Annotated in this window: 50 protein-coding genes and 1 tRNA gene (2 of these 51 cut by a window edge); 21 read left to right on the top strand and 30 right to left on the bottom strand. The window is 63.8% G+C overall.

Annotated elements, in window-relative coordinates:
* The 3 genes in view from ispE to IPM89_10840 are tightly spaced (at most 56 nt apart) and all read right to left on the bottom strand, a layout consistent with a single transcriptional unit that may run on beyond the window.
* On the bottom strand, positions 1–24 hold the 5' end (the start) of the coding sequence (gene ispE, locus IPM89_10850; GenBank protein ID QQS53388.1) for a 4-(cytidine 5'-diphospho)-2-C-methyl-D-erythritol kinase. It extends 849 nt beyond the left edge of the window; 24 of the gene's 873 nt are visible here — the first part of the coding sequence; the start codon lies at positions 22–24; its stop codon lies beyond the left edge, outside the window.
* Complete coding sequence (gene lolB / locus IPM89_10845) at positions 12–596, bottom strand: outer membrane lipoprotein LolB (GenBank protein QQS53387.1); 585 nt, start codon at positions 594–596, stop codon at positions 12–14. The genes ispE and lolB overlap by 13 nt, the downstream gene beginning before the upstream one ends.
* Positions 597–652: 56 nt before the next feature.
* The gene (locus tag IPM89_10840; protein QQS53386.1) at positions 653–2,362 is read right to left on the bottom strand and encodes a tetratricopeptide repeat protein; all 1,710 of its coding nucleotides are present in this window, start codon (positions 2,360–2,362) and stop codon (positions 653–655) included.
* Positions 2,363–2,580: 218 nt separating this feature from the next.
* Here IPM89_10840 and IPM89_10835 point away from each other — a divergent pair, with 218 nt between their 5' ends.
* The 4 genes from IPM89_10835 (at position 2,581) to IPM89_10820 (ending at position 6,260) form a co-directional block, all read left to right on the top strand.
* Positions 2,581–3,849, top strand: a complete 1,269-nt coding sequence (locus IPM89_10835; protein QQS53385.1) for a glutamyl-tRNA reductase — start codon at positions 2,581–2,583, stop codon at positions 3,847–3,849.
* A complete protein-coding gene (gene prfA, locus IPM89_10830; protein QQS53384.1) occupies positions 3,846–4,928 on the top strand; it encodes a peptide chain release factor 1 in 1,083 nt (360 codons plus the stop codon). The genes IPM89_10835 and prfA overlap by 4 nt, the downstream gene beginning before the upstream one ends.
* Complete coding sequence (prmC, locus tag IPM89_10825; GenBank protein ID QQS53383.1) at positions 4,925–5,773, top strand: peptide chain release factor N(5)-glutamine methyltransferase; 849 nt, start codon at positions 4,925–4,927, stop codon at positions 5,771–5,773. Before prfA ends, prmC begins: the two co-directional genes overlap by 4 nt.
* A 76-nt stretch (positions 5,774–5,849) precedes the next feature.
* Positions 5,850–6,260, top strand: coding sequence for a hypothetical protein (locus tag IPM89_10820; GenBank protein QQS53382.1), 411 nt, complete (start codon positions 5,850–5,852; stop codon positions 6,258–6,260).
* A gap of 18 nt (positions 6,261–6,278) precedes the next feature.
* Here IPM89_10820 and ald read toward each other — a convergent pair whose 3' ends face one another.
* On the bottom strand, positions 6,279–7,397 hold the full coding sequence (gene ald, locus IPM89_10815; GenBank protein QQS53381.1) for an alanine dehydrogenase: 1,119 nt from the start codon (positions 7,395–7,397) through the stop codon (positions 6,279–6,281).
* Between the two features lie 244 nt (positions 7,398–7,641).
* Here ald and IPM89_10810 point away from each other — a divergent pair, with 244 nt between their 5' ends.
* Entirely contained in the window at positions 7,642–8,127 is a 486-nt protein-coding gene (locus IPM89_10810; protein ID QQS53380.1) for a CreA family protein, read from the top strand.
* Positions 8,128–8,181: 54 nt separating this feature from the next.
* Here the strand turns inward: IPM89_10810 and pbpC are convergent, their stop codons facing one another.
* From pbpC to IPM89_10765, 9 genes are all read right to left on the bottom strand, one after another.
* Positions 8,182–10,245, bottom strand: coding sequence for a penicillin-binding protein 1C (pbpC, locus tag IPM89_10805; GenBank protein QQS55883.1), 2,064 nt, complete (start codon positions 10,243–10,245; stop codon positions 8,182–8,184).
* A 41-nt stretch (positions 10,246–10,286) separates the two neighbouring features.
* Positions 10,287–11,810: a circadian clock protein KaiC gene (gene kaiC, locus IPM89_10800; GenBank protein QQS53379.1), complete on the bottom strand. Its 1,524-nt coding sequence runs from the start codon at positions 11,808–11,810 to the stop codon at positions 10,287–10,289.
* Between the two features lie 21 nt (positions 11,811–11,831).
* A complete protein-coding gene (gene kaiB, locus IPM89_10795) occupies positions 11,832–12,110 on the bottom strand; it encodes a circadian clock protein KaiB (GenBank protein ID QQS53378.1) in 279 nt (92 codons plus the stop codon).
* Positions 12,111–12,203: 93 nt separating this feature from the next.
* Entirely contained in the window at positions 12,204–13,088 is an 885-nt protein-coding gene (locus IPM89_10790; protein QQS53377.1) for a response regulator, read from the bottom strand.
* 4 nt (positions 13,089–13,092) lie between these two features.
* Positions 13,093–13,554, bottom strand: coding sequence for a response regulator (locus IPM89_10785; protein QQS53376.1), 462 nt, complete (start codon positions 13,552–13,554; stop codon positions 13,093–13,095).
* Positions 13,551–15,056, bottom strand: coding sequence for a hypothetical protein (locus IPM89_10780; GenBank protein ID QQS55882.1), 1,506 nt, complete (start codon positions 15,054–15,056; stop codon positions 13,551–13,553). The genes IPM89_10785 and IPM89_10780 overlap by 4 nt, the downstream gene beginning before the upstream one ends.
* A 335-nt stretch (positions 15,057–15,391) precedes the next feature.
* Positions 15,392–16,168: a transporter substrate-binding domain-containing protein gene (locus IPM89_10775; protein ID QQS53375.1), complete on the bottom strand. Its 777-nt coding sequence runs from the start codon at positions 16,166–16,168 to the stop codon at positions 15,392–15,394.
* Between the two features lie 225 nt (positions 16,169–16,393).
* Positions 16,394–18,535 carry an EAL domain-containing protein gene (locus tag IPM89_10770; protein QQS53374.1) on the bottom strand — a complete coding sequence of 714 codons (2,142 nt, stop codon included), beginning with the start codon at positions 18,533–18,535 and terminating at the stop codon, positions 16,394–16,396.
* Positions 18,536–18,978: 443 nt separating this feature from the next.
* Positions 18,979–19,842, bottom strand: coding sequence for an NAD-dependent protein deacetylase (locus tag IPM89_10765; protein QQS53373.1), 864 nt, complete (start codon positions 19,840–19,842; stop codon positions 18,979–18,981).
* A gap of 162 nt (positions 19,843–20,004) precedes the next feature.
* Here IPM89_10765 and IPM89_10760 point away from each other — a divergent pair, with 162 nt between their 5' ends.
* Positions 20,005–20,217, top strand: coding sequence for a hypothetical protein (locus IPM89_10760; GenBank protein ID QQS53372.1), 213 nt, complete (start codon positions 20,005–20,007; stop codon positions 20,215–20,217).
* 234 nt (positions 20,218–20,451) lie between these two features.
* Here IPM89_10760 and IPM89_10755 read toward each other — a convergent pair whose 3' ends face one another.
* The 3 genes from IPM89_10755 to ptsP all read right to left on the bottom strand — a co-directional run bounded on the left by IPM89_10755 (position 20,452) and on the right by ptsP (position 26,109).
* The gene (locus tag IPM89_10755; protein QQS53371.1) at positions 20,452–21,378 is read right to left on the bottom strand and encodes a hypothetical protein; all 927 of its coding nucleotides are present in this window, start codon (positions 21,376–21,378) and stop codon (positions 20,452–20,454) included.
* A gap of 328 nt (positions 21,379–21,706) precedes the next feature.
* The gene (gene ptsG / locus IPM89_10750) at positions 21,707–23,485 is read right to left on the bottom strand and encodes a PTS glucose transporter subunit IIBC (GenBank protein ID QQS53370.1); all 1,779 of its coding nucleotides are present in this window, start codon (positions 23,483–23,485) and stop codon (positions 21,707–21,709) included.
* A 56-nt stretch (positions 23,486–23,541) separates the two neighbouring features.
* Complete coding sequence (gene ptsP, locus IPM89_10745; protein QQS55881.1) at positions 23,542–26,109, bottom strand: phosphoenolpyruvate--protein phosphotransferase; 2,568 nt, start codon at positions 26,107–26,109, stop codon at positions 23,542–23,544.
* 277 nt (positions 26,110–26,386) lie between these two features.
* Between ptsP and IPM89_10740 the strand changes: the two genes are divergently transcribed.
* The gene (locus IPM89_10740; protein ID QQS53369.1) at positions 26,387–27,181 is read left to right on the top strand and encodes a UDP-2,3-diacylglucosamine diphosphatase; all 795 of its coding nucleotides are present in this window, start codon (positions 26,387–26,389) and stop codon (positions 27,179–27,181) included.
* A 99-nt stretch (positions 27,182–27,280) separates the two neighbouring features.
* Here IPM89_10740 and IPM89_10735 read toward each other — a convergent pair whose 3' ends face one another.
* Genes IPM89_10735 through uvrA form a run of 3 tightly spaced genes read right to left on the bottom strand, consistent with a single transcriptional unit; the run spans position 27,281 to position 30,993 of the window.
* The gene (locus IPM89_10735) at positions 27,281–27,844 is read right to left on the bottom strand and encodes a methyltransferase domain-containing protein (protein ID QQS55880.1); all 564 of its coding nucleotides are present in this window, start codon (positions 27,842–27,844) and stop codon (positions 27,281–27,283) included.
* The gene (locus IPM89_10730) at positions 27,796–28,047 is read right to left on the bottom strand and encodes a hypothetical protein (protein QQS55989.1); all 252 of its coding nucleotides are present in this window, start codon (positions 28,045–28,047) and stop codon (positions 27,796–27,798) included. The genes IPM89_10735 and IPM89_10730 overlap by 49 nt, the downstream gene beginning before the upstream one ends.
* 57 nt (positions 28,048–28,104) lie before the next feature.
* A complete protein-coding gene (uvrA, locus tag IPM89_10725) occupies positions 28,105–30,993 on the bottom strand; it encodes an excinuclease ABC subunit UvrA (GenBank protein QQS53368.1) in 2,889 nt (962 codons plus the stop codon).
* Between the two features lie 351 nt (positions 30,994–31,344).
* Here uvrA and IPM89_10720 point away from each other — a divergent pair, with 351 nt between their 5' ends.
* Positions 31,345–32,424 carry a calcium:proton antiporter gene (locus IPM89_10720; GenBank protein QQS53367.1) on the top strand — a complete coding sequence of 360 codons (1,080 nt, stop codon included), beginning with the start codon at positions 31,345–31,347 and terminating at the stop codon, positions 32,422–32,424.
* A 19-nt stretch (positions 32,425–32,443) separates the two neighbouring features.
* Here IPM89_10720 and corA read toward each other — a convergent pair whose 3' ends face one another.
* Positions 32,444–33,391: a magnesium/cobalt transporter CorA gene (corA, locus tag IPM89_10715; protein QQS53366.1), complete on the bottom strand. Its 948-nt coding sequence runs from the start codon at positions 33,389–33,391 to the stop codon at positions 32,444–32,446.
* A gap of 65 nt (positions 33,392–33,456) precedes the next feature.
* Positions 33,457–33,532, bottom strand: a tRNA-Ala gene (locus tag IPM89_10710).
* A 69-nt stretch (positions 33,533–33,601) separates the two neighbouring features.
* Here IPM89_10710 and IPM89_10705 point away from each other — a divergent pair.
* Positions 33,602–34,282: a TIGR04283 family arsenosugar biosynthesis glycosyltransferase gene (locus tag IPM89_10705; GenBank protein ID QQS53365.1), complete on the top strand. Its 681-nt coding sequence runs from the start codon at positions 33,602–33,604 to the stop codon at positions 34,280–34,282.
* Entirely contained in the window at positions 34,279–34,950 is a 672-nt protein-coding gene (locus IPM89_10700) for a TIGR04282 family arsenosugar biosynthesis glycosyltransferase (GenBank protein QQS53364.1), read from the top strand. Before IPM89_10705 ends, IPM89_10700 begins: the two co-directional genes overlap by 4 nt.
* Here IPM89_10700 and amrA read toward each other — a convergent pair.
* Positions 34,899–35,495: an AmmeMemoRadiSam system protein A gene (gene amrA / locus IPM89_10695; protein QQS53363.1), complete on the bottom strand. Its 597-nt coding sequence runs from the start codon at positions 35,493–35,495 to the stop codon at positions 34,899–34,901. The genes IPM89_10700 and amrA overlap by 52 nt on opposite strands.
* Positions 35,482–36,270 (bottom strand): AmmeMemoRadiSam system protein B, encoded by a 789-nt coding sequence (gene amrB / locus IPM89_10690; GenBank protein ID QQS53362.1) that lies wholly within the window; start codon positions 36,268–36,270, stop codon positions 35,482–35,484. The genes amrA and amrB overlap by 14 nt, the downstream gene beginning before the upstream one ends.
* 154 nt (positions 36,271–36,424) lie before the next feature.
* On the opposite strand from amrB, the gene amrS reads away from it, so the two are divergent.
* From amrS to IPM89_10670, 4 genes are read left to right on the top strand one after another with little or no spacing between them, the layout of a single operon-like run.
* The gene (amrS, locus tag IPM89_10685) at positions 36,425–37,522 is read left to right on the top strand and encodes an AmmeMemoRadiSam system radical SAM enzyme (protein QQS53361.1); all 1,098 of its coding nucleotides are present in this window, start codon (positions 36,425–36,427) and stop codon (positions 37,520–37,522) included.
* A gap of 34 nt (positions 37,523–37,556) precedes the next feature.
* Positions 37,557–38,402, top strand: a complete 846-nt coding sequence (locus IPM89_10680) for a 23S rRNA (adenine(2030)-N(6))-methyltransferase RlmJ (protein ID QQS53360.1) — start codon at positions 37,557–37,559, stop codon at positions 38,400–38,402.
* A 60-nt stretch (positions 38,403–38,462) separates the two neighbouring features.
* Complete coding sequence (locus IPM89_10675) at positions 38,463–39,311, top strand: sulfurtransferase (GenBank protein ID QQS53359.1); 849 nt, start codon at positions 38,463–38,465, stop codon at positions 39,309–39,311.
* Between the two features lie 47 nt (positions 39,312–39,358).
* Positions 39,359–40,924, top strand: a complete 1,566-nt coding sequence (locus IPM89_10670) for a transglycosylase SLT domain-containing protein (GenBank protein QQS53358.1) — start codon at positions 39,359–39,361, stop codon at positions 40,922–40,924.
* Positions 40,925–40,950: 26 nt separating this feature from the next.
* Here IPM89_10670 and IPM89_10665 read toward each other — a convergent pair whose 3' ends face one another.
* The 3 genes from IPM89_10665 to msbA form a co-directional block, all read right to left on the bottom strand.
* Positions 40,951–41,481: a sel1 repeat family protein gene (locus IPM89_10665; GenBank protein QQS53357.1), complete on the bottom strand. Its 531-nt coding sequence runs from the start codon at positions 41,479–41,481 to the stop codon at positions 40,951–40,953.
* 324 nt (positions 41,482–41,805) lie between these two features.
* Positions 41,806–42,003 (bottom strand): hypothetical protein, encoded by a 198-nt coding sequence (locus tag IPM89_10660; protein QQS53356.1) that lies wholly within the window; start codon positions 42,001–42,003, stop codon positions 41,806–41,808.
* Positions 42,004–42,106: 103 nt separating this feature from the next.
* The gene (gene msbA, locus IPM89_10655; GenBank protein QQS53355.1) at positions 42,107–43,837 is read right to left on the bottom strand and encodes a lipid A export permease/ATP-binding protein MsbA; all 1,731 of its coding nucleotides are present in this window, start codon (positions 43,835–43,837) and stop codon (positions 42,107–42,109) included.
* A 115-nt stretch (positions 43,838–43,952) separates the two neighbouring features.
* Here msbA and hldE point away from each other — a divergent pair, with 115 nt between their 5' ends.
* The 3 genes from hldE to IPM89_10640 are packed head-to-tail and all read left to right on the top strand — an operon-like array spanning position 43,953 to position 47,385.
* A complete protein-coding gene (gene hldE / locus IPM89_10650; protein QQS53354.1) occupies positions 43,953–45,380 on the top strand; it encodes a bifunctional D-glycero-beta-D-manno-heptose-7-phosphate kinase/D-glycero-beta-D-manno-heptose 1-phosphate adenylyltransferase HldE in 1,428 nt (475 codons plus the stop codon).
* A gap of 5 nt (positions 45,381–45,385) precedes the next feature.
* Positions 45,386–46,576 (top strand): FAD-dependent oxidoreductase, encoded by a 1,191-nt coding sequence (locus tag IPM89_10645; GenBank protein ID QQS55879.1) that lies wholly within the window; start codon positions 45,386–45,388, stop codon positions 46,574–46,576.
* Positions 46,567–47,385, top strand: a complete 819-nt coding sequence (locus IPM89_10640; protein ID QQS53353.1) for an aldo/keto reductase — start codon at positions 46,567–46,569, stop codon at positions 47,383–47,385. Before IPM89_10645 ends, IPM89_10640 begins: the two co-directional genes overlap by 10 nt.
* Before the next feature lie 40 nt (positions 47,386–47,425).
* Here IPM89_10640 and IPM89_10635 read toward each other — a convergent pair whose 3' ends face one another.
* The 4 genes from IPM89_10635 to sthA all read right to left on the bottom strand — a co-directional run bounded on the left by IPM89_10635 (position 47,426) and on the right by sthA (position 53,649).
* Entirely contained in the window at positions 47,426–49,756 is a 2,331-nt protein-coding gene (locus tag IPM89_10635) for a diguanylate cyclase (protein QQS53352.1), read from the bottom strand.
* Between the two features lie 164 nt (positions 49,757–49,920).
* On the bottom strand, positions 49,921–51,054 hold the full coding sequence (locus IPM89_10630; protein QQS55878.1) for a pyridoxal phosphate-dependent aminotransferase: 1,134 nt from the start codon (positions 51,052–51,054) through the stop codon (positions 49,921–49,923).
* Between the two features lie 32 nt (positions 51,055–51,086).
* Positions 51,087–52,232 carry a PilT/PilU family type 4a pilus ATPase gene (locus IPM89_10625; GenBank protein QQS53351.1) on the bottom strand — a complete coding sequence of 382 codons (1,146 nt, stop codon included), beginning with the start codon at positions 52,230–52,232 and terminating at the stop codon, positions 51,087–51,089.
* 13 nt (positions 52,233–52,245) lie between these two features.
* Positions 52,246–53,649 (bottom strand): Si-specific NAD(P)(+) transhydrogenase, encoded by a 1,404-nt coding sequence (sthA, locus tag IPM89_10620; protein QQS53350.1) that lies wholly within the window; start codon positions 53,647–53,649, stop codon positions 52,246–52,248.
* Positions 53,650–54,175: 526 nt separating this feature from the next.
* On the opposite strand from sthA, the gene IPM89_10615 reads away from it, so the two are divergent.
* The 4 genes from IPM89_10615 to IPM89_10600 form a co-directional block, all read left to right on the top strand.
* Positions 54,176–54,943, top strand: coding sequence for a helix-turn-helix transcriptional regulator (locus IPM89_10615; GenBank protein ID QQS53349.1), 768 nt, complete (start codon positions 54,176–54,178; stop codon positions 54,941–54,943).
* Between the two features lie 11 nt (positions 54,944–54,954).
* Positions 54,955–55,746 carry a TatD family hydrolase gene (locus IPM89_10610; GenBank protein QQS53348.1) on the top strand — a complete coding sequence of 264 codons (792 nt, stop codon included), beginning with the start codon at positions 54,955–54,957 and terminating at the stop codon, positions 55,744–55,746.
* Positions 55,721–56,452: a ThiF family adenylyltransferase gene (locus IPM89_10605; protein QQS53347.1), complete on the top strand. Its 732-nt coding sequence runs from the start codon at positions 55,721–55,723 to the stop codon at positions 56,450–56,452. The genes IPM89_10610 and IPM89_10605 overlap by 26 nt, the downstream gene beginning before the upstream one ends.
* A 90-nt stretch (positions 56,453–56,542) precedes the next feature.
* Positions 56,543–57,671, top strand: partial view of a nitronate monooxygenase gene (locus IPM89_10600; protein ID QQS53346.1) — the 5' portion only. 32 nt of this gene lie beyond the right edge of the window; 1,129 of the gene's 1,161 nt are visible here — the first part of the coding sequence; its start codon is at positions 56,543–56,545; its stop codon lies beyond the right edge, outside the window.

The raw sequence follows: 57,671 nt of genomic DNA, 5'->3' as shown, positions 1-57,671 counted from the left end.
GGAATCGAGCGTTATAGCGTCCATTGCTCGATCACCAGCTTGACGCCGAGATCCAGTCGCCGGGCGACGATGCGCTCGGGCAGGTCGAGGTTGAAAACGGAGCTTGGGGCATAGCTGGGATACTCAATCACCCAACCATTCTGTTCCAACCGAGTCAAGCGACCGGCGGCATCGGTTTGCAGGAGGGTGGTCGGACCTGGCGCCGGCAAGCCGCGTACCCAGTAACGCAGGCCGGTCACCGGCAGGCGCAGGCCGAGAGTTTGCTCCAGCAGGAGATCGGGATCGGGCGCGGTCGAGCGCTGGCCATCCTGAGTCTGGATGCTGACCTCGCGTTCGTCGCCCTGGATCGTGATTCGGCCCTGGCCAAGCGGACCGATGATGTCGATGCGGTAAGCGGGTTCCCGCTGCGTCCACTGGAAGCCGGCGTGCCAACCGTCCTGGCCGTTGACCACGCCGATGCGCCCGTCGGCTTGCCACTGCGTCAATCGGGTCAGGACGGACTGGCGGGCGGCCCAGGCATCCGGCGCGGTCGGCGGAGAGGAGGGGGCCACCGCGCAACCCGCCGACAGGACGAGCAGCAGCGCCATCAGGGCCATGCCCCAGTGCCGTGGCGCACGCCACCCGTGGGTCCCACACGGCATCCGCGGCACGTTCACCACCCCAACTGCTCTTGCAGCTTGCGCAGATGCGGGCTGTTCGGCGTTTTGGTCAATGCTTCCCGCCAGATTTTCTGGGCTTCCTCGCGTTGGCCGCTAGCCCACAGCACTTCGCTGAGGTGCGCGGCGATTTCCGCGTCCGGGTTCCGCTGGTAGGCTTGCCGCAGGTATTGCAAGGCCTTGGCGTTATCGCCCAATCGGTACTGTATCCAGCCCATGCTGTCGAGCACGGCGGGATCGTCGGGCAGCAAAGCCAGCGCCTGCTCGATATAGCCCAGCGCTTCCTGGTAGCGGTCGGTGCGATCCGCCAGAGTATAACCGAGCGCATTGAGCGCTTGGCCATTCTTGGGGTCGCTGGCGAGAATGGCGCGCAGGTCTCGTTCCAGCACGTCAACGCGATCGAGCCGCTCGGCCACCAGCGCCCGGGCGTACAACAGATCCTTGTCGTCGGCGTGCAGAGCCAGTCCCCGATCCAGCGTATCGAAGGCTTCTTGATAACGCTCCCCCTCGCGCAACGCTTCGGCTTCGGCCAGATACAAGTTGATGCTGTTTTTCGGGTCCTTGCGGCGCAGCGTGTCGAAATGCTGGCTGACGGCGGCGGTATCGCCGACCTTGGCCAGGACCACGCCCATCCGCATCTGGGCGGTGAGGTAGCGATCATCGCTGGTTACCCGCGCGTACCACTCGTTGGCCTTGCCGTAATCCTCGCGCTGCTCCTCGATCCGGCCCAGTTCGAAGTAGGCGTCGGCCAAGCGGGTGTTACGCTTGATCAGGTCGAGAAAATAGCTCTCGGCCAGGTCGAATTGGCGGGTTTCGGTCGCCAGCACGCCGAGGGCGTACAATGAGTCGGTGTCCTTGGGATTCTGGTTGAGCAGAATGGCGAACTCGCGGCGGGCCCTGTCCAACTGGCCGGCATCGACCAGCAGCCGGGCATAATCCATCCGCAGGTTGCGATCGCGCGGCATGGCGGCCACCGCTTTGGCGAGCCCGGCCAACGCCGCGTCTCTTTCACCCTGATCCAGCAGGATGCGGGTGCGCAGCAGGTGGGCGGAAACCAGCTTGGGGTCGCGGGCCAGCGCCTCCTTCAGGCTGAGCAGCGCCTGCTCCCGCTCGCCGGCCGCCACCGCCAGCATCGCGTGATAGTATTGGGCGAAGGCCTCGCGCGGGTAGCGGTCACGGATCTGCCGCATCACCCGCAGCGCCGCCTGCTTGTCGTCCATCTGGCTCAACAACGAGGCCACGGTGGCGAAACCCTGTTGTTTGTCCTTGGCGCGGGCGGCCTTGCGGATCGCGTCCAGAGGGGACATGGCCTCGTTCTCTTGTCCGTTGCGCAGCAGCGCCAGCGCCAGCGCCTGTTGGGCCTGTTCGCTGCTGGGGTCGAGCGCCAGCCAGCGCCGTGCCAGATCCAGGGCGGCGGCATGGTCTTTCATGATCAACGCCAGCATCGTCGCCCGTTCGGCTATCCGGGGGTCGTGACTGGCGACCGTGGCCTGACGGTAGTTGGTCAGCGCCACGTCGAGGCGGTCGCGTTTGCCCGCCAGTTCCGCCACCAGCACCTGGTACATCAGTTCAGCGCGGGGACTGGGTTGCAACGCCGGTCGGATCGAGTATTCCGGAACGGCGGGAGCCTGCGCGTCCACCACCGTCGCGCAGCCGCCCAACAGCAAGCTGCTTAAGCCCAACACCTTCAAAAGCAATCTATTCATCGCCGGGTATATCTATCATTCGGTTTCGGCGGTCGGAGAACCGCCCGAAAGGGGGTTGGCGCAAGACGGGAGCGCCGGCTTCCAGGCCGCGGCACGTCGGCGCGTGAAAAAGGAGGGGCAACCGTTCGCATGATAATCCATCAAAACACTATGACCTTGTCATTCGCCTATTGTATCCCGCAGAATTCCACCGTTTTTCAGCCCGATCAGATGCATCCATGCCACTGTTGGCCCTCGGTCTCAACCATCAAACCGCCCCCGTCGGCGTTCGCGAGCGGATCGCGTTTGCGCCCGAACGGCTACAATCCGCCTTGCGGGATCTGCTCGATTGCGGCGGCGCCCGCGAAGCGGCGATTCTATCGACCTGCAACCGTACCGAGGTTTACTGCGGCCTCCATGACGAAAACGGCCGCCAAGTGGTGGAATGGCTGGGCGATTATCATAAGTTGCGCACGGTCGATTTGCAGCCTTATCTGTACCGGTACACCAACCGGCGGGCGGTGCGCCACATCCTGCGGGTCGCCTCCGGACTGGATTCGCTGGTGCTGGGAGAGCCGCAGATCCTCGGCCAAATCAAGGCCGCCTATCAGGTTGCCAACAGCGCCGGCGCGCTCGGTGTCCGGCTGGAGCGGCTGTTCCAGCATACCTTCTCGGTCGCCAAACAGGTCCGCACCGATACCCGCATCGGTGCCAGCCCGGTGTCGGTGGCGTTCGCGGCGGTCGGCCTGGCCCGGCAGATTTTCGCCGACCTGCCCCGCTGCGCCGCCTTGCTGATCGGCGCCGGCGACACCATCGAGCTGGTCGCCCGCCACTTGCACGAGAGCGGGGTCGGGCGGCTGATCGTGGCCAACCGCACCTTGGAACGAGCCCATGCGCTGGCGGCCTCCTTCGCCGGTTACGCCGTTGCCCTGGACGAAATCCCGGCCCATCTGGGCGAGGCCGATATCGTCATTGCCTCCACCGCCAGCCCCGACCCGCTGTTGGGGGCGGCGCTGGTCCGCCAGTGTCTGAAACAGCGCCGCCATCGGCCGATGCTCATGGTGGATTTGGCCGTGCCGCGCGACATCGATCCGGCGGTCGCCGAACTGGACGATGTCTATCTATACACGGTGGACGACCTTAAAGATATCATTCAGGATAACCTGCGCTCGCGCCAGGCCGCCGCCCAGCAGGCCGAGGAAATCATCGACACTCAGGTCGAACACTTTATGGCCTGGTTGCGCGCCCAAGGCAGCGTCGCCAGTATCCGCGCCCTGCGCCGGCAGGCCGAAGCTACCCGCGACGAGGCGATGGACCGCGCCCGACGCCAGCTCGCCCAGGGCAAGGACCCGATCGCCGTGCTCGATATCCTGGCCCATACCCTGACCAACAAGTTCCTTCACGTACCTTGCGTCGGACTGCGCGAAGCCGCCGCCGAAGGCGATACCACCATGCTGAATCTGATCAAAAACCTGTATCGATTGGGTGACGGAGATCCGCGCCGATGAACGCCTCCATGCTCGCCAAGCTGGAGCAACTAACGGAACGCCATCAGGAAGTCGGCGCGCTGCTGGCCGATCCCGAAATCATCGGCGACAACGACCGTTTCCGCGCCCTGTCGATGGAATACGCCCAATTGGAGCCGGTGGCGAGCGGGTTCCTGGCCTACCGTCGCACTTTGGACGATCTGGACAGTGCCCGCGAGATGAGCCGGGACGGCGACCCCGAACTGCGCGCCCTGGCCCAGGAAGAACTATTGGAGGCGGAAGAACGCCGCGCCGGGCAGGAGCAGACGCTGCAACTGCTGTTGCTGCCGCGCGATCCGCATGACGTCGGCAATGTGTTCCTGGAAATCCGCGCCGGTACCGGCGGCGACGAAGCCGCGCTGTTCGCCGGCGATCTGCTGCGCATGTATGCGCGTTATGCCGAACTGCGCGGCTGGACCCTGGAAATTCTCAGCGAGAGCCTCGGCGAGCACGGTGGCTACAAGGAGGCGATCAGCCGCATTATCGGCCATGGTGCTTATTCGCGGCTGAAGTTCGAATCCGGCGCGCACCGGGTGCAGCGGGTGCCGGTCACCGAGGCGCAGGGCCGCATTCATACCTCCGCCGCCACCGTGGCGGTGCTGCCGGAACTGGCGGAGGTCGAGCAGATCGACATCAACCCCGGCGAGCTGCGCATCGACACCTACCGCGCTTCGGGAGCGGGCGGTCAGCACGTCAACAAGACCGATTCGGCCATCCGTATCACTCACCTGCCGAGCGGGATCGTGGTGGAATGTCAGGACGAGCGTTCCCAGCACAAGAACCGTTCGCGGGCGATGTCGCTGTTGCAGGCCAGGCTGCTGGCGGCCGAGCGGGAAAAACAGACCAGCGCCCAGGCCCAAACCCGCAAGCTGCTGGTCGGTAGCGGCGACCGCTCCGAACGCATCCGCACCTACAATTTTCCGCAAGGGCGGGTGACCGACCATCGCATCAATCTGACCCTCTATAAGCTCGGCGAGGTGCTGGCGGGCCATCTCGATGCGGTCATCGATCCACTGATCAACGAATACCAGGCCGATTTGCTGGCGGCGCTGGCCGAGTGAGCGCCGCCCCCCTCCGCGAATTGCTGGCCGCCGCCGTCCAGCGACTGGCCGAAACCAGCGAGACCCCGCGACTGGACGCCGAATTGCTGCTGGCGGCGGCGCTGGAGCGGCCCCGTAGCTACCTTCATGCCTGGCCGGAGCGGGTGCCGGAATCGGAGCGGGCGACTCGTTTCCTCGCCTGGCTGGACCGGCGTCAGGCGGGAGAACCGGTTGCGTACCTGCTCGGTCGGCGCGAGTTCTGGTCATTGGAGCTGGAAGTCACGCCGGATACCTTGATCCCTCGCCCGGAAACCGAATTGCTGGTCGAATTGGCATTGGAACGGCTGCCGACGGATCGAACATGCACGCTCGCCGATCTGGGTACCGGCAGCGGCGCCATCGCCCTCGCCCTGGCGGTGGAACGGCCACGGGCGCGCATCGTCGCCACCGAGAGCGGCCCGGCGACCCTGGCCGTCGCCCGGCGCAACGCCCGGCGGCTGAACATCGCCAACGTCGAATTCCGCGAAGGCGACTGGTGCGCGCCGCTGGCCGGCGAGCGCTTCGATCTGATGGCCTCCAATCCGCCCTATGTCGCCGCCGCCGACGCTCACTGGCGGCGGGGCGATTTGCGCTTCGAGCCGGCGGCGGCGCTGGTGGCGGGCGAGGACGGGTTGGAGGCCCTGCGGTCGATCATCGCGCAAGCGCCCGCTTGCCTGCTGGCGGGCGGCTGGCTGTTGCTGGAGCACGGTTACGATCAGGGTGAGGCGGTGCCGGCGCTGTTACGGCAACGCGGCTTTGTCGAAGTGAGCGATTACCGGGACGCCGCCGGGCTGAGCCGGACCAGTGTCGGGCGCTGGCTGGCTTGAAACGGCGCGCGCCAGCGGCTACGGTTGTTATATCGATAGGCCTCGCAGTGATCCGGCAGCCGTGGAGGAAAGCGTCATGCACGCCGACACCGAAGAGCTGTACAAGCACCGCACCATCCAGTTTTGTCGTCTTCATGCCGATCCCGATCAGGCGGGCTCGGCGGCGGGCTGGTTGCGAGAGGTGGCTGGCGTCCATGCCGTCCAGTACCTGTCGCCCCATGCCCTGATCGTGGTGTACGACCTGCGACGGGTGACCTTGCAAGGTATCGAACAGGCCCTGGGCGAGCTCGGTTACCACCTCGACAACAGTCTGTTGTGCAAGCTGAAGCGGGCGTTGTTCCACTACGCCGAGGAAACCCAGCGGGAAAACCTGGCCATCGCCCAGGAAGGCCAGACCCCCCGGCAGGAGGTTTTCATTAACCGCTATCAGCACCTCACCCACGGTTGCCGCGATCCGCAACCGGAGTACTGGCGGGAATATCAGTAAGCCCCAACCCGCCTTCTTTCAGCCGGCGAGCGCGACGCGCGGTTCGAGGTACTCGTAGCCGAGATCGTCGGCCACCGCCTTATAGGTGACCTTGCCCCCGCAGACGTTCAGTCCCTCCAGGAAATTGGCATTCTCCAGCAACGCCTTCCGGTAACCTTGGTCGGCCAGCATCAGGGCATAAGGCAAGGTGACGTTGTTGAGGGCATAGGTGGAGGTATTGGGCACCGCCCCCGGCATGTTGGCGACGCAGTAATGCACCACGCCATCCACCACATAGGTCGGCTCGGCGTGAGTGGTCGGATGCGAGGTCTCGAAGCAGCCACCCTGATCGATGGCGACATCCACCAGCACTGAACCCGTTTTCATCCGCCGGACCATGTCGCGGGTCACCAGTTTGGGCGCCCCGGCGCCGGCCACCAGCACCCCGCCCACCACCAGGTCCGCTTGCAGTACATAATCTTCGAGGGAAGCCTTGGTGGAGTAGACGGTCTTGAGCGCCGCGCCAAAGCGCTGCGCCAGGTGAGCCAGCACGTTCACGTTGCGATCCAGCACGGTCACGTCGGCGGCCATGCCCAGCGCCATGTAAATGGCGTTTTCGCCGACCACGCCGCCGCCGATCACCACCACCTTGGCCGGGGCCACGCCCGGCACGCCACCCAGCAAGATACCCCGCCCACCCTTGGCGCGTTCCAGCGCCGAAGCACCGGCCTGAATCGACAGCCGGCCGGCCACCTGCGACATCGGCGCCAGCAGCGGCAGCCCGCCATGGCCATCGGTCACGGTTTCGTAGGCGATGCAGATGGCGCCGCTCTTGACCAGATCCCGGGTTTGATCCGGGTCGGGAGCCAGGTGCAGATAGGTGAACAGAATCTGGTCCGGACGCAGCATCCGGCGCTCCACCGCCTGCGGTTCCTTGACCTTCACGATCATGTCGGCCTGGGCGAAGATGTCCGCGGGCATGGCCGCGATCTCGGCGCCGGCGGCGCGATAGTCGTCGTCCGAACTGCCAATGCCCGCGCCGGCCTGGGTTTCCATCAGCACCTGATGACCGTGGGCGGTGAATTCCCGCACGCTGTCAGGAGTCAGGCCGACCCGGTATTCATGAACCTTGATCTCTTTGGGGACACCGATACGCATTGCCAGATCCTCCTGAGGAGAGTGGGGTAACCGGCCGATCATCCAATAAATCTCACGGGATGTTAAGCCGCGTTAAATAGACTCGAAATCCGGCGGGATGTTTGTTCAGACGGACTGAACGGCGGGTTCTTGAGGGTTGGGCACGCCCGCAACCCTTCGGTTCGCCGAGGCTGAGTCCGGTGTCGAGTTGCGTTATTCTCCCGGGTACGATTAAGCAACGGAGAAACCCCGGATGAATCGCAAAATGAGAACCCCTTGGCTCGGTGGGCTGCTCGGTGGGGCGCTGGTCATGGCGCCGCTGGTCCACGCCGATGAAATCGGCAGCGTGGACACTGCCTTCCAGTGGTTGGGGCCGAACCACAAAATCGTGGTCGAAGCCTTCGACGATCCCAAGATCGACGGCGTGACCTGTTACGTCAGCCGCTCGCAGACGGGCGGCATCAAGGGCGGGCTGGGGTTGGCCGAGGACACCTCCGACGCCTCGCTGGCCTGCCGGCAGACCGGGCCGATCAACGTCAAGGAGAAGTTCAAGAACGGCGAGGAAGTATTCACCGAACGCCGTTCGCTGCTGTTCAAGAAGATGCGGGTGGTGCGCTTCCTCGACCAGACGCGCAATACCCTGGTGTATCTGGTCTACAGCGACAAGCTGGTGGAAGGTTCGCCCAAGAACTCGGTGTCGGCGGTGGCGATGATGCCCTGGGGCGACAAACTGCCCAAGACAGCGCCGTAGGCGCAAAACCCAGGCTCTCATCACCCGGAATAATCCCGAGGGAAAAGGCAGTCGTTATTCCCTGGTGGTCCGACTGATCCACACTTCGGCGCTGGCGGCCTGCCCGGCCTGATCCAGCACGGTGATCCGCGCCAGCCCCTCACCGTCCGGCGGCCAGAACGCATCCCGCCGCCATGGGTTCGCGGGCAACGGCCGACCGTTCACCAGCCAGCGCAGCGGCCGGACCCCACCGGTCGCGGCCAGTGGCAGCTCGGTCAAGCGATCGTCCCGCGCCGGCAATTCCACCGTGGTCCCCGCCACTGGGAAGCTGATGCCGAGCGGTGGCGCGCTGGCTGTTTCCCGCGCCGAGCGGGTGCGGAAATAGCGCAGGCGCTCCGGCAATTGTTCGCGGCCAACCACGCGCAGCACGTTGGCGGGCGGCGGCGTGGGCGGGGTCGTGGGTTCCGGTAGCAGATCGAACACCCGGAACAGCAGCGGCGCGGCGGTGTTGCGGCCGTAGTGACCGGGGCTGGGCGAGCCGTCCGGCCGGCCGACCCAGACCCCGACGGTGTAATCGGCGTCGAAACCCAGCGCCCAGGCATCGCGGAAGCCGTAGGAGGTGCCGGTCTTGTGGGCGATGAAGCGCGGCCGGGCGGCGCTGGCCGGCGGGGCCACGTTTTGCGGCACCGGCGAACCACGCAGGATATCGTTCAGATACCAGCAGGCGGTGGCCGTCAACAGATCGCGGCCCGGCTCGATGGGGTCGGCGGGGGAGAAGCGCAAGGGCGCGATCCGGCCGCCGCTGGCGATACCGGCGTACAGCGTCGCCAGTTCCTCCAGGGTCATGCCGACCCCGCCCAGCACCAGCGGCAAGCCGGGCCGGGGGTTGGCCGTGTTCCAGTGCAGCGGCAAGCCGACCTCGCGCAGCCGCGAAGCCACCCGCGCCGGCCCGACCTGTTCCAGCACCGCCACCGCCGGGATGTTTCGCGACTGTTGCAGCGCCTCGCGCACCGACAGTTGTCCGGCGTAGGTGTTGAGGAAATTGCCGGGGCTGTAGTCGCCAAAGTGGGTCGGTACATCCTCGATCAGGGTTTCGGGGTGGATCAGCAGATCGTCGAAACCCAGCCCGTACACCAGCGGTTTCAGCGTCGAGCCCGGCGAGCGCACCGCCCGCACCATGTCAACCTGGCCGGCGCGGCGCGGATCGAAGAAATCGCTGGCGCCGACATAGGCCAGCACCCGCCGGTCGCGGTTCGCCACCACCAGCAGCGCGATGCTGCTGGCCGGCTCCAGCACGCTCTGCCGCTGGCGAGCCAGCGTTTCCAGGGTCTGCTGCAAATTCCGGTCGATAAAGGTGTGCAGCAGCGGCGCATCCGGCCGGGCCGCGCGCAATCGCCCGGCCAGATGCGGGGCCAGAAACGGCAGGGAGCGCCGGCGCCGGGGAACGGGCTCCTCGCGGGCTTCCTCCACCTGGCGCGAGGTCAGCACGCCGACTTGGCCCATGCGCGCCAAGACCTTATCCCGCGCCGCCCGCGCCCGCTCGGGATAGCGGTCCGGCCGCAACCGGGACGGGGCTTGCGGCAGCACCACCAGCAGCGCTGCTTCCGCCGCCGTCAGCCGGATCGGTTCCTTGCCGAACCAGGCCAGCGCGGCGGCGCGTATTCCTTCCAGATTGCCGCCGTAGGGGGCCAGAGTCAGGTAGAAACCGAGAATTTCATCCTTGGAATAGCGGCGTTCCAGTTGCAGGGCGCGCAGCATTTCGCCCAGCTTGCCGGACAGGTCGCGCCGGTGCGGCTCCAGCAGGCGGGCGGTCTGCATGCTCAGGGTCGAAGCGCCCGACACCACTCGGCCATGCCGCAGCCATTGCCCCAGCGCCCGCGCCACCGCCAGCGGATCGACGCCGGAATGGGTGGCAAAACGCTGGTCTTCGTAGGCCGCGAGCATGGTGAGGTACAGCGGGTCCACGTCTTTCGGCCGCGCCGGTAGCCGCCACACGCCCGGCGGCGTGGTGAAGGCGCGCAGGATGCGCTGCTCGGAGTCCAGCGCCAGGGTTGAAGTGTTTCGGGCGCGCTCGACCGGCGGCGGCAGCCAGCGATCCAGCGCCAGGGACGCGCCGACGATGGCGACCAGCAGCGCCAGCCCGAAACCGACGCGCCGGCCGGTGAGGAGCCGGCTGTTTGTCACCCCTCGTCGTGGTCGGCGAACAGCGTGTCCAGCCGCTTGATTTCGTGCGGCTCCACATGGCGAGGATGGCCCGACAGGATGCCGGTGACGTTGCGGAAGGCCTGGCCGATGTGCATGCCGGTGGCGTCGATGGAAAACTCGCGGATTTCCTTGTCGTGGGCCGAGCCGCGCATCTTCAGCACGGTAATGCCGCGAGTGATCTCCCCGAACAGTTCCACATAGCGCAGCAGGATGATGGAGTCGGTGATGGTGGAAATATGGGCTTCGGTAATCGATTCGCCGCCGATCAGTCGCGGGGTGGTGGCGGTGAACAGGCCGGCGATTTCCCGGTGCTTGATGAACGAGGTTAGACCGATCACGAATTCGCGGTAACCCTTGACGGTGGAAACCCGCTCCAGGGCCGACAGGCTGTCCACCGCCACGCGATTGGGCTGAAACTCATCGATGGCTTCCTTGATGGCGATCAGGTGGTCTTCCAGCCCCATGGTTTCCGGGTAGGCCGCAATGACCTTGAGCAGACCCCGGGATTCCAGATCCTCGAAGTTCTTACCCCAGCCGGTGGCGTTGCGCGTCAACTGATCCCGGCTTTCCTCGAAGGCCAGAAACAGGCATCGTTCGTTACTGGTCGCGCCGCTGGCGGCAAATTCGGTGGAGATCAGCGTCTTGCCGCAGCCGGTGGCGCCGGACACCAGAATGATCGAGTCGCGGAAGAAGCCGCCACCGCACATGATGTCCAATTCGCGGCTGCCGGAGGCGATGCGGGTGTTTGACGAGCGCTGCTTGAGTTCGATGGCCGACAGCGGGATGACCACGACGCCCTGGCCGGGGAGCACCGTCAGTGGATATTCGCCCTTCTGGTGTTCGGTGCCGCGGAACTTGAGCAGTTCCAGGGTCCGCCGCCGCTTTTCTCCATCCAGCACGTTGCGCAGGATCATAACGTTATCGACCACGAACTCTTCCACACCGTAACGGCTGATGCTGCCATACTCCTGTGTACGCTCGGCGGTCATGATCGCGGTGATCTTCATCAGCTTCAATGCCGCCGAGATGCGGAACAGCTCATTGCGGATCAGCGCGTGATTTTCGAAATAACTGAACAGGGAACCCAGTGAATCCATCGCCAGCCGCCGCGCGCCGACCCGGTTGACCGCGGATTCGATACGGGCCAGCAATGCGCCGAGATCGTATGCGCCGGCAATGACCTCGGTTTCGCCGGGCAGCGGCGAGGCATCGACGAAAGCCCAGCGCCCCTCGGTTTCCCAAGTGGCGATGTCCCAGCCCAGCGAGACCATGCTGCGGCGGATATCGGCCGGCGCTTCCTCGAAAGTGACGAACACGCCATGCTGGTCGAACTGGCGGATGCCTTCGGCCAGAAACTGGGCGGCGAACACGGTCTTGGCGCTGCCGGCCGAACCGGCAAGCAGCGTGGTGCGGCCTTCGGGCAGCCCGCCTTTGGCGATCGCATCGAAGCCGGGGATGCCGGTGACCAGTTTGCTGATCGTACTGTTGTTTAAGGGCATGCTTGGGTACCTCGGCTGAAATCAGGAAAGCGGTGTGAGATCCAAGCCCAACAGGACGCGCTCGCTATCGGATAGATCGCCGATAATGCGCCGCAGAGGCGGCGGCAGGCTTTTGATCAGCGTCGGCGTGGCGATAATGCGGTCGTTCTCGGCGAGTTGCGGATGTTCCAGTACGTCGATCACCTGCATTTCGAACTGAGATTTCAGCTCGGCCTCGCAAATCCGGCGCAGGTTGCTGATGGCGCGCTCGCTTTGCGGGGTGTGTCCGGTGATATAGAGCTTGAGCACGAATTTATCCATGAAAAAATCCTCGTTTCGAGTCGATGCCCCGGCTATCGCAAACGTTACAACCAGCTTTTAGCCACTGGCAGGGTCGCTTTGGCGTCGAGCAAGTCATCCGGAGTTCCCGCTCTGCCCGGCGTGCCCGGTTTGCAGTGAATCCCGGTAGAAGCGCCGGTAATAATTCACCAGATATCCCATCAGTTCCAGCGCCATCAAGCGCCCTTCGTCGGTATAGAATTTGGCGGCGTACTTGGCGCTATCCCGCAACGCCATTTCCAGCGCGCGCGAATGCAGGTCGATGACATCCCGCGGCCCCGCCTTGAGGAAGCCCAGTCGTTCGGCCAGCGTGGCCAGGTCGCGACTGACGGTGTGCGCGACCTTGAACACCTGCCGCTCCACCGCCTGTTCCAGCAGTTTGCAATAACGGTCCACCAGTGTCTGAAACAGCACCGGATCGTAGTCCGCCAGCACGGTTTGGCTGTAAAGCAGCGCGGTGACCGGCGCGGAGTTGCGGCCCAGTTGTTCCAGCGCGAGCAGTTCCCGTTGCCGCTGTATCTGCTCGCGCTCCGCGTCGATGCGCTGTTGCAGTTGATGGCGCTCCACGGCGTACTTCAGGGTGCGGGACAGCAGGTATTCGGGTTCGAAGCGGCCCTTGACCAGATAATCCTGAGCGCCGGCCTCCACCGCCGCCACGCCCTGGGATTCGTCGGAATGGCCGGTCAGCACCACGATCGGCAGATCCGGCGCGGCCTGGTGCATTGCCTTCAAGGTAGCCAGTCCCTGACTGTCCGGCAGTCCGAGATCCAGCGCCGCCAGATCGAAGTCGCCTTCCTTCAGGCGCATCTGGGCTTCGGTCAGGGTGGCGGCGTGGGTGATGACGAAGCCGAACGGATCGGCGTCGTGCAGCCATTCCCGGGTGAGTCGGGCGTGGCCGGGATCGTCCTCCACCAGCAGCAGACGCAGCGGTTGGGCGGGTGTCGGCGAGATATTCATCATGTGCCTAACCTGTGTATTTGGGCAACCGCACGATGGAAAACCAGAACTCTTCGATGTTGGAGACCACCTTGATCAGTTGATCCAAATCCACTGGTTTGGTGACGTAGCAATTAGCTTGCAGTTGGTAGGCGCGCAGCACGTCCTCATCGGCCTGGGAGGTGGTGAGCACTACCACCGGCAGCAGTTTCAACCGCGGGTCGGCCTTGATCTCGGCCAGCACCTCTCGCCCGTCCATGCGCGGCATGTTCAGATCGAGCAGCATGATGTCGGGGAACGGCATGTCCTGATAGGGAGGCAAGCGGCGCAGGAAAGCCATGGCCTTGATGCCGTCGTCCACCACATGGATGCGGTTGGCCACCTTGCCGCCCGCCAGTGCCTCGCGGGTCAGGCGGGCGTCGGCGGGGTTGTCCTCGACCAGAAGAATGATGATCGGGCGGCTGGGGTCGTCGTTGAAATCAGCGTTCATGGCGGCTCAGGGTTTGGGACGCCGTGCGAGGCGTTGGAAGGGGGAGCAGCATCAAGCATAGGCGGATTGTCGGGTAGAAAAAAGTAAAAGCAGGTGCCCCGATCCGGCGTCGATTCCACCCAGATCCGCCCGCCGTGGCGTTCGACGATTTTCTTGCAGACCGCCAGACCGATGCCGGTGCCGGGATATTCCTCCCGGGTGTGCAGGCGCTGGAAAATCACGAAGATACGTTCGAAAAAGCGTGGGTCGATGCCGATACCATTATCCCGCACCGAGAATACCCAGCCGGAAAGCAGCCCGTCCAGCGGCGCGCGGTGCGCATTGTCCAGCCGCTCGGTGGCGATGTTGACTTGGGGTTGCTCGTCCGGCCGGTGAAAGCGGACGGCGTTGGAAACCAGGTTTTGCAGCAGCATGCGCATTTGGGCCGGATCGGCCCGCACCGTCGGCAAAGGCTGATGGCTGACGGTGGCGGCGTGTTCCTGGACGGTGGCTTCCAGGCTGCTCAGGACGTCGGCCAGCGCCTGTTCCATGTCGGCCGGCGCGTAGGGATGCCCGCGGGTGCTGACCCGGGAAAAGGTCAGCAGGTCGAGAATCAGTTGCTGCATGCGCTTGGCGCCGTCCACGGCGATGGCAATGAACTCGCGGGCTGAATCGTCCAGCTTGTCCCGGTAGCGGCGTTCCAGCAGTTGCAGGTAGCCGGTGACCATGCGCAGCGGTTCCTGCAAGTCGTGGGACGCGACGTAGGCAAATTGCTCCAGATCGGCGTTGCTGCGCCGCAGTTCCAGCTCGCGCCGCTTGAGCAGGGTGAGGTCGGCGTGCAGTTGCAGCTTGCGCCCGCCGGGCAGGGTGCGTTCCCGCATCAGCACCCAGCGACCGTCGCGCAGGCGGCGTTCCAGCAGGCGGGTGTCGGGGTCGCTCGCCAGCGCCATTTCCTCGCTGATGATGCCCTGTTGCACCAGATCGGTGTCGATGGTCGCCAGCGTTAGCCCCTCGGCCCACGGCGTGGCGGCGTCGGCTCCATACAGCTCGTTCAGCCGCGGGCTGGCCAGCAGCACCACGCCTTCGGCATCGATCAGCGTCAGGCCCTCGGTCATATGGGTCAGGGCGTAGTCGAGATGCCGGCGGGCGGTTTCGGAGCGGGCAAGCTCGCCGGCGTAGAGCCCGGCCAGCTTGCGCCGGGTCTGGTTGATGCTGGCGACGACGGTATCGAGTTCGTCCGCGCCGCCCGGCGGCGGCGCGCGGTCCAGGCGCAGATCGCCCGGATCGCGCCCGAACTCCAATGCCTCGACGTAGCGCGCGATGGCTTGCAGGTGGCGGGTCAGGTAGCGAGACAGGAACAAAATCACGAACAGCGTCAGCGCCACGATTTCCACCGCCGTGATGCTGAGCCGCTGCGCCAGGCGACGGATCAATTGGGTGCGGATGGTGTCCTCGCCGGCCACGATACGCAGGCGCGCGATTTCGGCTGGCGCTTCACCGCCGGGCGCGAACCGCAATGGCATCTCGAACTCGAGCGGATGCCTGACCGAGGACTGGCCGGCCCGTGCCCGGACCTGGCCGTGCTCCACCACCTCGGCGTAGTGCAGGTCGGGCATTTTGGTCAGGCCGTCGAGCAGGACCCGAATTTGTGCGTCGTTTTCGGTCCAGACCGCCAGGCTCAGGCTGGAGCCGGCGATCTGGCTGACTTGTTCGAGATTCGCGCGCAGACCGGCAAGCTCGATCCGGTAGTCACGGTAAAACTGAACGGCGGTCGCGCCGAGCATGACCAGCAGGCTCAGCAGGGCGATGCCGGCAATCAGGGTCCGGCTGATCCGGCTGCGTAGGGTGGTGCGCATGTTTACGGCGCGTCCTTACCGGCGCCGCGCAGGGGTTCGAGCAGTTCGTCGGCCAGGCGCTGGTAGCTGCCGTCCTGTTTCATGGCGCGCAGCGCGGCGGCGATGCGCGGCGCCAGGGCGGCATGGCGTTCATGGAGGTAGAGAAACATCTCGCGCACCGTCAGCGGCGGCCCCACCACATGGATATCCTCAATACCCAGTTGCTTGAGCAGATAGCGGCCCGACCACAGTTCGTACAGCGCCAGTTCGGCCCGGCCGGCGTGCAGCATACGAAAGAGTTGATCGGGTTCGGTGACGGTCACGGCGGTGCGGGGGTGATACGCCAATATGCCCTCTTCATAGAGTTTCCAGCCCCGAAGCAACACCACGTTGCGATCCCGGACGATCTCCCAACCGCCTTCATGCAAGGTCAGACCCGGCGGCGCAAAAGCGACAAAGACCATATCCATGATCTTTTCCGGTACCGGAATCAGATGTGGGAACAGCCTTTCGAGGCCAGCGATACGCACGAGATTGCCGTCGTATTCGCCCTCGTCCGCGGACTTGATGGCGCGCGCATTGGGGAGCAGTACGATTTCGGCTTCGATCCCCGCCCGGCGCGTTGCTTCGAGAATCACCCGGTCGAGAAAGCCATCGTGGGCCTGGTTGATCAGCGGTGGGAATTCGCTGCTTGTGAACCGCAGCACCGATGGAGGTTCGGCCGCCGGCACACCAGCCGTTGCCAGCGCCGTCAGCAGCAAGAGCAGCGTTAGTCTCGACGCTGGGCGGGACGTTGTCATATCGTTTCCCGATAGGTTTTGTTCTTTTCGGAGGCCAATAACCACCCTGTTCGTCATACCCGCGAAAGCGGGTATCCCGTTTTTCAGCGGCGGCCTGGATTCCCGCATTCGCGGGAATGACGAAAACCTATTCAGAATTTGTATCACCACACGGAGAGCAGCGAGGATGTTTTTTATGGAAGTCTCCTCAGTGGACGGAAAGTCTGTCGGTGTTTTCGCCGCCGTTCACGGATTCGGTGTGATGGCCGGGTAGTTTGGGTGGACCAACAGGTCGCGCAGGTACGCTGTCATTTCGGCGGCGGGAACCGCTTTGCCGTACAGCCAGCCTTGCGCGGAGTTGCAGCCGATGTACAGCAGGTGAGCAGCCTGTGCCTCGGTCTCGACCCCCTCGGCGATTACCCGCCTCTTCAGGCTGTGCGCCACATTGACGATGGCCCGGGTCAGCAACGCGCTTTCGGAGTCTTCCAGCAGATCGACGATGAAGCTGCGGTCCAGCTTGATGACGTCGAAGGGCAGTTGTTTGAGCAGGCCGAGCGAGGAGTAGCCGACACCGAAATCGTCCATGTGCAGCTCGGTACCCAGTTCGCGCACGGCGCGCAGAATTTGCACGGCGCGAAACTGATCCTGCATCACCGCGCTTTCGGTCAGCTCCAGTCTGAGCAGCCTGGACGGCAAGCCGCCATGCCGCGCGAGCAAGTCATGAATCATCTTGACGAATTTTTTGTCCGCCAGTTGCTTGGGGGAAATATTGACCGACACCGGCACCGGGTTGAGCCCAGCATTAGACCATTCCCGCATCTGCCGACAGGCTTCCGCCAGAATCCAGGCACCCACCGGCAGGATCAGGCCGGTTTCTTCCAGTAGCGGGATGAAATCATCGGGCGGGACCAAGCCCCGGTCCGGATGCTGCCAGCGCACCAGCGCCTCCATGCCTATCGTCCGCCGCTCACGCAGATCGACCTGGATTTGGTAGTACAACACGAACTCATTCCGCTCCAGGGCGCGGTGCAGGCTGTTTTCCGTGGCCAGCCGGTCGAGGTTGCGCGAGTCGATCGCTTTGGCATAGAAGCAGATGTCCAGCTCTTTATGGCGCTTGGCGTGGTACATGGCGCTGTCGGCCCGCCGGATCAGACCCTCGGCGGTGCTGTCATCGTCGGGGTAGATGCTGATGCCGATGCTGGGGGTCGCGAACAGCTCGCCGGCGTCGGTCGGGATGGGCTGCCCGAATAGACTACGGAGCTTTCTGGCCAGCGCGCCGGCTTGCTCCCGGTCGCTCAAGCCTTCCAGCAGGACCGTGAACTCATCGCCGCCCATGCGGGCCACGGTGTCGGATTGGCGTACCGTGTCGGCCAGGCGGGACGCCACCTGCTGGAGCAGTTGATCGCCGATCTTGTGGCCCAGGGTGTCGTTGACCTCCTTGAAGCGATCCAGATCCAGGAACAGGATCGCCGCCTTGTCGCCACCACGCTGGGCGCGAAGCAGCGCCTGGCTGATGCGATCGGCGAACAGTGTGCGGTTGGGCAGCCCGGTCAGGCTGTCGTGCTGGGCCAGGTACCGCGCCTGGGATTCGGCTTCCTTGCGCTCGGTGATGTCGTGCAGCATCAGCAGGTAGGCGTTCCGGTTCCGCCACTGGGTTTCGGTCGCGGTCAGTTCGGCCGTGCCCGGCCGGCCGCTGGGGCGCAGGATGGTCATTTCGGTGTTTTCGCCCGTGACCGGAATGCCGAATTCGCTGCCCAGCAGAGCGTTGCCGTTGCGGCCGAGCAGGATTTCCGCGGCGGGGTTGGCGAACAGGATCATGCCCGTCGCGTCCACCACCAGGATGCCACTGTTGTTTTTATGCACGACGTTATGAAAGTTCTCCTCGCTGTCGCGCAGCGCCCGCATCTGTTCGTTCACCCGAGCTTCCAGTTGCTCTTGGGTTTGCCGCAGTTCGTCCAGCAGCCGCAGGTTTTCAGCCCGCAGACGGGCATCCTGGATGGCGTTGCGCAACAGCGCGCGTAGTTCTTTCAGGCTCCAGGGCTTGGGCAGGTAGGCATGGATATGGCCTTCGTTGAGGGCCTGGATCACCGTCGCCAGATCCGGGTAGCCAGTCAGCAGGATGCGGGCAGCATCCGGCCTGCTCTGGTGGACTTCGCGCAGAAAGTCGGTACCGTTAATGCCCGGCATGCGCTGGTCGGCAATCACCACATCCACCGGATGCCGGTCGAGCAGGGCCATGGCTTGGGTAGCCGTGGTGGCGGTGAGTACGTGGAAGTCGGGCTGCAACTGGCCGTGCAGGGTTGCCAGAATTTCCGCCTCGTCGTCCAGCGCCAGCACGGTGCCGGTGGCTGGCGGGACGCCGGATTTTGGGTCGGTTGATTCGATCATGGAACATTCTCGTGGCGAGCTATCCGAACGGCCGGGGCGCATGGCGCGCCTCCGCAACGGTGATGAGGGCTGATTGCCCTTGTTAGCGGATAGGAATGGCTTGTGGCGCCAAATGCTTGGAAGGTGCTCGTTATTCAATCCGTTCCAACCGCTTCTGTCAGGGTTCCGACGCTCGTCTAAGCGATTATACCAATTCTGAATAGGTTTTCGTCATTCCCGCGAATGCGGGAATCCAGGCCGCCGCTGAAAAACGGGATACCCGCTTTCGCGGGTATGACGAACAGGGTGGTTATTGGCCTCCGAAAAGAAAAAAACCTATCGGGAAACGATATTATATGCTTTTCACAAGCTGATGGAGAGCGGTGTGCGCAACAGTTTTGCTTCATCTGGCGGCCGATGAGCGCAATTCCGATTCCAAGCCTCGATTCGGTCGTGAGATTTTTTCACCCAGGAGTGATACGTAACCGTTCCAGGAGATCAGTCAGCACCATCTCGCAGTTCCGCTCCAACTTCAGGGCGAGTTCGCCGTCGGCGCGGGTACGGCCAAGATTGAGCGCGGCGACGGGTTGGCCACGGGCGGCGGCCAGTTTGCAGAAGCGATAGCCGGAAAACACCATCAGCGAGGAGCCGACCACCAGCAAGGCATCGGCATCGGCCAGCCGCTGGCAGGCGCGCTCGACCCGAGGTTTGGGCACGGTTTCGCCGAAAAACACCACCGCCGGTTTCAATACCCCTCCGCACCGCGCGCAACCCGGGACCCGGAAACCGCCGAAATCCGCCTCTTCCAGATCGGCGTCGCCGTCAGGACCGGTCACCGCCGCCAACACGGCGAAGGTGGGGTTATCCCGCTCCAGCGCACTTTGCATTGCGGCGCGAGATCCCCGGGTCCCGCAAGCCAGGCAGACCACGGCATCGAGCCGGCCGTGCAGATCGATCACCCGCCGGCTGCCGGCCTGCTGGTGCAGACCATCGACGTTCTGGGTCACCAGTTGATGGACGAAGCCGGCGGCCTCCAATTGGGCCAATGCGGTGTGGGTGGCGTTGGGCCGGGCGCGAGCAAAGGTGGGCCAGCCGAGCAGGCTGCGTGCCCAGTAGCGCTGTCGGGTCCGTTCGCTGGCCACGAACTCCTGGTAACTCACCGGCTGGCGGCGTTTCCAGTCGCCGTTGTGGTCACGGTAATCGGGAATGCCGGAATCGGTGCTGCAACCGGCGCCGGTCAGCACGAATAGCCGAGGGTGGCGTTCGACGAAATCGGCCAGGGCGTCTGGCGAATTGGGACGAAGTGGGGATCTGTTGGGAGAAGGCATGGCCGTGATGGGTGCTGGACAGCGGAATCGGACTGGGTGGCAACGGATGCCGCAAGCTCAGAGTCGATGCAATTCGAACCGGTTCCGTGGCGAATTGCCAGCGTGCTACGAATACACTATGGCGGATACTGGATAATTCCGCACGACTCGTGGAGGTTGACCATGGCACTGATCCTGGAAGTTCGCCGTTTTCCTTGTACCGCGAACCTGGACAAGCCTTATGTGGCCATGTTGATGGAGGATGGCCAGTTAATCGAACAGTTCGCCTATTTCCCCGATGCCGAGGCCGCGATCGCCGCTGGGCTGGCCTGGGTGCGCGAACACCGCGCCGACACCGAGCCGACGGTCGCGGTGGTGGTGGTTCCCGATCCGTAACGTGGCGGTCACGGGCCGCTCAACCGGCGCAAGCAGCCCGTGCCAGCGCCTGCATTACCCACCGGCCCTTGAGGCCGCAGTTTGTGATAAGGCCCGGGGTGCGCGGATTTCCATCGAGGCCCGGGGTTCCTTCCCAGCAGAGGCCGGATACCTGTTCGCAACCTTCCTTCACTTCAAGCTGAACTCATCCCTTGACAGCGCGGGGCGGACCATACATGGGTAATCGGGTATCCTTCACGGGGTTGGTTTTCGTAGGCCGACGATTTTCTGAAGACGCGCTTTCCGAAGATTGATTCCGTGCGGTGCCGACTTGAAGAGTAGATCTGTCTCGTTGTCATCATGATCGCCGACAGTGACCACGCCGCTGCCAGATAGGAAGTGGACGAACTCGTGGGCCAGAGTGATCGGGCGCTTTCCGAGAGACAAAGACGCTTCCAGCAGTGTCGTATTATTCTTAGTGATGCCATTCGAATGGCCACCAGCGATCCTCCAGACAAAAACCACATGGTACTGAGCATTTTTATCCATGTTGCCGAACCGGAAAATGTTGAACGTGTCGCCGTTGACGCGTTCGCCCATGTCATCGGGAGTCGACAAATCAATCATCGTGCTGCCACCGTTGGGAAACAACATGCAGTCGCATTGGGTAGACACGATGCTATTTACTTTGTCGGTCAGATCTGTGAGCGTGGCTGGAGAAAAGTTGGGAGGTAGAGGCGCGAAGTCGATCGTGCTAACGGCCTTGCGTCCTTTCCCATCGATCAGGTTGTAATAGCGAATCTTGAAGGAGTTGAACTCTGCGACGGCTACCTCGATCAAGTCGACGGCCTTGCCTGCCGCATTCTGAAGTTCGAGTTTCGCGCCAGTGCCCGGGGATACGCCTTCGAGAACCAATAACCCGTTCCGTCCTGCTGGGCCTTTGAAGGTCATGTCTTGAGAAACGATCCGGCAGGTTGCAGCACCGGTGACCTTGAAAGTGAGGCCGACTGTGGGGCCACCCTGTGTGGAAAGAAGGCGTCGCCCTGCTACGCCGATCCGCTGGAACTTAGCCACCGGATCGAAACCCCAGCGGTGGATGAGAGCCACCTTCCCCATATCACTCGTCCGGGAATTGATAGCCGCGTAATCGAAATCGTTGAAGGAAGTGATCTGAACTGGCATGGATTATCTCCTGAGATGTGTTGGTGTGCTGCCAAAAACGGCTGCCTGCAGCAATACAGTGCTCCTATCTGACTTGTGGAATCACCGTTTCGAACCACTCCGGCGTTACTCGCCACCCCTAATTTATCCAAGGAGGAAAATTACACAACTGGTATAGATACAACTGGTATAGGAGCACTATAGGTACCATCAGTGCATTATTACCGCAGTGGAAAACGGCCTTACGGATCGGGGCCGCCATTCCGCAATTCCGAAGCGGTGGCGGTTTTGGGCGCGGTGGGCAACACCCGCCGTGCCCAAAACCATGGCGTCCTCCAACGATGCTGGTTCACGGCCTGGCCAGTTGCCCGCGCATTTCCGCCGCGTACTGATCGGCGTTGAGGCCGACCACCAGATGCAGGGTACGGTTGGCCAGTCGCATCACGCCCGTCGCGCCGGCGGACCGCAGCGCCGCCTCGTCCACTGAGCCCTCATTCCCAAGCACCAGCCGCAACCGGGTTTCGGCGCAAGCGTCCACCCGCTCGATATTGCCGAGGCCGCCGAGTGCCGCGATGAGATCCCGCGCCTTGCCGGCGGCCTCGGGATCGCGCAGCTTGGACACGATGCCGGTCGGCGCCGGCGCCGCCACCGGCGAAGGTGCCTCCACCTCGTCCGCTTCCGGACCGGCGCTCTTCAGATACTCCTCCATGTCGGTTTTCAGGTTTTCGGAGCGGGTGCCGAAAATCGCCTGCATGCCGCTGCCGACCACGATCACGCCGGCCGCGCCCAGCGCCTTGAGCTTGTCGGCGCTGGCCTTGCTCATGTCGTTCAGTTCCACCCGCAGCCGGGTGATGCAGGCATCCAGGCTCTTGATGTTGCCGCGTCCGCCGAAGGCCAGCACCAGTTGTTTGGCGAAGCCGTGGGCGATGTCGGTGGCCGCATCGCTCGACATGACGGCTTCCTCGATCTCGCGGCCGGGCGTTTTGAGGTCGAATTTCTGGATGACCGCGCGGAAAATAGCGTAGTACAGCAGCGCCCACACCGGGCCGAGCACCAGCAGCCACCAACCGTGGGTGGACTTCGCGTACAGCACGATGTAATCAATTGTCCCGTGCGAGAAAGTCATGCCGTGCTTGATGCCGAGTTCGATACAAAGGAAATAGGCTACCCCGGCCAGCAGGGCATGAATGAGATACAGCACCGGCGCGACGAACATGAAGGCAAATTCGATGGGTTCGGTGATGCCGGTCAGCCAGGCGGTCAGCGCCGCCGAGATCATGATGCCGCCGATCTTGGCGCGGTTCTCGGGCCGGGCGCAGTGCCAAATCGCGACCGCCGCCGCCGGCAGGCCCCACATCTTGAATAGATAGCCACCGGCCATGTTGCCGGCGGTCGGGTCGCCGGCGATGTAGCGCTGGATTTCCCCGGTGATGACCTTACCCGTGGTCGGGTCCATATAACTGCCGACCTCGAAGAAGAACGGCACGTTCCAGATGTGGTGTAAGCCAAAGGGAATCAACAGGCGTTCGATGATGCCGTAGACGGTGAACGCCAGAGCCGGATTGCTTTCCGCCGCCCAGTGGGAAAAACCCTTGATGCCCGCGCCGATGGGCGGCCACAGGAAGCTAAGTACCAGCCCCAGCCCGATGGCGGCGAAGGCGGTCGCAATCGGCACGAAGCGCTTGCCGGCGAAGAAGCCCAGATAGGGCGGCAGGTTGATCCGGTAGTAGCGGTTGAACAGCGCCGCCGCGATGCCGCCGATCAGAATGCCGCCGAACACGCCGGTATCGATGGAGACGATGCCCATCAACTCCTTGGTTTCCGAACCCAGCAGCTTGGCCATCACCCCCAGCGTCGCCAGCAGCACCACGTAGCCGACCACCGCCGCCAGCGCCGAGACGCCGTCGTTGTTGGTCAGGCCCAGCGCCACGCCGATGGCGAACAGGATAGCCAGGCTGCCGAAGATGGCCCCGCCGGACTGGGCCATGATGTTGGAAGCCAAATCCGGCATCCAGCCGAACTGGGCGCTGCCGATGCCGAGCAGGATGCCGGCGACCGGTAGCACCGATACCGGCAGCATCAGCGCCTTGCCGATCTTTTGCAGGAAAGCAAATGCGTGTTGCCACATGACGACGATCTCCAAAAGCTTATGTGTGCATGAATGGATGGGTTGCCAGGTGTCGTTCAGGCGGTTTCCGCCGGATCGGGGCAGAGCGCTCGCACTTCGGCGGCGGTTTCCAAAGTCAATGCCCGCCGCGCCAGTTCCTGACATTCGCTCAGGCTCAGGCCGCGGATTTGCGCCTTGATGCCGGGGATGGTCGGCAGGCTGGCGCTCAGCTCGTCCACGCCCATGCCGACCAGCAGCGGCACGGCTTGCGGATCGCTGGCGATGCCGCCGCAGACGCCGACCCACTTGCCGTGCTCGTGCGCGGCTTGCACCGTCCAGGCGATCAGGCGCAGCACGCTGGGATTGAGCCCGTCCACCTTGGGCGCCAGCTTGGGATGGCCGCGATCCATCGCCAGGGTGTACTGAGTCAGGTCGTTGGTGCCGACCGAGAAGAAATCGACTTCGCGGGCGAACTGCGCGGCCATGACCGCCGCCGCCGGGATTTCCACCATGATGCCGGTTTCGATGGGGGCGGCGTTCAGTCGCTGCCGCTCTTCCTCCAGCATGGCCTTGGCGTCGCGCAGTTCGGACAGCAGCCCGACCATGGGGAACATGACGCGCACCTTGCCGAAAGCGGCGGCGCGCAGGATCGCCCGCAACTGGGTGCGCAGGATTTCCGGACGGTCCAGCCCGACCCGCAGGCCGCGCTCGCCCAGGAAGGGGTTGTCCTCCTTGGGAATCGGCAGGTAGGACAGCGGCTTATCGCCGCCGACATCGAGGGTGCGGATGATCAGCGGCCGATCTTCGAGTGCTTCGGCAATCGCTTTATAGGATTCGAACTGCTCATCCTCATTGGGGGCGGTGCTGCGTTCCATGAACAGGAATTCCGAACGTAGCAGCCCAACACCCTCGCCGCCCAGTTTGGGCACCTGCTCGGCGTCGGCCAGCCCGCCGATATTGCCGACCACCTCCACCCGCTGACCGTCCAGGGTGATCGCCGGTTCGTGGGCCGTTGCCAGATCGGCCTGCCGGCGAACGGCCTGCCGCTCCTGGGTCTGGCGGATGTGGGTGATTTCCTCCGGATTGGGATTCAGTCGCAGCGTGCCTTTGCCACCATCGAGGATCACTGGCGTGCCGTTGTCCAGTTCCAGCGCTCTCGGTTCGATGCCGGCCACCGCCGGGATGTCCAGCGATCGGGCCAGGATGGCGACATGTGAGGTCGCGCCGCCCAGCGTGGTGCAGAAACCCCGTACCTTGGCGCGATCGACGTTGGCGGCATCGGACGGAGTGAGTTCCTCGGCCACCAGAATCGCGTTGTCCGGCGGTTCCGGGCGTTCCGGTTCCATGCCGGTCAGCAGAGTCAACGCCCGCCGGCCGACATCGCGCAGGTCGTTGGCGCGGGCCGCCAGCAATTCGTTGCGCAGGTTGGCCAGGCGGTCGGCGTGGGTGGTGAAGGCCCGCTGCCAGGCGAACTCGGCGCTCTTGCCCTTGGCCAGCGCGGAATAGGCGATGTCCAAAAGATCGGGATCGTCCAGCAGCTCCTGATGGGCGGCGAAGATGGCGGCCTTGTCGGCGGCCCGTTCGCCGTGCAACCGCGCCTGCAAGGCTTCCAACTGGATGCGCGCCTGGTCGATGGCCTGGTCGAGACGATCCCGTTCCTGCTGAGGATTACCCGCGGCGGTTTCGGTCACCGGAATATCCTGGTGACGAACCTGGAACACCACGCCGACCGCCAGCCCCGGCGAAGCCGCCACGCCAATCAGCAGGTTCGGGTCTTCCGAGCGTGGTCGGGGCGGCGGGGCGGAATTGACCGACACTTCGAAGCTGGCCGGGGCCGGGGCTGGCAGGCAGCCCTCGTCGCCCAGCCCTTCCCATAACAGCGGGGTCAGCGTGCCGATCGCCGGGTAGGCGTCATCGCCCTTGGCGATCAGGGTGACCTTGTCGCCTTGGCCGATTTCCAGGCCCATGATCGCCACCACGCTTTTGGCGTTGGCTTGCCGGTCGCCCTTTTGCAGGCGGAGATCGGCCTTGAATTTCTTGGCGAGATTGGCCAGCACCGCCGCCGGGCGGGCGTGCAGGCCGGTGGGATTGGGAATAACGATCGCTTCGGAGGTGATCGCTTTAACCGTTTCGGCCACCGCTTCGACCGACCCGTCGGCCAGGGTCAGTTCCAGAATCACGTCCCGGCCGGCGGTCACCTGGCCGGAACGCGGCGCAAAAGCCGCCACCCGTTCGCTGTTGGCGATCACGATCTGGGTCAGCAGGCTTTTGGCGTGGGTGGCGATGTAATCGGCGTCGAAGTCGATCAGGGCCTCGCCGGTTTTCACCGCATCGCCCAGTTGGACCCGCGCGGTGAAGCCGGCGCCCTTGAGCCCGACGGTATCGAGGCCGATATGCATCAGCACCTCGATGCCTTGCGAGGTGGTGACGGTGACGGCATGCCCGGCCGGATGCAATTGGGTGATCTCGCCGTCGCAGGGCGCGCGCAAACACTGATCGAGCGGATCGATGGAGATGCCGTCGCCGACCATTTTCTGGGCGAAGACCGGGTCGGGAACCCGTTCGATCGGCACGAGAGGGCCGGAGAGCGGGGCGGTCAGGATCATCTTGATGGAGCTTGGATCACGGTGGCTTGAGGTATTCATCATCGTTGTTCTCGAGCTTCGGGTTCGGACGGGAATGTCCGGGTCCGGTTTTTCGGATACGGGGCTGTCGAGGTTTTGCATAAGACCCTTATAACTATAGGTGACACATGGAATTAGTGGCACCGCCCGCGACCTCCAGGTCGTGGCGTGGCAGGGCAATGAAGGCTCGGCGCCGTCAAGCGGTTAGCAAGAATTCACCGGGTTGTTGCCAAATTTTCATATCGCCAAGGCAAATTCCGCTGACTACCGTCATTCATGACCGACGCAAGGCGGATTCATGCAGCCATACCGATACCGGGCCATTTGGCTCTCCGATGTCCATCTGGGGTTCAAGGACTGCAAGGCACGGTTCTTGTGGGATTTTCTGGAAGTCGTCGAGTGCGAACGGCTCTATCTGGTCGGTGATTTGCTCGACTTCTGGAGCCTGCGCAAGGGCGGGCGCTGGCTGGCGGGACACGGTCGCGTGCTGAAATCCCTACTGGCCAAGGCCAGACAGGGCATGCGGGTGATCTACATTCCCGGCAACCACGACGAGGTGGCGCGCGACTATCTGGGGCTACTGGTGGGCGGAGTCGAGATCGTGGCGGAATGCGAGCACCGCGCCGCCGATGGCCGGCGCTTTTTGGTGACCCACGGTGACGAACTCGACAGCGCGCTCAAGTGCGGCGGTTGGCTGACCGGCATGTTCGGCGACTGGAGGTACGACATGCTGCTGTTCGCCAACCGCTGGACCAATCGGCTGCGCCGTCGGCTGAATTATCCATACTGGTCGCTGGCGAATTTCCTCAAGCCGCGGATCGGGCAGGCCGCCGCCTACATCGACCGTTTCGAAGCCGCCGCCGCGCGCGAGGCCCGGCATCGGGGCTTCGACGGCGTGATCTGCGGGCACATCCACAAGGCGGAACCGCGGGATATCGGCGGAGTGTGCTACGCCAACGACGGCGATTGGGTGGAGAGTTGTACCGCTCTGGTCGAACACCAAGACGGCCGGCTGGAAGTCCTGCACTGGGCCGAGGAGGCGGCGCGCCGTCAGGTGTGGACGGCGACGGAGACGGAACTGGAGGCCGCATGAAAGGCTCGAAAACTCCCCTCTCCCTGCGTGAGAGGGCTTTGTTTTAGAGTCCGGGTTTTCGGTGTGCCGTTTGGCCTCGGCGTCGGGTAGGAGAAAGACTCAGCCCGGCACGCCGATGAAGTGGAAGTAGCGCCAGAGGCCGCCGTAAGCCCGCTGGACGGTGGTGTCCAGCGCTCGGAAGCGGGCACGCAATTCCGGTAGCAACTGGCCCGTCATCCGCACATGGTTGGCGTTCATCCAGCGCCGGAACGCCGGTTGCTCCGAATCGTGGAAATCCACCACCGCGATCAGGCCATCCGCGACCAGATCCTGACGGGCGTTGGCGATGACCGCCTCCCAACCTGGGTTGATCATGCTCAGACAGTAGGACAGGACGATCAGGTCGAAGCCAGGCCGATAATCCAGCGATCCGGCGTAGGGCTGGTGCAGCAGGGCGATCCGGTCACTGTATGGCGCCAGGCGGTGGCGGGCGGGCGCGAGCATGTCGGCCGAGAGATCCAGCCCGGTGAGCCGTGCTTCAGGAAAGCGCCGCGCCATCTGCTCCAGGTTGCGGCCGGTGCCGCAGCCGATTTCCAGGATGTGGGTCGGCATACGCCGGGCGGCGACCCGCTCGATCAGCTCGGCGCGGCCAAACAGGAAGCTCCAGCGGGTGGCATCGTAAATGCGGGCGTGGAACCGGTAATAGCGTTCGAGCGCACGGTCCGGCGCGGTGGTCGCGAACTGTTGTCCGGTCCTTGGTTCAGCCGGTCCCGCGCGTCCTTGAGATCCGCCAGTAACCGCACCGACAACCCGCGCAACGCCTCCACATCCAGGGACTGGACGTAGGTGTCATCGATCTGGCGCAGGCTGTGATCGCTCAGGTGCATGGCGGGGGTCTGCTCGGCTCGGTGGCTCGGTGGCTCGGTGGCTCGGTGACTCGGCGCTCAGTGTCCCATGCTTCCCTTTCGGAGAGAAGTCAACGACAGGGAGTGTGAACGACTACACCCGGCGGAGCAAAGCACCGGCGCTAAAAACCGTCCGGTATGGCTACCTGGATGTGCCGCCACCTGTTCCGGTGTACCCACCGCCATCACCTCGCCGCCGCCCCCACCGCCCTCCGGCCCCAGATCGACGACCCAATCGGCGGTCTTGATCACGTCCAGGTTGTGTTCGATCACCACGATCGTGTTGCCCCGGTCCCGCAACTCGTGCAGCACCTTCAGCAACTGCTCGATATCGTGGAAATGCAGGCCGGTGGTCGGTTCATCCAGAATGTACAGCGTCTGCCCGGTGTCGCGTTTGGACAGCTCGCGGGCCAGCTTCACCCGCTGCGCCTCGCCACCGGACAAAGTGGTGGCGTTCTGACCAAGCCGAAGATAGCTCAAGCCCACGTCGGTCAGCGTCTGAAGCTTGCGCGCCACCACCGGCACGGCTTGATAAAACGCCAGCGCATCCTCGACCGTCATCTCCAGCACTTCGTGAATATTGCGACCCTTGTAGCGGATGTCCAAGGTTTCCCGGTTGTAGCGCTGGCTCTTGCACACGTCGCAAGGCACATAGATATCCGGCAGAAAGTGCATCGCCACCTGGATCAACCCGTCGCCCTGACAGGCTTCGCAGCGCCCACCCTTGACGTTAAAGCTGAAACGGCCCGGTGCGTAGCCGCGCGCCCGCGATTCGGGCACGCCGGCAAACAGTTCGCGGATCGGAGTGAATAGCCCGGTATAGGTGGCCGGATTGGAGCGCGGCGTCCGACCGATGGGGCTCTGGTCGATGTTCACCACCTTATCCAACTGCTCCAACCCCAGCAGATCGCGGCACGGCGCCGGCGATTCGTTGGCGTTGTTCAGGTCGCGGGCGGCGTAGCGATACAAGGTGTCGTTGATCAGCGTGGACTTGCCGGAACCGGACACCCCGGTAATGCAGGTGAACAAACCCAGTGGGATCTCCACCGTCAGATCTTTCAGGTTGTTGCCGCTGGCCCCGACGATGCGTAACCGCTTCCCGGCATCGGGCCGAGTCCGCCGGGCCGGTAATTCAATCCGCCGCTGGCCGCTCAGATAAGCCCCGGTCAAGGAATCGGGATGCGCCATGATCTCGGCCGGCGCTCCCTGCGCCACCACCCGGCCGCCATGCACGCCCGCGCCCAGTCCCATGTCCACCACATGATCGGCGGTGCGGATGGCGTCCTCGTCGTGCTCGACCACGATCACCGTGTTGCCGAGATCGCGCAGGCGCAACAGGCTGGCCAGCAGCCGGGCGTTGTCGCGCTGGTGCAGGCCGATGGACGGCTCGTCCAGCACGTACATCACCCCGACCAGCCCCGCGCCGATCTGCGAGGCCAGCCGGATGCGTTGCGCCTCGCCGCCGGACAGGGTATCGGCGCTGCGCTCCAGGTTCAGATAATCCAGCCCGACGTTGACCAGGAAATTCAGCCGCTCGCCGATTTCCTTGACGATCTTGACCGCGATCTCGCCTCGCCGGCCGGGCAGCGCCAACTCGATGAAGAATTCACGGGCCACGCCGATGGGCAAGGCGACGATTTCCGGCAGGCTCCGGCCAGCGACGAACACATGACGGGCGGATCGAGTCAAGCGCGCGCCCTGGCAGGAGGGGCAGGGCTGACTGCCGAGGTACTTCGCCAGTTCGTCACGCACCAGGTTCGATTCGGTTTCCCGGTAGCGGCGCTCCATGTTGGGAATCACGCCCTCGAAGGGATGGCGGCGGTGATGGGTCTCGCCGCGACTGTTGCTATGCTCGAAGTCGATGGCTTCCCCGCCGCTGCCGTGCAAAACGAGCCGGCGGACCCGCTCGGGCAGATCCTGAAACGGGGTGTCCACCTCGAAGGCGTAATGTCGGGCCAGCGACTTGATGAGTTGAAAATAATGAACATTGTCACGATCCCAGCCGCGCACCGCTCCGCGCGCCAGACTCAGATGCGGGTGCGCCGCCACTCGCTCGGGGTCGAAAAACTGCTTGACGCCCAGACCGTCGCACGCCGGGCAGGCCCCGACCGGATTGTTGAAGGAGAACAGGCGCGGCTCCAGCTCGCTTAGGCTATAACCGCAAATCGGACAGGCGAAGCCGGCGGAAAACAGCAGCTCGGCCCGCGCCGGTTCGTCCAGAAACGCCACTCGCGCCATGCCGTCCGCCAGCCGCAGCGCGGTTTCGAACGACTCGGCCAGCCGCTGGCCGAGATCGCCCCGGACCTTGAAGCGGTCCACCACCACTTCAATCGTATGCTTGCGGCGCAGATCCAGGTTGGGTGGGCTATCCAGTTCCGCCACCTCGCCGTCGATGCGGGCACGCACGAACCCCTGGGCGCGCAGTTCCTGCAACAGCTTGACGTGCTCGCCCTTGCGCGCCTTCACCACCGGCGCCAGCAGCATCAGCCGCCCGCCCTCGGGCAGCGCCAGCACCTGATCCACCATCTGGCTGACGGTCTGGGCGTCCAGGTCGATGCCGTGGTCCGGGCAACGCGGAATCCCGGCTCGTGCGTACAGCAGCCGCAGATAATCGTAAATCTCGGTGATCGTCCCGACCGTGGAACGGGGATTGTGCGAGGTGGATTTCTGCTCGATGGAAATGGCCGGCGACAATCCTTCGATATGGTCCACATCCGGTTTTTCCATCAGCGACAGAAACTGCCGGGCATAGGCGGACAGCGATTCGACGTAGCGGCGCTGGCCCTCGGCGTAGAGCGTGTCGAAGGCCAACGAGGATTTGCCGGAACCGGACAGGCCGGTGATGACGATCAGCCGGTCGCGCGGCAGGTCGAGATCGACGTTTTGCAGATTATGCGTGCGCGCGCCACGTATCTTGAGGGTGTCCATGGATGGGAGGTCTGAGGTGATGGCGGTTTGAGGCGGTCATGATAGCGCCCGCGTATGACCCGGCAAGGTCGCCCGAAACGAGCGACGAACCGCCGCCCGCTCCAAGCCATGCCCCCACAGGGTGGGAGGCGTCCATGCCATTTGCCTTGGGGCGGTGCGGGGGTAACCCTCCGACGCTATGTCGATATTGTATCGTGGACTTATTCCAAGTCATCGCCATAAACACTAACCGTTTGAATGGCTTTGATTTCATAAGTGTGCGGAAATTTCAGGAAAAGCGGGTAAAATCATTCCCACGATAAGGTCATTGGAAAACCGGTTTCTCTTACGACGAATGAGCGATTGTCCGAGATGAAGAAATACCTCAAGGCCGAATTTCCCATCGCCGTTGCCCTGGTCGTGCTGGGGCTGGGTTTCGCCCTGGAGCACGCGGCGGTCGAGCACGGCGGCGGCTTGCTATGGAGCCTGCTGCTGGTGATTCTGGCGGCCATCATCGGGGTCGCCTTCCGCATCAGCCACCACGCCGAGGTGCTGGCGGCGCGGCTGGGGGAACCCTACGGCACCTTGATTCTGACCATCGCGGCGGTGTCGGTGGAAGTGGTGATTTTAGTCGTCCTGCTGCAAGGCGCGCCCAATCCGACCCTGGCGCGCGACACCGTGTTCGCGGCGGTCATGCTGGACATCAACGGCATTCTCGGATTGGCCGCGATCATCGGCGGCCTCAAGCACGGCACGCCGCGATATAATCTGGATTCCGCCAATTCTTTTATCGCCATGCTGCTGGTGGCCATCGGCATCGGCATGTTTATCCCGGACTTCGTGCCGGACAGCCACTGGCGGCTGTATTCCCTGTTCTCGGTGGGGATCATGGCGATCATGTATCTGGCTTTTCTGCGCTTGCAGACGGTCGAGCACCGCCAGTTCTTCGAGCATGCGGAGGGATTGGAGGAAGAAGCCCACGATGTGGCGCATAGTCCGAACGCGCAGCATATCGCCGTGATGATCGGCGCCATCGTGCTGGTGGGGCTGCTGTCGGAGGTGTTGTCGGTGCTGCTGGACGCCGGGCTGGTCGGCAGCAGCCTGCCCAAGACCTTGCCGGCGGTGCTGGTGGCGCTGATTTCCGCCAGCCCGGAGATCCTCACCGCGCTCAACGCCGCGCGGCACGATCAGATGCAGACCACGGTCAACATCGCCCTGGGGGCGTCGCTGGCGACCGTGCTGCTGACTCTGCCGGTGATCGAAGGCATCGCCCTGTTCACCGGCGAGCGCATCGTCATGGCGCTGACGCCGATGCAGGCGGGCTTGTTGCTGCTGACCCTGCTGACGGTGATGAACAACTCGCACGACGGCGAAACCAACGTCATCGAAGGCATCAGCCATTTCGCGCTGTTCGCGGCGTTCGCGGCGCTGGTGATGATGGGGTTGTTGTGAGGCGGGCGCCGGCGCGGCGCTACAGCCAGCCCCGATATTTGAAATACCAGTAGGGCGCGATGCCCGACAGGACCATCAGGCCGATCGCCAGCGGATAGCCCAGATCCCAGCCGAGTTCCGGCATGATCTGGAAATTCATGCCGTAGATGCTGGCGATCATGGTCGGCGGTAGAAACACCACGGCGGCGATGGAGAAAATCTTGATGATCTTGTTTTGTTCGATGCTGATGAAGCCCTGCGCGGCGTCCATCAGAAAGTTGACCTTCTCGAACAGGAAGCTGTTGTGCGGCAGCAGTGATTCGATGTCGCGCAGGATCTCCCGTACCTCGTCGGCTTGGGTCGATCCCAGCCGCGCCCGACGCAGCAGATAGGTTAAGGCCCGCTGGGTATCCATCAGACACAGGCGAACCTTGCCGTTGATATCTTCCTGGCGAGCCAGTTCGTCGATGGAGTCTTCCAGGCTGGCGTCGTTGCTTTCCAGCACTTGGACGCTTACGGCATTGAGCGCGGTCTGCACCTCTTCCAGAATGTCGGCGAGTTCTTCCACCTTGGTTTCGAACAAGGTGATCATCAGCGACAGAGCATCTTTCGCCAGCCCCTGCTCGCGGCGGGCGCGCAGCCGAAACATGCGGATGGCCGGCAACTCATGGTCGTGCAGGGTGAACAGCCGCTGGTCCTTGAGGGTGAAGGCAACCGTGGAGTTGCTGATCCGCTTGTCCTGGCGGTGGAGAAAATATGAATGCAGGTGCAGACCGTCGGCGTCCTCGAAGAAGCGGGCGCTGGCCTCGATTTCCTCCACATCTTCCGGTTCGGGCAGGTTTTGCCGGTACAGGGATTCGACCTGTTCCCGCTCCTCGTCGTCGGGCTTGAGCAGGTCGATCCAGATGGCCTGGTTCAGAGTGGTCGTATCCGCTTCGAGATTGAGTTGTTCGAGACGGTGATTGCGCAAGGTAAATCCGTAGATCATGGGCTCTGGTCTCGCGCGGGGCGGCGAAAAACAAAAAAAGCGGCACTAGGCCGCTTAAATCGAATTGGTGGAGCGGAAGGGGATCGAACCCTCGACCTTCGCATTGCGAACGCGACGCTCTCCCAGCTGAGCTACCGCCCCAAAACTAAAGTAGGTTGCGAATCATACAAACTTCAACCGTTATTGGCTAGACCTCGAATTCGAAAAATTATGTCCCACATCACCATCGTTTTGCCCGTTCTGAACGAGGAAGCCCAGATCGCCGTCTGCCTGCGTGCTTTGCAACCCTTGCGCGAACAAGGCTGCGAGCTGATCGTGGTGGATGGCGGCAGCCGGGACCGGACCCTGGCATTGGCCGAGCCGCTGGCGGATCGGCTGGTGAACGGTCCCCGAGGCCGGGCCGCGCAGATGAACGCCGGCGCGCGCCAGGCCAGCGGCGAGATTTTGTGGTTCCTGCACGCCGACAGCTTGCCGCCGCCGGACGCCGCGGGCCTGATCCGCGCCACCTTGGCCGACTCAGGTCGGCACTGGGGCCGCTTCGATGTGCGCCTGTCCGGCCATCAGCCGTTGTTGCGGGCGGTGGAGACGCTGATGAACCTCCGTTCCCGGCTCACCGGCATCGCCACCGGCGATCAGGGGGTTTTCGTGCGTCGCGCGCTGTTCGAACGAATCGGCGGTTTTCCGTCCATCGCGCTGATGGAGGATATCGCCCTCAGCCGCCTGCTGAAACGGTACGGTCGGCCAGTGTGCCTGCGGCAACGACTCCAAACCTCCAGCCGGCGCTGGGAACGCGACGGTATCTCGCGCACCATTTTGTTGATGTGGCGGTTGCGGCTGGCCTATTTTCTCGGCGCCAATCCGGCGCGGTTGGCCCGGATTTATGAGCGATGAACCCGATCTACGAATTTCCCGCCGCCCGCTTGCTGATTTTCGCCAAGGCACCGGTTCCCGGACGGGTCAAGACCCGGTTGGCCGGGCAGTTGGGAACCCGCGGCGCGGCAAATCTATATAAAAAGCTGCTGCGCCGGACCCTGGCCATTGCCCGCGCGGCTCGACTGTGCCCGGTCGAACTGTGGTGCGCGCCGGATGGGCGGCATGGGTTCTTCACCGCCTGTCGGCGGGAGTACGGCGTGCGTCTGCGCCGGCAGTGTGGCGGCGATCTGGGTCGGCGCATGAACCATGCGCTGAGCCGAACGCTGACCGCGCATCGATTCGCGGTGTTGATCGGCGGCGATTGCGTGTCGCTGGGCGCGGCGGAATTGCGGGCGGCCTGTGCCGAGCTGGCCGCCGGGCGGGATGCGGTGCTGGGACCGGCGCGGGACGGCGGCTATCTGCTGGTTGGCCTGCGCCAGCCTCGTCCGGCGCTGTTTCGCGGTATCGCCTGGGGTACGCCAGCCGTACTGGCGGCGACCCGCCGCCGGTTGCGCCGCTCGGGCACGGCCTGGGCCGAACTGTCGCCGGGCTGGGACGTGGATACGCCAGCCGACCTGCGCCGGCTACGGCGTGTTCAGATCGGGGAGTCGGTTGCGTCGGCGTCGCCGAAATATTCGGCGGTGTAACGCTCGGCGCTCAGTTCCGGCGACCAGAAATCCAGCGGCAAGCCGGCTTTCTGTTTGAGCTGGGCCAGGAATACGTAAGGGTCGGGTAGCTGCTCCCACACCGCTGGCAGGAAGGTGGCACGGTAGTGACGGAACTGGATGATCAGGCCGTCCACGCCCGGCCGTAGTTGCGCCAGCAACTCGTCCTCGGAGCCGAATTGCAAGGGTTCTGGCGGCGACAGCACCGAGATATGGATATCCAGCGTCGGAAACTCGTCCTCCCGCAGTTCCGGGAAGCGGGGGTCTTCAAAGGCGGCGGCGAAGGCGTGCGCGGCGATGTCTTGCACCAGCGGCTGACGGGCCACCAGCGCGCCGATGCAGCCGCGCAACTGACCGCCGGTTTCCAGGGTCACGAAGGTTGCCCGCGGCGGGCGCAGGGTTTCCGGGTAATCGGCCGGGTCCACCTCCAGCGCCTGGCCGTGCCGCAGGCCGTGCCGGATCGAGGCCCGCGCCACTTCGAGCAGGGCGGCGCGATCCGGCTTCGACAGCGTTTCAATGGAAGACATAGGCGCCGTACCCCACTACCTGGTCGCGTGAGCCGGCGGTGTCGCCGGAATTGCGTAGATCGATGGTTTCGCCGTGCAGACCCTTGCGCCGGGCCACCCACAACAGACCGTTGACCGGATTGCGCCCGCAGGCCTGTTCGTAGCCGATGTCCTCGAAGCGTAGCGCCTCGATGGCCTTGGACGTGGTGTCATCCAGCAGACGGGCGGTGGCGTAATCGTGATAGTGGCTGAGGTCGGAGCTGATGACGATCAGGGTTTCCGGTCCGCCCCACAGCGCTTCCAACACCACGCCGACTTCCGCCGGCCGGGCTTCGCCGACCACCAGCGGCACCAGCTTGAAGTTGTCCAGGACTTCCTGCAGGAAGGGCAGGTGCACCTCCAGGCTATGTTCCTGCGCGTGAGCCTGCTCCAGAACGCCGACATCGGACAGTTGCTCCAACTGTTCGAGCACCGCCCGGTCGATGGCGATTCGGCCGAGCGGCGTGGCGAACGCCTCCATGCCGCTGATCGCGATGCCCCGGAAACCGACTCGATGGCTGGGTCCCAGCAACACGACCCGGCGGATGATATCGCGCGCCGCCCGCAGACGGGCATAGGCCGAGGCCGCGATCGGGCCGGAATAGATGTAGCCGGCGTGCGGAACGATGATCGCCTTGGGCGGCGGTTCGGTCGGCGGTTTGACTTGATCCAGGAATCCCCGAACCTGGGTCTGTAACTCCGCGGCATCCGCCGGATAGAACAACCCCGCTACAGCGGGGGTACGCACGGTTTGCATGACGACGCCCTCCCGATGAGTTTGCCAACATCGACATATTTAGAGTATAGAACGCGGAGGTAGTCTCAAAATGGTAAAATTCAACCATGATTTTATGGCAATCAGCGACAGCGCTGACCCAATAACGACGAGAGCCTTTGCGAAGGAGGCCACCATGAGCATCACCACCACCAACGATTTTTTCCCTACCCAGTACTGGCACGCTCTGCCCGACGGCCGCGTGCAATGTGATGTCTGCCCGCGTTTCTGCAAGCTGCATGAAAGCCAGCAGGGATTGTGTTTCGTGCGCGGCTGCCACGATGGGCGGATCGTACTGACCAGTTACGGCCGCTCCAGCGGCTTCTGCATCGACCCGATCGAGAAGAAGCCGCTCAATCATTTCCTGCCGGGCACGCCGGTGCTGTCGTTCGGCACCGCCGGTTGCAACCTGGCCTGCAAGTTCTGCCAGAACTGGGACATGAGCAAGTCGCGCGAGATGGACACCCTGGCCGATCAGGCATCGCCGCTGAAACTGGCCCGGGTCGCCCACGAACTGGGTTGTCGCAGCGTGGCCTACACCTACAACGACCCGGTGATTTTCATGGAGTACGCCATCGACGTGGCGACCGCCTGCCGGGAATACGGGATCAAATCGGTGGCGGTCACCGCCGGCTATATCTGCGACGAACCGCGCCGGGAATTCTTCAAATACATGGACGCCGCCAACGTCGATCTCAAGGCGTTCACCGAAGAATTCTACTGGAAGATCTGCGGCGGCCACCTGCAACCGGTGCTGGATACCCTGGTGTACCTGAAGCGGGAAACCAACGTCTGGTTCGAGATCACCACCCTGCTGATCCCCGGCGAGAACGACTCGGACGCGGAACTGGAGGCGCTGACCCAGTGGGTGATGGAAAACCTGGGACCGGAGGTGCCGATCCATTTCACCGCGTTCCATCCGGACTGGAAGATGCTAAACCACTCGCCGACCCCGCCCTCGACCCTGAGCCGGGCGCGGCGGATCGCCATGAAGAACGGCATCCGGTATGCCTACACCGGCAACGTGCACGACGAGAAGGGCGACAGCACCTACTGCCATCAGTGTGGCCAAAAACTGATCGGCCGTGATTGGTACACACTCGGCGTCTGGAATCTGACCGCCGATGGTCACTGCAAGGCCTGCGGCACGCCCTGCGCCGGGGTGTTCGAAGCGCAACCGGGACTGTGGGGCGCGCGGCGGCGCCCGGTGCGCCTTCGACAGTATGCCGACTGATGGGCTGGTATCCGGGTTGCCGCACTGATTCACGATGCTGAGCTATCGGCATGGGTTTCACGCCGGCAACTTTGCCGACGTGTTCAAGCATGTTCTGCTGGCGCAACTCATCGGCGCGTTGCGGCGCAAGAACAAACCGTTTTGCTTGCTTGATACTCATGCCGGCGCCGGTCGCTACGATCTGGATTCGGCGGTGGCCCGCAAAAACCGGGAATACGTGGCCGGCATCGGCCGATTGTGGCATCGATCGGGGCTGGGTCCGGAACTGGCCGAGTATCTGGCTGGGGTCCAGGCGCTGAACCCGGACGGCGTATCGCGCTGGTACCCCGGCTCGCCGCGCATCGCCCGCGCCCTGCTGCGACCGGGCGACCGGCTGATTCTGAGCGAACTGCACCCCGCCGAGTATCCGCCGCTCAAGGCGGAATTTGCCGGCGACCGGCAAGTGGCGGTTCACCGCATGGACGGTTACGTTGGTCTCAAGGCGTTCCTGCCGCCCCCGGAGCGGCGCGGTCTGGTGTTGATCGATCCGGCGTTCGAACGGAAAGACGAATTTGAGCGGCTGGCCGAGGCGGTCCAGACAATTCACCGGCGTTGGGCCGGTGGCATGATCGCGATCTGGTACCCGATCCTCGACCGTGCTCCCAGCCTGCGGTTTCAGCAGAGACTGCAAGCCTTGGCGGTTCCCGCGATTCTATGCGTGGAACTGGGCCTGTATCCCTACGATACGCCGCTGGGGATGCACGGCTGCGGGATGATCGTCGTCAACCCGCCGTGGCGGCTCGATGAAACGCTGAACCGGTTGCTGCCGGAACTGTTGGAGGCGCTGCGCGTTGGCGAGCACGGTCAAACCCGGCTGGAATGGTTGGCGACGGCGCTTTAGAATTCGGCGATCGCATTAGCCTCCATCTCCCGATATCCGACATCCGGCGCTTCGAAAACCATGAACCATACCACTCTCATCGATGCCAGCACGCTGCACGCTCGCCTCAACGACCCGGACTGGGTCGTGATGGATTGCCGCTTCAGTCTGGCCGATCCCGAGGCTGGCCGTCGGGCCTACCGTGGCAGTCACCTTCCCGGCGCCCGTTATGCCCATCTGGACCAGGATCTGTCCGGTCCCATCACGCCGGCCACGGGGCGGCATCCGCTGCCCGATCCGGAGCATTTGGCGCAAAAGCTGGGCGCGTGGGGCATCGATCGCGACAAGCAAGTCGTGGCTTACGACGACATGGGCGGCATGCTGGCGGCGGCGCGCTTGTGGTGGCTGCTGCGCTGGTTGGGCCATACCGCCTGCGCGGTGCTGGATGGCGGCCTGCCGGCCTGGCGGCGGGCGGGCTTGCCGCTGAGCACCGAGGTGCCCACCGCGCGGCCGACCGCCTTCACGCCCCGGCCGGACGACCGCTTGTGGATGAGTACGGAGCAGGTGTTGACCCTGCCGGCGGCGGATGTGCTACTGGATGCCCGGGCGGCGGCGCGCTATCGGGGGGAAATGGAGCCGATCGATCCGGTCGCCGGCCACATTCCGGGCGCGTTGAACCTGCCGACAGACAGCCATCTGACGTCAGAGGGGCATTTTCTACCCATCGCCGCGCTGCGGCGGCGATTTGCGGCGATGCTGGGCAACCGGCCGCCGGCAAGCGTGATTCACGCCTGCGGCTCCGGGGTGACCGCCTGTCACAACCTGCTGGCGATGGAGGCCGCTGGTTTGGACGGCTCGCGGTTGTACGCCGGTTCCTGGAGCGAATGGATTCGCGACCCCCGGCGGGCGGTCGCCACCGGCGAGGAGTAAAGCCCGCATTTTCACGCTTTCAACCCAAAACCGGGAATAACCGAAGAATGCCGAAACCCCTCCTCGCGATCCTTGCAACGCTCTTCATCGCCTCGACCATCAGCGCCTGCGCCTTGCAACCGCTGAGCGGTTTGACGGAGACTCCGACCACCGAGCAGGCGGCGACAATTCCCGCGCCTTATGTGGACTACTGGCAAACCCGCGATCCGTCGGAATATCGGCGAGATCCGGCGCCCAATCGCCAGTCGGTCGCTCAGTCTCGGGACGTCGTCATCCAGGAGAAAGACCAGGGCACTGGGACGGCGACTGTCGATCGTCAACCCATCGCCGCCTCTCAGGATGTTGTGATCCAGGGAAAAGACCAGGGCGTCGGAACGGCCGAAAAGAGCGCCAAGTCCAGAGTTCGGGTGGTCGTGCCGGTACGGTCGGGGAAAGCCACCGATGCGGTGGCACGCAAATCCTCCGAAAAACCCGCGACGGCGGCCGTTAAAACCGCGCGGGTCGCAACCAGCTCGGCCAAGCGAAATCCGCGTCTGTCCAAGCATAAAAAGGGCAAGGGTTCGCCCAGGCTAGCCACGACCGCTGGGAAGGGTCTCTGGAAGCGGGTGCGCGGCGGGTTGCGGTTGGCCGACGTGCAACATCCCCGAGTTGCTGAACAAATCGAGGCGTTCAAGCGCAATCCGGCCTACCTGCATCTGTTCTCGCGGCGCGCCAAGCCCTTTCTCCATTACCTGGTGGAGCAAATCCACCGGCGCGGCCTCCCGATGGATCTGGTGTTCGTGCCCATGGTGGAGAGTGCTTTCGAGCCAACCGCCGTTTCCCCACAGGAAGCCGCCGGCCTCTGGCAAATCATGCCGGCCACCGGAGAGGAGCGAGGTTTGCTGATCGCCGACGGTTACGACGGTCGATTCGACATTCATACCTCAACTGATGCCGCGCTGGGCTATCTGCGCGACTTGAACAAGATGTTCGCTGGCGACTGGTTGCTGACGCTGGCGGCCTACAATGCTGGCCCTGGCACCGTCCAGGAGGCCATCAAAGCCAGTAAGGCGGCCCGGCCAGGCGCGGAAGCCCAGCCCGTCGCCGGAGATCCCGAAGCGGCCACCGTTTCCGAGCCGCGGCCGCAATCGCTCTACTGGGATTTGCAACTGCCCAAGGAAACTCAGGCGTATGTGCCGAAGATACTGGCACTGGCTCAGATGGTGGCCGATCCCCAAACTTATGGCGCGCGACTCCCGCCCATCGATAATCGAGCCTATCTGTTCAGAGTCAAGACAACGCCAGACCTCAAGGTTTTCGATGCCCTGGCCTTTACCACGATTTCCATCGATGAGTTTTTACGCTTCAATCCGGGGTTCAAGACGGAGGTCGAAGCACCGGCCCGCGCCTATACGCTCCTGTTGCCTTGGGATCAGGCCCGGAACCTGGTGGCGAACGTGCCGGGCGCACGCTTCGTGGGACCCAGTAAGTACACGGTTAAGAGGGGAGATACTCTGGAAAAGATCGCCAAGCGGCACGGTGTTCCTTTCCGGCAACTGGCGCAATGGAACGGCCTGAGCGCCGACGGTATCCTGAAAGCTGGCCAACAACTGACCGTATATCCCGCCTCGTAAGCTGGACGTCGCGGGTCAGCCGGGATTCAGCCGTTGCCGTGCCTGGTTTCCGGGACGATTTCGGGCATGGGGGGGACGGTGAAGGAATGGCTGGCCTTGAACGCCTTGACCCGCCGCTCGGCTTCCTCGATCTGGGCCGCGCTCATCTTTTCGGCGATGTCCCGCTTGGCTTGTGGCGCCTGACCGTCGCCTTGGGAATCGGCCAGCGCGTACCAGAAGTAGGCCTCCACCTTGTCCGCCGGCACGCCCTCGCCCTGCTCGTACATGATGCCGAGGTTGACCTGCGCCTGCGGCAACCCCTGTTCGGCTGCTTTTCGATACCAGGATATCGCTTGCGCGTCGTCTTGCGGCAGGCCCTGGCCGTTGTCGTACAACACGCCCAGATTGAACTGAGCGAAGGCGAAACCTTGTTCCGCCAGGGGGCGGATGAGCGCCACCTCGGCGGCGTAGTCGCCGCGTTCGTGAGCGGTTCTGGCCCGGTCCCAATCACCGTCGGCCCAGGCTGGGGCGACGCTCAGCAGGCTGCCCGCCAACAGTAGCAGTAACGGTTTGTTCATGGATGGATACTCAAGGTCATCGATCGATTTGGATAGGGGTAGAGCAAGTTTAGCATTCCACCGGTCGGACGCACCGCCTTGGTTCAGCCCGGATTGACCGGTAGCGCGATGGTGGAGGAACCGGCGGCCACAGGTACCCTCCACCGCCGATGCTCCCATTCGAGTCCACCGGGCGACCCGAGTGCTGAAGGATTGCCAAGTGTTGGGGGTGTTAGTCAGCTCCGGGGTATCCCGGCCAGGTTCGGGGGCCGGCGGCGCCGATACGGACATCGGCCGAAGCAGCGAAGCCTGGGCAGACGCCGCCGCGGGTGGAAGAAAGGCGCTTCAGGAAAGCCGCAGATCTTCGGCGTTATCCCAGCCGCGAGCCAGCGCCGCCCATCCCGCTATCCAGGCGTGATACAGATAGCTGTCCGGGACGTAGGGGTTCTGATCCTCGCCTTGACTGGCTGCTTCAAGTCCTTGTCGGAAAGCCCGTCGCACCATCGGCGCCAGCTTTTTTGAAGAATCGATATTGCCGTGCATCAGAGGAGTATCTCCGAGCCCAAACCGCTATCTTGGACCCGTATGGAACAGGAATGTTGCTTATTAGACAATAAAATTGTTTATTTTGCAACGTTGTTGTTGGCTAACTGTGAATCTGTATCTGATACAGACTGGCGTACAACCCCCCACGGGCCAGCAGCTCATCATGGGTGCCGCTCTCGACGATGTGGCCGCGGTCGAGCACCACGATGCGGTCAGCACTCTCGATGGTGGACAGGCGGTGGGCGATGATGAAGGCGGTACGACCCTGGCGCAGGGTATCCAACGCTTGTTGGACCTTACGTTCGGACTGGGTATCCAGCGCCGAAGTGGCTTCGTCCAGGATCAGGATCGGCGCGTTCTTGAGCAGGGCGCGGGCAATGGCCAAACGCTGGCGCTGGCCGCCCGACAGTCGCGCGCCGTTCTCGCCGATCAGGGTGTGCAAGCCTTGGGGCAACTCGCGGATGAACTCCATGGCGTGGGCGCTTTCGGCGGCCTTGACGATGTCGTCCTCACCGACCTGGAAGCCAGCGCCGTAAGCGATGTTGGCGGCGACGGTGTCGTTGAACAGCACGATATCCTGACTGACGTAGGCGATGTTGGCGCGCAGCTCGGCCAGCCGCAGCTCGCGAATCGGCACGCCATCCAGCAGGATGTCGCCGGACTCCGGTTCGTAAAAGCGCGGCAGCAGACTCATCAGGGTGGTTTTGCCGCCGCCGGAGGGTCCGACCAAAGCAATGGTTTCGCCGGGGCGCACATCCAGATCGAGCCGGTGGAGCACTTCGCCGCCGTCCTCCCGGTAGCGGTGGCTGACTTCATGGAAGCGGACTTCACCACGGGCGCGGCCGATGGCGCGGGTGCCCCGGTCCGGTTCCGGCGGCTCGTCCAGCAGGGTAAAAATGGTTTCCGCCGCCGCCAGCCCGCGCTGCAATTGTTCGTTGACCTTGGTCAGCCGTTTGATCGGCGTCAGCAGCATGGCCATGGCTCCGAACAGGGAGACGAAACCACCGACGGTGATCTGGTCGGCGGCCGATTGCAGCGAGGCAAAATAGATCACCGCGCCCAGGGCGATGATCGCCAGCAGTTGCACCAGCGGCCCGCTGGCTTCGGACGCGGCGGCCAGCTTCAGATTGAATTGACGGACCCGGTTATTGACCCGGTGGAAACGTTGTCGTTCATAGTCCTGGCCACCGAAGATCTTGATCACCTTATGACCTTGCAGCACCTCGTCGATGACATGGGTGAGACCGCCCATCAGCTCCTGCAGCTCGCGGCTGAGTCGCCGCAGCCGCGAGCTGACCAGGCGCATGATAATGGTGATGCCGGGGGTGATCAGCAGGACCAACAGCGACAGTTTCCAGTTCAGATACAACATCCAGCCCAACAGGCCGATCACCGATAACCCGTCCTTGACCAGAGTGACCAGTGCCTGGGTGGTGGCGGTCATTACTTGGCTGACATCGTAAGTCAGGCGCGACAGCAGGCTGCCGGCCGAATGATCGTCGAAATAGCGGGTCGGCAGCGCCAGCAGCCGGGCGAACAGGGCATCGCGCAAATCCGTCACTACTTGGTGCGCGATCCAGCTCATCGCCAAGGTGCCGATGAAACTGGTGATGCCACGGACGATGAAGACCGCCACCATCAACAGCGGCATCAGCCGGATGGAATGCGGGTCCTTGGCGACGAAGCTGCCGTCCAGCAGCGGCTGGATCAGCGCGGGAATGAGCGGCTCGGTGGCCGCCGCCGCCGTCGTGCCCAGGATCGAGAGCGCGAACATGCGGCGGTAGGGCCGGACATAGCGCAGCAGCCGCAGATAGAGATCCTTGCTGTTCATCGTTTGGAATGTGAGATGGGGTGGAGGCAAGCCGGGCGCGGGCGGGAACCATGCCAAGCTCCATATTTTGACCATGCTATCATGCCCCCACCACGCAACATTCCCCAATTAGCCCATGAAACCGCAAATTCCCCATTTCGAACAGGCCCGGGTGCTGATCGCCGGCGATGTGATGCTGGACCGTTACTGGTACGGTCCCTGCTCGCGAGTCTCGCCGGAAGCGCCCGTGCCGGTGGTCAAGGTCGAGGAGGTCGAGGAACGCCCCGGCGGCGCGGCCAACGTGGCGGTCAACATCGCCACCCTCGGCGGTCGGGTTCGGGTGCTGGGCGTGGCTGGCGCCGACGAAGCCGCGACGGTGCTGGAAACCAAGTTGCAACGGCTGGGCGCGGCGTGTGAGCTGATCCGGCAGCCCGGCCAGGCGACGATCACCAAACTGCGGGTGTTGAGCCGCAACCAGCAGTTGCTGCGGCTGGATTTCGAGGATGGCTTCCCCGGTTTCGAACCGGGCGCGTTGGAGGAGCGCTTCGCCGCCTGGTTGCCGGAAACCGATGTGGCGGTGCTGTCCGACTATCAAAAGGGCGCTCTGCGCGCGGTCGAGCGCTGTATCGAGCGGGCCCACGCCGCCGGCAAACCGGTGCTGGTCGATCCCAAGGGTCGGGAGTTCGACCGCTATCGGGGCGCGACTTTGCTGACGCCCAATCTTAGCGAGTTCGAAACGGTTGCCGGCCCCTGCCGCGACGAGGCGGAATTGGTTGACAAAGGCGCTGCGCTGCGCCGGGATCTGGAACTGGAAGCGCTGCTGATCACTCGCGGCGAGCAGGGCATGACCCTGTTGCGGGACGGCGCCGAACCGCTGCATCTGGCGGCGCGCGCCCGCGAGGTCTACGACGTCACCGGCGCCGGCGACACCGTGATCGCCACCCTCGCCGTCGGATTGGCGGCCGGGCTGGCGCTGCCGGCGGCGACGGTGCTGGCCAATCTGGCGGCGGGCATCGTGGTCGGCAAGCTGGGCGCGGCCAGCGTCACCGTCTCCGAACTGCGTCGGGCGTTGTACGAACACGACGAACCGCCGCGCGGGGTGCTGGACGAGGAGCAACTGCTGTCGGCGGTGGCCGACGCCAAGGCGCACGGCGAGACCATCGTCATGACCAACGGTTGCTTCGACATCCTGCACGCCGGACATGTGAGCTATCTGGAACAGGCCAAGCGACTGGGCAACCGGCTGATCGTGGCGGTGAACGACGATGTATCCGTGCGCCGTCTCAAGGGTGCCGAGCGGCCGGTCAACCCGCTGGAACAACGGATGCGGGTGCTGGCCGGCCTGGCGGCGGTGGACTGGGTGCTGCCGTTCCACGAGGATACGCCGGAGCGATTGATCTGCGCGGTCAAGCCCGACTATCTGATCAAGGGCGGCGACAACGACCCGGCGAAAATTCCCGGCAACCGCTGCGTCTGGGACAACGGCGGTCAGGTGGTGGTGATGGATTATATCGAGGGTTGCTCCACCACCAGCACCATCGCCCGCATTCTGAAGCGGCCGTGAACGCCATCCAACGCATCCTGAACGTGGATGCCGTCATCGTCGGCGGCGGCATTGCCGGGCTGTGGCTGTTGGCCCGGCTGCGCGAGCGGGGTTATGGCGCACTGCTGATCGAAAGCGAGCAGTTGGGCGCCGGTCAGACCATTTGCGCCCAGGGCATCGTTCACGGTGGCGCCAAGTACAGCCTGCACGGTCAGGTCAGCCGGTCCGCCGAAGCCGTCGCCGGAATGCCGGAACGGTGGCGGCGCTGCCTGAAGGGTGAAGACGCGATCGACCTGCGCGGCGCTCGGCTGCTGGCCGAACACCAGCATCTGTGGGCAACCGGCGCCCCCATTTCGCGATTGGCGGCGTTTTTCGCCAGCAAGCTGATGCGTAGCCGCATGGACAAAGTGGCGGATGCCGGGGGTGTCGACGCCGTGCCGGCGGCGCTGCGCCACCCGGCGTTCCGTGGCACGGTGTATCGCTTGGATGAGCCGGTTCTGGAGGTGGCTTCGGTCCTGACCGCGTTCGCCGAGCGTTACCGCGACGCCATCGCGCGCAGCCATGGACCGGTGACGCTGAAGGCGGACGGCACCATTACCTTGCACTATTCCGGGTATCCACAGCAGGTGCTGCGCCCGGCGGTCACCGTGTTCACCGCCGGCGCGGGTAACGTTGGGCTACCGTGGGTGGCACAGCAACTGCGCCCGCTGCACATGGTGCTGGCACGCGGCGTCAACCTCCCCGGACCGCTGTACGCACACTGTCTGGGTGCCAGCGACCTGCCACGGTTGACCGTGACCAGCCATTACGATGCCGGCGGTCGGCTGGTTTGGTACCTGGGCGGTGGACTGGCGGAAGAGGGGATCGAGCGCGACCGTCACGAACAGATCCGCGCGGCGCGGCGGGAATTGAACGCGCTGCTGCCGTGGGTGGACTGGAACCCGGTGGAATTCGCGACCTTTACTATCCAGCGTGCCGAAGCCCGGCAGCCCGGTGGCGGCCGTCCGGCCGGACCCAGCGTGTCCCGCGACGGGCGGGTGATCGCCGCCTGGCCGACCAAACTGGCCTTGGCGCCACTGCTGGCCGAACAGATTGAGGAGGTGCTGCGCTCGCTTGACGTGCGACCTCGGCCGACCGATCTGCGGGCGCTGACGGACTGGCCGCGACCGGAGATCGCCGCTTACCCCTGGGACCGGGACGATCTGGAATGGAGCTAAGGTCGCTGGGATCGACCGGGCTACGAGTTAGTCCGCTGGGTTTGGGGACGGTGAAATTCGGGCGCAACCGAGGGGTCAAGTATCCTCGACCGTTCGACCTGCCGTCGGATCGGGAAGCGCTGGCGCTATTGGAATTGGCCTGGGATCTGGGAATGCATCTGCTGGATACCGCTCCCGCTTATGGCGAAAGCGAGGAACGGCTGGGCCGCTTGCTGCGGCAGTGCCGACGGGACTGGGTGATCGTTACCAAGGTTGGCGAGGAATTCCAGGGCGAGGCATCGCGCTTCGACTTTTCCGCCGCCGCGACCCGCGCCAGCGTCGAGCGCAGCCTGCGGCGGTTGGGAGTGGAAGCACTGGATGCGGTGCTGATTCATTCCAGCGGCGACGATGTGCATATCCTGGAGCGGGAGGGCGTATTGCCGACCTTGCTGGACTTGAAACGAGCGGGATGGATACGAGCGGTCGGCATGTCGACCAAGACGGTGGCCGGTGGGCTGCGGGCGGTGGAATGCTGCGATGTGGTGATGGCCACCTGCAATCTGTCCGAGCGCGAGGATCTGCCGGTCATCCGCGCCGCCCACGCCGCCGGCAAGGGCGTGTTGGTCAAGAAAGGTCTGCGCAGTGGCCACTTGGATCGAACGGCGGGCATTGATCCGGTGCGGGCCTCCATGGATCTGATCTTCGCCGAGCCGGGTGTGAGCAGCGTGGTGGTCGGCACCCTGAATCCGGCGCATCTGCGCGCCAATGTGGCGGCGGCGGAAGAGGTGCTCCGCTCACTGGGTGACACTTCTGGCATGGATAGGGAATAGTGTCGCAAAAGACCAGACCGGACCCGGTGATTCCCATGTATCAGATGGAGCAGTCCGATGCGTCGGGTGCATGTTGGCTGCCCAAAACTCGATTGCGCCCGGCACTTTTGGCGGCGTACAACGCTCGATCGGCCTCTGTCAGAAGGGCTTCGATCCCAGCGGTCGATGTTGGGCTTGCGGCAACGCCAATGCTGACCGTCATCCTGAAACTGTAGCCATGTTGAACGATGGACGTGGACTCGATCGCGGCGCGGACCCGCTCGCCTACTTGCTCAGCCTTTGCCTGATCGGCCTCGACGGCCAGCACGGCGAATTCCTCTCCCCCCAAACGCCCAAAGATATCGACCTCCCGCAGTTCGCGTCGGACCGTGGTCGCCAACTGCCGTAGCGCGGCGTCACCGGCATCGTGGCCATAGCGATCGTTGATGTCCTTAAAGTGATCGGCATCGATCATTAATACACTGGTGGGGTGACCGAAGCGTTTCGATCGGGCCAATTCCTGTGCCGCCAGCTCCAGAAAATGCCCCCGATTACTGATCCCGGTCAGACTATCGGTGGTGGCCAGCTTTTCCATTTGCCGTAGATGCGCGACATTTTCAAATGCCTGACGGATGTATGGACTCATGACGTACAGAATGTCGCGATCAGCCAAATCCAAACCATTGACCGCATGATGGATCAGGACAATATGTACGGGAGCGTTCTCCGCATGGAAACCCAGATGGATAGCCGACCCAGGATGAAGCACCTGAAAAAATTGCGCGTTATCGCTCCAAATACGAGATTTATGGGCATCTCCGAGCAAAGTCGGTTTCTGTGTGGCATAGAGTACGCCGTGATCCTCGTCGCGCCAGGCGGCCCCAATAAGCGGCTTTGCCGAAGAGGCGGTGCACACCATGATTCCCTCGATCTGCCGCAGGACGGCGAAGCCATCGAAGTCGATGACTTCGGTCAGGGAATCGCCAACTGCCTTGTATACCTCGGCACGGCTGCGCGCTTGGGCCAGTTTGGCCAGGCCAATGCGCAATAGTGCGTTGATCCTATGTGCCTCATCAAGTTGAGCCTTGACGATCTGGTAGCCCAGCGCCAAATCATTCTGAAAAGCCGGAGGACTGAATTCCACCTTTTTGCTTGCGGAGGATGGAGCGTGGAAATCCTCGAACAAGAGCAATGACACCATCAGGTTGGCATGGGCGTTGCGATTGTGCCAAAACCGTCCTTGTTCGCCGAAGAAGAATCCGCCCATGAAGGGCGCTCCTCCCAAAGCGTCGCGGATCAATTCGACCATTTCGGTACTGCGCTCCGCCAAAGGTCCCGCGCAAGCAGCACAATAGGACATCAAGCCACCCATCGCTCGCGGTGCCGACACATCGAATAGCGCCCGCGTGCGTTCCACCAGTTCCGCGGTGCGGTGGACCAGGATATCTTGATCTCCAGTCATCAAGGTTACATGGCTGCCTTCGGGAATCACGGCATGAACCCGAAGCGCGCCGCTTTCAACCCGCACCGGATGCACCAATCCATGCAGCGGGGCAGTGCCCACATGACCGACCGTGACTCCAATGGGGGACATCGTGGTTTGTGTCACCACATCACCGTTATGGAGTACTTCCGCGGCGATCAAACCATCGCTCCACCGATCGTAGACCTGAGCGGCGGGTTGCCCGTCGATGGTCAGGAGGACACGCCCTTCGGCGGCGGTGACAATCCCGGTTTTCTCGGTGGCGCGGTAGCCCCCGAAAAAGCCGTGACAGACCCGCCCGGTTACAAACCCGACGCTCAACAACAAGCCATCATCGATAACGGCGTCACGGTTGAATACGACGCAGTGGCCAGCCCATTTGAAAGCTAAAGCTTGAGGGTCGTTACCCAGACCGTTCATTGTCGCCGCGCTGCCGCCAACGATCGGCACGCTGGTACCGACGACTTGCTCGATGCCGGTGATCACCGCTTCTTCGCAACCCGGCACGGCGCTGAGCCAGATGAAGTCGGGTACGGCGCCGCTCCTGCCGGCGGCGGCAATCGCCTGCTCCACGGCACGGCGCGCTGCGTCGGCGGGTGCCAGTTGTGCAAACGAAGCAAGACCGGTGCCGAAAGCCCCACCGGGATCGGCGATCGCTAACACGCTGATGCTGGGGTCTTCCATGATGCCATCGCCGCCGAACACCGCGGAGGAAGATGAACAGCCATGAATGGCGGTATTCGGAAAAGCCGTTTTGACTGCTTGTTGGGCAAATTCCGGGACGACGGAATCGGTGTGAAACACGATGACCCAGTCGGGATACAGAGCTATCGCGGCGCGCAGCTTGTCCGCCAAAGACATTGCTGTACGGGTTTTCTCGACAGCAATGGAAACCTGATTGATTTTCACGGTTTTATCATTGTTGGAGTCCCTGTATCCATGGGGCATGGGTCAGATCTTGTTTGTCTTAGACACCGTCAATTTGACTTGGGAATGGCCAGGATAGGACGAGGGCTGCAAAAGACAAGAGCTGATTGTACTTTTATGTGCACCCTTGTGACTCTTCGTGATGCTTACAGCACTCGCCTGAGCCGTTCCACCCCCTCGGCCAGTTGCGGGATGGCGTTGGTGTAGGCGAAGCGGACGTGCCGATGCGGTAGGTGGCTGCCGAAGTCGATGCCCGGCGTGATGGCAACGCCGGTTTCCTCCAGCAAGCGCAGGGCGAACCCATGGCTGTCGTCGGTGAAGCGGCCGCAGTCGGCGTAGAGATAGAACGCACCATCGGGTGTGACGGGGATGTGGAAACCCAACTCGCGCAGCGCCGGCAGCAGAAAATCGCGCCGGACTAGAAACTCCCGCCGGCGTGCCTCGAAAATCGCCGCCGCCGCCGGGGTGAAGGCCGCCAGTGCCGCGTGCTGCGCCGGGGTAGAGGCCGCCAGAAACAGGTTCTGCGCCAGTTTTTCCACCGCGCCCACATAATCCTCCGGTGCAACCAGCCAGCCCAGCCGCCAGCCGGTCATGCCGTAATACTTGCTGAAACTGTTGGCCACCAGCACCCGATCAGAGTATGCCAGCGCGGTCTGAATCGGCGCGCCGTAGATCAGGCCGTGATAGATCTCGTCCATGATCACCCGCCCGCCGCGCGCCTCGACCGTGGCGACGATGGTCGCCAATGCTTCGGGAGCGATCACGGTGCCGGTCGGGTTGGCCGGCGAGGCCAGCAGCACCGCCGTCGTCCGCTCGTCCCAGTGGCGCTCGACCAGATCGGCGGTCAGTTGGTAACCGGTTTCCGGTCCGACCGGAACACCGATGGCTTCGCCTTCCACCAGCCGCACGAAATGCCGGTTGCAGGGATAGCCGGGATCGGCCAGCAACACCCGGTCGCCGGGGTTGATCAGCACCGCCGTCGCCAGTTGCAGCGCGCCGGACGCGCCGGGAGTGATCAGGATGCGCCGGGCGGGAATCTCGACGCCATACCGCTCCCGATAATGGTCGCCGATGGCTTGGCGCAGTTCCGGCAGGCCGGCGGCGGCGGTGTAGCGGGTGCGACCTTCCGCCAGCGCCCGTTGAGCGGCGGCGATGATCGGTTCGGCGGTGGGAAAATCCGGCTCGCCGATCTCCATGTGGACGATGGAGCGGCCGGTGGCTTCCAGCTCTTTGGCGCGAGCCAGCAGCGCCATGACGTGAAACGGCGCGATGTCCGCCATGCGGCGGGCGGGCGGCGCGGCCGGCTCGGTTCTCAAAACGTTCGTCCCGGATTTTCTTCCTCATCGTGGATGGCCAGATCGGCCATGCTGGACGCCTTGCCGCCGCCGCCAGACCCCGTACCTTCGGACAGCCGGATTTGCAGGCCAACGTTATTCTTGGAATCGGCGTTCTTGATGGCTTCGTCCTTGGAAATCTTGCCTTCCTTGTACAGCTTGAACAGCGACTGATCGAAGGTCTGCGTACCCGACTCGGTGGATTGCTCCATGGCGTCCTTAACGTAATCGATCTTGCCTTTCTGAATCAGGTCGGCGATGTAGGGCGTGTTCAGCAGCACTTCCACCGCCGGCACCAGTCCGCCGGTCAGCGAGCGGATCAGCCGCTGCGAGACGATGGCGCGCAGGTTCAATGACAGATCCATCAGCAACTGCGGCCGGACATCCTCGGGGAAGAAATTGACGACGCGCTCCAAGGCACCGTTGGCGTTGTTGGCATGCAGGGTGGACAAGACCAGGTGGCCGGTTTCGGAGAAGGTGAGCACGTATTTCATTACCTCGCGTTCGCGCACCTCCCCGACCAGGATCACGTCCGGCGCCTCGCGCATGGCGCTACGCAGGGCGTGTTCGTAGCCATGGGTGTCGATACCGATTTCGCGCTGGGCGACCACCGATTTTTTGTGCTGGTGGGTAAATTCGATGGGGTCCTCGACGGTGATGATGTGCCCTGGCGCGCTGGAGTTGCGGTGGTCGATCATTGCCGCCAGGGTGGTGGATTTGCCGGAGCCGGTGGCACCCACCAGCAGGATCAGGCCGCGTTTTTCCATCACCAGTTGTCGCAGCAGGGTCGGCAGACCCAGCTCTTCCACCTGGGGGATGTCGCCCTTGATATAGCGGATCACCATGGACACTTCGCCGCGCTGCTTGAACACGTTGGAACGGAAGCGGCCCACCCCTTGCAGCGGGATGGCGAAATTCAACTCCCATTCGTGCTCGAATTCCTTGATCTGATCGTCCTTCATGACCGAGTAGGCGATTTCGCGCACTTGGCCCGGTGCGAGCACCTTGTTGCCGATCGGACGCACCACGCCGCCGATTTTGATGTTCACCGGGGCGCCAACATGAAAGAACAGGTCGGAGGCGTCCTTATCGACCATCAGTTTGAGATACGGCGTAATATCCATCGCTAATCCTCTCTCAGGCCAGCCGATTTAGACCGTTCAGCGCCGCCACCCGGTAAGCTTCAGCCATGGTCGGATAGTTAAATGTGGTGTTGACGAAGTATTGAATGTTATTGGCCGTGCCCTGTTGGGCCATGATCGCCTGCCCGATGTGGACGATCTCGGCGGCTTGGTCGCCGAAGCAGTGAATGCCGAGAATTTCCAGGGTATCCCGGTGGAACAGCAACTTGAGTATCCCCACGGTGCGGCCGGTGATCTGGGCGCGTGCCAGGCTCTTGAAATAGGCGTGGCCAACCTCGTAGGGCACCCGGGCATCAGTCAGTTCGCGCTCGGTGCGGCCGACCGAGCTGATCTCCGGGGAAGTGTAGATACCAGTGGGGATGTAATCAACCAAGTGATGGTCGCAACTGCCATGAATCAGATGGGTGGCGGCGAAGCGGCCTTGATCGTAAGCGGCGCTGGCCAGGCTGGGGTAGCCGATCACATCGCCCACCGCGTAGATGTGGGGCAGGGCGGTGCGGTAATTGTCGTCCACCTTGATCTGGCCGCGGTTGTTCGGGGTGATGCCCAGTTCCTCCAAGCCCATGTTCTGGGTGTTGCCGGTGCGGCCGTTGGCCCACAGCAGCACGTCGGCCTTGATTTTCTTACCGGACTTGAAATGCGTCAGCACGCCATCCGCCAGCCCTTCCACCACTTCGTATTCCTCGTTGTGGCGGATCATGACGCCCTGATCGCGCAAGTGGTAGCTGAGCGCGTGGGCGATTTCGTCGTCGAGAAAGGACAGCAGTTGGGAGCGGGTGTCCACCAGATCGACCTTGCAGCCCATGTTGCGGAAGATGCTGGCGTACTCGCAGCCGATCACGCCCGCGCCGTAGATCAGGATTGAACGCGGGGTGGTGGACATGCTGAGGATGGTGTCGCTGTCGAAGATGCGCGGGTGGTTGAAGTCGATGTCGCGCGGCCGGAATGGATGCGAGCCCGAGGCGATAATGAAGGCATCGGCGCCGAGGACGACCGGCTCGGCGGTACCGCCAGCCCGCACTTCCAGGGTGTGGGCGTCGAGAAACCGGGCCTGGCCGTGTCGCAGCCGGATGCGGTTGCGTTCGTAGAAATCCCGGCGCATGGCGGTCTGGCGGGCGATCACCGATTCGGCGGAGCGCAGCAGGTCGGGGTAGGACAGCTTAAGGGCGGAGCCAAGCGCGTTGCGGAACGCCGGGCTGGTGTTGAATTCCAGCATCCGATTGATGGAATGGCGCAGCGCCTTGGACGGGATGGTGCCCCAGTGCGTGCAGCCGCCGCCGACCAAGTGGTGTTTCTCGATCACCGCCACCGACTTGCCCTCTTTGGCGGCTTTCATCGAGGCTCCTTCTCCTCCCGGGCCGGTGCCGATCACGATAACATCATGGTTCTGGTCGTTCATTGGTCGCGCTCGTCGGTGGTGGTGGCGAAAAAGCGGGGGTCGCTTTCGTGGGTCTTTCCTTCTGAGCCGATAGTTTAGACCCTTTTAGGATGTGCGCAAAAAGGACCTTGGCTGGGTGTTCGGCGCGGTCGCGATGGCGGTGGGTGGGCTCCTTCCGCGCGGCCGGAATCGACTGCGCCGCTTTCTCGCCGATGATCATGGTGGGGGTGTCACTGAGAATGATGTGGTCGTATATGGCTTGCGCTTCTTGCCCGATCCGTGGTCGGGCATCTGTCCATGAGATGAGAGCGGTGAAGGATTTAAATGAGGTAGGGTTGTGTCGGGAACGGGGCTTGTCGAAAATGGCGACGATTCGTCGGAACTGGCTAGCCCCGAGCCGGAACACTACACTTCCGTGACGGATGGCAACTCCACTGGCGGGCGGGGACATTCGGCGCTGGGAACGGCCGACTTCCCGTGGCAAGCGGCGGTGTTATAAGGAATAAACCCGCGCCTTGTTCGTCATGACCACCGAGAAAGCAATCTATTGAGCAAGCTGTATATTTGGAAAAACCGCACTTTATTCATGGGGTATCTGCCGGATATCTCCGAGCACCGCTTGGGTTCGGCGGCGCTGTGCGTGGGCATCGACCAGCCGTTTCGCGTCTTGGAAAGTGCAAGCAACGGTTGGCGAGAAAGTCGCGGTGTATTGGTGCCGCCGGGTTGCCTGCACGAAATCCAGGTTGGCGGCGCTCTCATGGCGATCCTGTTCATCGAGCCGGAGAGTTCGGATTACCCGGCGATCCGGAACGTCATGCTCGACGGCGAATGGCAATGCCTGTACGACCTGGCCCGCGAAGACGAGGTGCTGGCGATCCTGAGCGAGGCTTGGGAACGCCAGCCGGACGCCACCGTCATTCATGATTTGCTGGAGCGCCTGATCCCGCCACCACGGCCCGAGGACCGCCCGCGACCGCTGGACGCTCGTATCCAGCGGGTGATCCGGCTGATGAAGGAAGATCTTGTCCGCGGTTACTCGATGAACGAACTGGCCGAGCATGTGAACCTGTCGCCGACCCGGCTGGTGCATTTATTCAAGGAGGAAGTCGGCGTGCCGATTCGCCGCTTTCGGCAGCGGCACCGGATGCGGGTCGTGGCGGCGCTGATTGCCGAGGACAGCTCGCTGACCGATGCGGCGCTGAGTGTGGGTTTCGCCGATTCCTCGCACTTCAGCCGGGCTTTTCGCAATATGTTCGGCATCGCTCCTTCCTCGGTGTTCGGCCGCGCCGCCAACGTACGGATCGTGATCGCCTGAACCATGCTCCCATGCCCATCCTGATCGACAGTCATAGCCATTTCGACGACGTCAGCTTCGATGACGACCGCGACGCCGCCTATCAGCGGGCGCGGGCCGCCGGAGTGGAGGCGCAAGTGCTGGCGGCGGTGAGTGCCCGGCTGTGGCCGAAGCTCCGGGCGGTCGCGGCGCGTTATCCGGGGCTGTATCCCAGCTATGGCCTGCACCCGGCCTATCTGACCGAACACCGGCCCGAGCATCTGGATGCGCTGGCGGACTGGGTGGTTCGGGAAAAGCCCGTCGCCATCGGCGAAATCGGGCTGGATTACTACCTGCCCGATCTCGATGCCGGCGCGCAAGCCGATTACTTCACCGGACAACTGCGACTGGCCCGCCGCCACGATCTGCCGGTGATCGTGCACGCCCGTCACGCGGTGGATCAGGTTATCAAGTACCTGCGGCGTTTTGCCGGCGTGCGCGGGGTGGTGCACAGCTTCTCCGGTAGCGAGGACCAGGCCCGGCGGTTGCTCGATCTGGATTTTCTGCTCAGCTTCGGCGGGCCGTTGAGCTATCCACGCGCCACCCGCCTGCGCGGCCTGATCCGGTATCTGCCGCTGGACGGCTTCATGTTGGAGACCGATTCGCCCGATCAGCCGACGAGCGCGCACCCGAGCCAGCGCAACGAACCGGCCTTCCTGCCGGAAGTGCTGGCCTGCGTCGCCGAGCTGCGCGGGGCCGATCCAGCCGAGATCGCCGCCGCCACCAGCGCCAACGCCCGCCAGCTGTTCGGAATCCCCGATGCCGTACCCTCAGGCGCGCGCTGAGATCCTGATCGGCGCCACTGGGCTGGCCCGGTTGCGGGCGGCGCATGTGCTGGTGGCGGGACTGGGCGGGGTCGGCGGTTACGCCGCCGAGGCGTTGGGTCGGGCCGGCATCGGCCGTTTGACCCTGCTGGATCACGACAGGGTGTCTCCCTCCAATCTCAACCGCCAGTTGCTGGCGCTGCATTCCACCCTCGGTCGGCCCAAGGTCGAGCTGATGGCCGAGCGGCTGCGCGATATCGATCCCACCCTCGAGCTGACCCTGCTGGGCGAGTTTCTCCAGTCGGAGGCGGCTGAAGCGCTGGTGACCGCCGCCCCTTATGACTATGTCGCCGACTGCATCGATAGCATCGCCTGCAAGGCGGCGCTGGTGGCGTCCTGCCAGCAGCGGGGCGTACCGGTGATTTCGGCGCTGGGGGCGGGTAATTGTCTGGACGTGACTCGGGTGCGGGTGGCGCAATTGAACCAGACCCAGATGTGTCCGCTGGCCCGCGAGCTGCGTCGCCGCTTGCGGGCGCTGGGCGCACCGCTGAACTATCCCGTCATCTACAGCGACGAGCCGCGCCGTCCGCCGTTGCCGCATCGGCCGGTCGGCGGCGATACGCCGGGTCGACCCCGCGCGGTGAACGGGACGATTTCCTACCTGCCGGCGCTGTTCGGGGTGATGCTGGCGGGGGTCATCGTTCGCCGGCTGCTGGGTGAAGGATGAGCGCGGCGCTTGAAGACGTTAAGATGACCCAAGCCCGATTGTCGCCGGGTTGCCCATTTACGCTAACCCCTCAGTGACGAGCTGCCATCCATGAACTGGTCCCACACCGCGCTCACCAAACGACTCGACATCCGCTATCCGATTATTCAGGCCCCTCTGGCCGGTGGTCCCGGCACCCCGCAACTCGCGGCGGCGATTAGCAACGCGGGCGGCTTGGGGTCGCTGGCGGGCGGCTACCCGCAACCCGAAACCTTGCGGCAAGCCATCGCCGAGATACGTACCCTCACCGACCGGCCGTTTGCCGTCAACTTGGCGCTGGGCGGCGCGGCCTCCGGTGACCCCGCCCGCCTCGCCCGCGCCCGCGAATTGCTGGCGCCCTACCGGGCCGAACTGGGGCTACCGCCGGAATCGCCCGCGCCGCCGGAACCGCCGGGATTCGAGCAGCTGCTGGAAGTGGTGATGGAAGAACGGGTGGCGGCGGTCAGCTTTATTTTCGGTGCGCCGGATACCGTGTATCTGGATCTGTTGCGGGATGCCGGAATCGTCACTTTCGGTACCGCCACCCACCTGCTGGAAGCGATCGTGCTGGAAGAAAGCGGGGTGGATTTCATCGTCGCCCAGGGCGCCGAGGCCGGTGGCCATCGCGGTACCTTCATCGGTCACCCGGAGCAGGGTTTGGTCGGTATCCTGACCTTGGTGCCGTTGCTGGCCAAGCACATCAGGGTGCCCATCGTCGCCGGCGGCGGCATCATGGACGGGCGCGGCATCGCCGCCGTCCGGATACTGGGCGCGGCGGGCATTCAGATGGGCACTGCCTTCCTGGCTTGCCCGGAAAGCGGCGCGTCTCCCGCCTACAAGGCGTTATTGAGCGAAGGCAGCGAAATCGCCACCACCCTGAGCCGCGTTTTCACCGGCCGCGTTGGCCGGGTATTGCGCAACCGCCTGGTCAACGAACTGCACCCACATGAAGCCGATCTACCCGGTTTCCCGCTGCAGTTGTTCTTGACCGAGGATCTGCGCCAGACTGCCACCGAGCGGGATCTGACCGATTTCATGGCCTTGTGGGCCGGTCAGGGTTGCCATTTGAGCGAGAGCCGGCCAGCGGCCGAACTGATCGCGGCTTGGGCGGACCAGGCGACGACCTTGCTGGGGGGCGAAGAAGCGCCGCGGGAGCCGGTGGCGGCGGAACCCGTCGACCGGGCGCCGCCGCCGGCGGCCG

This window comes from Candidatus Competibacteraceae bacterium (assembly GCA_016699715.1).
GTDB lineage: Bacteria > Pseudomonadota > Gammaproteobacteria > Competibacterales > Competibacteraceae > Competibacter.
The sequence above is the reverse complement of the archived record's forward strand: the minus strand, read 5'-3'. Positions and strand labels throughout refer to the sequence as shown.

Coding starts and splice junctions, on each gene's coding strand:
- lolB (QQS53387.1), bottom strand. CDS start 596: ATGGCCCTGATGGCGCTGCTGCTCGTCCTGTCGGCGGGTTGCGCGGTG.
- IPM89_10840 (QQS53386.1), bottom strand. CDS start 2,362: ATGAATAGATTGCTTTTGAAGGTGTTGGGCTTAAGCAGCTTGCTGTTG.
- IPM89_10835 (QQS53385.1), top strand. CDS start 2,581: ATGCCACTGTTGGCCCTCGGTCTCAACCATCAAACCGCCCCCGTCGGC.
- prfA (QQS53384.1), top strand. CDS start 3,846: ATGAACGCCTCCATGCTCGCCAAGCTGGAGCAACTAACGGAACGCCAT.
- IPM89_10820 (QQS53382.1), top strand. CDS start 5,850: ATGCACGCCGACACCGAAGAGCTGTACAAGCACCGCACCATCCAGTTT.
- ald (QQS53381.1), bottom strand. CDS start 7,397: ATGCGTATCGGTGTCCCCAAAGAGATCAAGGTTCATGAATACCGGGTC.
- IPM89_10810 (QQS53380.1), top strand. CDS start 7,642: ATGAGAACCCCTTGGCTCGGTGGGCTGCTCGGTGGGGCGCTGGTCATG.
- kaiC (QQS53379.1), bottom strand. CDS start 11,810: ATGCCCTTAAACAACAGTACGATCAGCAAACTGGTCACCGGCATCCCC.
- kaiB (QQS53378.1), bottom strand. CDS start 12,110: ATGGATAAATTCGTGCTCAAGCTCTATATCACCGGACACACCCCGCAA.
- IPM89_10790 (QQS53377.1), bottom strand. CDS start 13,088: ATGATGAATATCTCGCCGACACCCGCCCAACCGCTGCGTCTGCTGCTG.
- IPM89_10785 (QQS53376.1), bottom strand. CDS start 13,554: ATGAACGCTGATTTCAACGACGACCCCAGCCGCCCGATCATCATTCTT.
- IPM89_10780 (QQS55882.1), bottom strand. CDS start 15,056: ATGCCATTGCGGTTCGCGCCCGGCGGTGAAGCGCCAGCCGAAATCGCG.
- IPM89_10775 (QQS53375.1), bottom strand. CDS start 16,168: ATGACAACGTCCCGCCCAGCGTCGAGACTAACGCTGCTCTTGCTGCTG.
- IPM89_10770 (QQS53374.1), bottom strand. CDS start 18,535: ATGATCGAATCAACCGACCCAAAATCCGGCGTCCCGCCAGCCACCGGC.
- IPM89_10765 (QQS53373.1), bottom strand. CDS start 19,842: ATGCCTTCTCCCAACAGATCCCCACTTCGTCCCAATTCGCCAGACGCC.
- IPM89_10760 (QQS53372.1), top strand. CDS start 20,005: ATGGCACTGATCCTGGAAGTTCGCCGTTTTCCTTGTACCGCGAACCTG.
- IPM89_10755 (QQS53371.1), bottom strand. CDS start 21,378: ATGCCAGTTCAGATCACTTCCTTCAACGATTTCGATTACGCGGCTATC.
- ptsG (QQS53370.1), bottom strand. CDS start 23,485: ATGTGGCAACACGCATTTGCTTTCCTGCAAAAGATCGGCAAGGCGCTG.
- ptsP (QQS55881.1), bottom strand. CDS start 26,109: ATGAATACCTCAAGCCACCGTGATCCAAGCTCCATCAAGATGATCCTG.
- IPM89_10740 (QQS53369.1), top strand. CDS start 26,387: ATGCAGCCATACCGATACCGGGCCATTTGGCTCTCCGATGTCCATCTG.
- IPM89_10730 (QQS55989.1), bottom strand. CDS start 28,047: ATGCACCTGAGCGATCACAGCCTGCGCCAGATCGATGACACCTACGTC.
- uvrA (QQS53368.1), bottom strand. CDS start 30,993: ATGGACACCCTCAAGATACGTGGCGCGCGCACGCATAATCTGCAAAAC.
- IPM89_10720 (QQS53367.1), top strand. CDS start 31,345: ATGAAGAAATACCTCAAGGCCGAATTTCCCATCGCCGTTGCCCTGGTC.
- corA (QQS53366.1), bottom strand. CDS start 33,391: ATGATCTACGGATTTACCTTGCGCAATCACCGTCTCGAACAACTCAAT.
- IPM89_10705 (QQS53365.1), top strand. CDS start 33,602: ATGTCCCACATCACCATCGTTTTGCCCGTTCTGAACGAGGAAGCCCAG.
- IPM89_10700 (QQS53364.1), top strand. CDS start 34,279: ATGAACCCGATCTACGAATTTCCCGCCGCCCGCTTGCTGATTTTCGCC.
- amrA (QQS53363.1), bottom strand. CDS start 35,495: ATGTCTTCCATTGAAACGCTGTCGAAGCCGGATCGCGCCGCCCTGCTC.
- amrB (QQS53362.1), bottom strand. CDS start 36,270: ATGCAAACCGTGCGTACCCCCGCTGTAGCGGGGTTGTTCTATCCGGCG.
- amrS (QQS53361.1), top strand. CDS start 36,425: ATGAGCATCACCACCACCAACGATTTTTTCCCTACCCAGTACTGGCAC.
- IPM89_10680 (QQS53360.1), top strand. CDS start 37,557: ATGCTGAGCTATCGGCATGGGTTTCACGCCGGCAACTTTGCCGACGTG.
- IPM89_10675 (QQS53359.1), top strand. CDS start 38,463: ATGAACCATACCACTCTCATCGATGCCAGCACGCTGCACGCTCGCCTC.
- IPM89_10670 (QQS53358.1), top strand. CDS start 39,359: ATGCCGAAACCCCTCCTCGCGATCCTTGCAACGCTCTTCATCGCCTCG.
- IPM89_10665 (QQS53357.1), bottom strand. CDS start 41,481: ATGAACAAACCGTTACTGCTACTGTTGGCGGGCAGCCTGCTGAGCGTC.
- IPM89_10660 (QQS53356.1), bottom strand. CDS start 42,003: ATGCACGGCAATATCGATTCTTCAAAAAAGCTGGCGCCGATGGTGCGA.
- msbA (QQS53355.1), bottom strand. CDS start 43,837: ATGAACAGCAAGGATCTCTATCTGCGGCTGCTGCGCTATGTCCGGCCC.
- hldE (QQS53354.1), top strand. CDS start 43,953: ATGAAACCGCAAATTCCCCATTTCGAACAGGCCCGGGTGCTGATCGCC.
- IPM89_10640 (QQS53353.1), top strand. CDS start 46,567: ATGGAGCTAAGGTCGCTGGGATCGACCGGGCTACGAGTTAGTCCGCTG.
- IPM89_10630 (QQS55878.1), bottom strand. CDS start 51,054: ATGGCGGACATCGCGCCGTTTCACGTCATGGCGCTGCTGGCTCGCGCC.
- IPM89_10625 (QQS53351.1), bottom strand. CDS start 52,232: ATGGATATTACGCCGTATCTCAAACTGATGGTCGATAAGGACGCCTCC.
- sthA (QQS53350.1), bottom strand. CDS start 53,649: ATGAACGACCAGAACCATGATGTTATCGTGATCGGCACCGGCCCGGGA.
- IPM89_10610 (QQS53348.1), top strand. CDS start 54,955: ATGCCCATCCTGATCGACAGTCATAGCCATTTCGACGACGTCAGCTTC.
- IPM89_10605 (QQS53347.1), top strand. CDS start 55,721: ATGCCGTACCCTCAGGCGCGCGCTGAGATCCTGATCGGCGCCACTGGG.